This is a genomic window from Brenneria populi, from assembly GCF_036016195.1.
GTDB lineage: Bacteria > Pseudomonadota > Gammaproteobacteria > Enterobacterales > Enterobacteriaceae > Brenneria > Brenneria populi.
The window spans coordinates 461,372-519,042 of the sequence record NZ_JAYWTM010000006.1 but is presented as its reverse complement, the minus strand read 5'-3'; the positions used below and the strand labels follow the sequence as shown (position 1 = coordinate 519,042).

The 57,671-nt window shown below is 55.7% G+C and carries 48 protein-coding genes, 1 tRNA gene and 1 pseudogene (1 of these 50 cut by a window edge); 9 read left to right on the top strand and 41 right to left on the bottom strand.

What is annotated here, in order from left to right:
- The 20 genes from VSX58_RS09895 to VSX58_RS09800 form a co-directional block, all read right to left on the bottom strand.
- Positions 1 to 7,388: part of a beta-propeller fold lactonase family protein coding region (locus VSX58_RS09895; protein ID WP_327617896.1), annotated on the bottom strand (this coding region is incomplete at its 3' end). 5 nt of the annotated region lie to the left of the window's left edge; the window shows 7,388 of its 7,393 annotated nt.
- A gap of 37 nt (positions 7,389 to 7,425) precedes the next feature.
- Positions 7,426 to 9,057, bottom strand: a complete 1,632-nt coding sequence (locus tag VSX58_RS09890; RefSeq protein WP_327617895.1) for a pilus assembly protein — start codon at positions 9,055 to 9,057, stop codon at positions 7,426 to 7,428.
- Positions 9,047 to 9,658 carry a TadE/TadG family type IV pilus assembly protein gene (locus VSX58_RS09885; protein WP_327617894.1) on the bottom strand — a complete coding sequence of 204 codons (612 nt, stop codon included), beginning with the start codon at positions 9,656 to 9,658 and terminating at the stop codon, positions 9,047 to 9,049. Before VSX58_RS09885 ends, VSX58_RS09890 begins: the two co-directional genes overlap by 11 nt.
- Complete coding sequence (locus VSX58_RS09880) at positions 9,648 to 10,148, bottom strand: TadE/TadG family type IV pilus assembly protein (protein ID WP_327617910.1); 501 nt, start codon at positions 10,146 to 10,148, stop codon at positions 9,648 to 9,650. The genes VSX58_RS09885 and VSX58_RS09880 overlap by 11 nt, the downstream gene beginning before the upstream one ends.
- Before the next feature lie 5 nt (positions 10,149 to 10,153).
- Positions 10,154 to 10,996 carry a tetratricopeptide repeat protein gene (locus VSX58_RS09875; RefSeq protein ID WP_407654861.1) on the bottom strand — a complete coding sequence of 281 codons (843 nt, stop codon included), beginning with the start codon at positions 10,994 to 10,996 and terminating at the stop codon, positions 10,154 to 10,156.
- Between the two features lie 104 nt (positions 10,997 to 11,100).
- Positions 11,101 to 12,060, bottom strand: a complete 960-nt coding sequence (locus tag VSX58_RS09870) for a type II secretion system F family protein (protein ID WP_327617892.1) — start codon at positions 12,058 to 12,060, stop codon at positions 11,101 to 11,103.
- A 20-nt stretch (positions 12,061 to 12,080) separates the two neighbouring features.
- A complete protein-coding gene (locus tag VSX58_RS09865; RefSeq protein WP_327617890.1) occupies positions 12,081 to 13,061 on the bottom strand; it encodes a type II secretion system F family protein in 981 nt (326 codons plus the stop codon).
- Positions 13,062 to 13,082: 21 nt separating this feature from the next.
- The gene (locus tag VSX58_RS09860; protein WP_327617889.1) at positions 13,083 to 14,477 is read right to left on the bottom strand and encodes a CpaF family protein; all 1,395 of its coding nucleotides are present in this window, start codon (positions 14,475 to 14,477) and stop codon (positions 13,083 to 13,085) included.
- Positions 14,478 to 14,520: 43 nt separating this feature from the next.
- On the bottom strand, positions 14,521 to 15,720 hold the full coding sequence (locus tag VSX58_RS09855) for a hypothetical protein (protein ID WP_327617888.1): 1,200 nt from the start codon (positions 15,718 to 15,720) through the stop codon (positions 14,521 to 14,523).
- 14 nt (positions 15,721 to 15,734) lie between these two features.
- Complete coding sequence (locus VSX58_RS09850; protein WP_327617887.1) at positions 15,735 to 16,415, bottom strand: CpaD family pilus assembly lipoprotein; 681 nt, start codon at positions 16,413 to 16,415, stop codon at positions 15,735 to 15,737.
- A gap of 24 nt (positions 16,416 to 16,439) precedes the next feature.
- On the bottom strand, positions 16,440 to 17,867 hold the full coding sequence (locus VSX58_RS09845; protein ID WP_407654860.1) for a type II and III secretion system protein family protein: 1,428 nt from the start codon (positions 17,865 to 17,867) through the stop codon (positions 16,440 to 16,442).
- A 231-nt stretch (positions 17,868 to 18,098) separates the two neighbouring features.
- A complete protein-coding gene (cpaB, locus tag VSX58_RS09840) occupies positions 18,099 to 19,043 on the bottom strand; it encodes a Flp pilus assembly protein CpaB (protein ID WP_327617885.1) in 945 nt (314 codons plus the stop codon).
- A 48-nt stretch (positions 19,044 to 19,091) separates the two neighbouring features.
- A complete protein-coding gene (locus VSX58_RS09835) occupies positions 19,092 to 19,643 on the bottom strand; it encodes an A24 family peptidase (RefSeq protein ID WP_327617909.1) in 552 nt (183 codons plus the stop codon).
- Positions 19,644 to 19,651: 8 nt separating this feature from the next.
- Positions 19,652 to 19,876, bottom strand: a complete 225-nt coding sequence (locus VSX58_RS09830) for a Flp family type IVb pilin (RefSeq protein ID WP_327617884.1) — start codon at positions 19,874 to 19,876, stop codon at positions 19,652 to 19,654.
- 231 nt (positions 19,877 to 20,107) lie between these two features.
- A complete protein-coding gene (locus tag VSX58_RS09825; protein WP_327617883.1) occupies positions 20,108 to 21,559 on the bottom strand; it encodes a sensor histidine kinase in 1,452 nt (483 codons plus the stop codon).
- Positions 21,537 to 22,247, bottom strand: a complete 711-nt coding sequence (locus VSX58_RS09820; protein WP_327614065.1) for a response regulator transcription factor — start codon at positions 22,245 to 22,247, stop codon at positions 21,537 to 21,539. Before VSX58_RS09820 ends, VSX58_RS09825 begins: the two co-directional genes overlap by 23 nt.
- A gap of 411 nt (positions 22,248 to 22,658) precedes the next feature.
- Complete coding sequence (locus VSX58_RS09815; protein WP_327617882.1) at positions 22,659 to 24,305, bottom strand: Na+/H+ antiporter; 1,647 nt, start codon at positions 24,303 to 24,305, stop codon at positions 22,659 to 22,661.
- 300 nt (positions 24,306 to 24,605) lie between these two features.
- Complete coding sequence (locus VSX58_RS09810) at positions 24,606 to 25,973, bottom strand: NCS2 family permease (RefSeq protein ID WP_327617881.1); 1,368 nt, start codon at positions 25,971 to 25,973, stop codon at positions 24,606 to 24,608.
- A 306-nt stretch (positions 25,974 to 26,279) separates the two neighbouring features.
- Positions 26,280 to 27,203, bottom strand: a complete 924-nt coding sequence (lpxP, locus tag VSX58_RS09805; RefSeq protein ID WP_327617880.1) for a kdo(2)-lipid IV(A) palmitoleoyltransferase — start codon at positions 27,201 to 27,203, stop codon at positions 26,280 to 26,282.
- Positions 27,204 to 27,920: 717 nt separating this feature from the next.
- A complete protein-coding gene (locus VSX58_RS09800; RefSeq protein ID WP_327617908.1) occupies positions 27,921 to 28,349 on the bottom strand; it encodes a TOBE domain-containing protein in 429 nt (142 codons plus the stop codon).
- A 602-nt stretch (positions 28,350 to 28,951) separates the two neighbouring features.
- On the opposite strand from VSX58_RS09800, the gene VSX58_RS09795 reads away from it, so the two are divergent.
- From VSX58_RS09795 to pfkB, 3 genes are all read left to right on the top strand, one after another.
- Positions 28,952 to 29,680, top strand: coding sequence for an EAL domain-containing protein (locus VSX58_RS09795; RefSeq protein WP_327617879.1), 729 nt, complete (start codon positions 28,952 to 28,954; stop codon positions 29,678 to 29,680).
- Between the two features lie 594 nt (positions 29,681 to 30,274).
- Positions 30,275 to 30,979 carry an EAL domain-containing protein gene (locus VSX58_RS09790; RefSeq protein ID WP_327617878.1) on the top strand — a complete coding sequence of 235 codons (705 nt, stop codon included), beginning with the start codon at positions 30,275 to 30,277 and terminating at the stop codon, positions 30,977 to 30,979.
- 283 nt (positions 30,980 to 31,262) lie between these two features.
- Positions 31,263 to 32,210, top strand: coding sequence for a 6-phosphofructokinase II (pfkB, locus tag VSX58_RS09785; RefSeq protein WP_327617877.1), 948 nt, complete (start codon positions 31,263 to 31,265; stop codon positions 32,208 to 32,210).
- 110 nt (positions 32,211 to 32,320) lie between these two features.
- Here the strand turns inward: pfkB and VSX58_RS09780 are convergent, their stop codons facing one another.
- Together VSX58_RS09780 and cbpA are read right to left on the bottom strand one after the other, a co-directional pair.
- On the bottom strand, positions 32,321 to 32,623 hold the full coding sequence (locus tag VSX58_RS09780; protein ID WP_327617875.1) for a chaperone modulator CbpM: 303 nt from the start codon (positions 32,621 to 32,623) through the stop codon (positions 32,321 to 32,323).
- Positions 32,624 to 32,628: 5 nt separating this feature from the next.
- Entirely contained in the window at positions 32,629 to 33,564 is a 936-nt protein-coding gene (gene cbpA / locus VSX58_RS09775) for a curved DNA-binding protein (RefSeq protein WP_327617874.1), read from the bottom strand.
- A gap of 436 nt (positions 33,565 to 34,000) precedes the next feature.
- Between cbpA and VSX58_RS09770 the strand changes: the two genes are divergently transcribed.
- Positions 34,001 to 35,632, top strand: coding sequence for a Na/Pi cotransporter family protein (locus VSX58_RS09770; RefSeq protein WP_327614078.1), 1,632 nt, complete (start codon positions 34,001 to 34,003; stop codon positions 35,630 to 35,632).
- Positions 35,633 to 35,800: 168 nt separating this feature from the next.
- The gene (gene yghX, locus VSX58_RS09765) at positions 35,801 to 36,688 is read left to right on the top strand and encodes a YghX family hydrolase (RefSeq protein WP_327617873.1); all 888 of its coding nucleotides are present in this window, start codon (positions 35,801 to 35,803) and stop codon (positions 36,686 to 36,688) included.
- A gap of 87 nt (positions 36,689 to 36,775) precedes the next feature.
- On the opposite strand, the gene VSX58_RS09760 is transcribed toward yghX, so the two are convergent.
- From VSX58_RS09760 to VSX58_RS09750, 3 genes are all read right to left on the bottom strand, one after another.
- Entirely contained in the window at positions 36,776 to 38,968 is a 2,193-nt protein-coding gene (locus VSX58_RS09760; protein WP_327617872.1) for a TonB-dependent siderophore receptor, read from the bottom strand.
- Between the two features lie 626 nt (positions 38,969 to 39,594).
- Positions 39,595 to 39,918, bottom strand: coding sequence for a Dabb family protein (locus VSX58_RS09755; protein ID WP_327617871.1), 324 nt, complete (start codon positions 39,916 to 39,918; stop codon positions 39,595 to 39,597).
- Between the two features lie 329 nt (positions 39,919 to 40,247).
- A complete protein-coding gene (locus tag VSX58_RS09750) occupies positions 40,248 to 40,547 on the bottom strand; it encodes a metalloregulator ArsR/SmtB family transcription factor (protein ID WP_327614083.1) in 300 nt (99 codons plus the stop codon).
- 274 nt (positions 40,548 to 40,821) lie between these two features.
- Here VSX58_RS09750 and VSX58_RS09745 point away from each other — a divergent pair, with 274 nt between their 5' ends.
- Together VSX58_RS09745 and VSX58_RS09740 are read left to right on the top strand one after the other, a co-directional pair.
- Positions 40,822 to 41,256 carry a YeeE/YedE family protein gene (locus VSX58_RS09745; protein WP_327617870.1) on the top strand — a complete coding sequence of 145 codons (435 nt, stop codon included), beginning with the start codon at positions 40,822 to 40,824 and terminating at the stop codon, positions 41,254 to 41,256.
- The gene (locus tag VSX58_RS09740) at positions 41,256 to 41,675 is read left to right on the top strand and encodes a DUF6691 family protein (protein ID WP_327614085.1); all 420 of its coding nucleotides are present in this window, start codon (positions 41,256 to 41,258) and stop codon (positions 41,673 to 41,675) included. Before VSX58_RS09745 ends, VSX58_RS09740 begins: the two co-directional genes overlap by 1 nt.
- 51 nt (positions 41,676 to 41,726) lie before the next feature.
- Here VSX58_RS09740 and VSX58_RS09735 read toward each other — a convergent pair whose 3' ends face one another.
- Positions 41,727 to 42,062 (bottom strand): ASCH domain-containing protein, encoded by a 336-nt coding sequence (locus VSX58_RS09735; RefSeq protein WP_327617869.1) that lies wholly within the window; start codon positions 42,060 to 42,062, stop codon positions 41,727 to 41,729.
- A 296-nt stretch (positions 42,063 to 42,358) separates the two neighbouring features.
- Between VSX58_RS09735 and VSX58_RS09730 the strand changes: the two genes are divergently transcribed.
- The gene (locus VSX58_RS09730; RefSeq protein WP_327617868.1) at positions 42,359 to 42,898 is read left to right on the top strand and encodes a DUF2058 domain-containing protein; all 540 of its coding nucleotides are present in this window, start codon (positions 42,359 to 42,361) and stop codon (positions 42,896 to 42,898) included.
- Between the two features lie 1,012 nt (positions 42,899 to 43,910).
- On the opposite strand, the gene VSX58_RS09725 is transcribed toward VSX58_RS09730, so the two are convergent.
- The 15 genes and pseudogenes from VSX58_RS09725 to VSX58_RS09650 all read right to left on the bottom strand — a co-directional run bounded on the left by VSX58_RS09725 (position 43,911) and on the right by VSX58_RS09650 (position 56,241).
- Positions 43,911 to 44,690 carry an MAE_28990/MAE_18760 family HEPN-like nuclease gene (locus VSX58_RS09725; protein ID WP_327617867.1) on the bottom strand — a complete coding sequence of 260 codons (780 nt, stop codon included), beginning with the start codon at positions 44,688 to 44,690 and terminating at the stop codon, positions 43,911 to 43,913.
- Positions 44,691 to 44,695: 5 nt separating this feature from the next.
- A complete protein-coding gene (locus VSX58_RS09720) occupies positions 44,696 to 45,859 on the bottom strand; it encodes a DUF262 domain-containing protein (protein ID WP_327617866.1) in 1,164 nt (387 codons plus the stop codon).
- 579 nt (positions 45,860 to 46,438) lie between these two features.
- Positions 46,439 to 46,780, bottom strand: a complete 342-nt coding sequence (locus VSX58_RS09715; RefSeq protein WP_327617864.1) for an ogr/Delta-like zinc finger family protein — start codon at positions 46,778 to 46,780, stop codon at positions 46,439 to 46,441.
- Between the two features lie 307 nt (positions 46,781 to 47,087).
- A complete protein-coding gene (locus tag VSX58_RS09710) occupies positions 47,088 to 49,772 on the bottom strand; it encodes a DUF927 domain-containing protein (RefSeq protein WP_327617862.1) in 2,685 nt (894 codons plus the stop codon).
- Complete coding sequence (locus VSX58_RS09705) at positions 49,769 to 50,179, bottom strand: hypothetical protein (RefSeq protein ID WP_327617861.1); 411 nt, start codon at positions 50,177 to 50,179, stop codon at positions 49,769 to 49,771. The genes VSX58_RS09710 and VSX58_RS09705 overlap by 4 nt, the downstream gene beginning before the upstream one ends.
- A complete protein-coding gene (locus VSX58_RS09700) occupies positions 50,166 to 50,402 on the bottom strand; it encodes a hypothetical protein (RefSeq protein WP_327617860.1) in 237 nt (78 codons plus the stop codon). The genes VSX58_RS09705 and VSX58_RS09700 overlap by 14 nt, the downstream gene beginning before the upstream one ends.
- Positions 50,395 to 50,577, bottom strand: coding sequence for a hypothetical protein (locus VSX58_RS09695; RefSeq protein ID WP_327617907.1), 183 nt, complete (start codon positions 50,575 to 50,577; stop codon positions 50,395 to 50,397). The genes VSX58_RS09700 and VSX58_RS09695 overlap by 8 nt, the downstream gene beginning before the upstream one ends.
- A complete protein-coding gene (locus VSX58_RS09690) occupies positions 50,570 to 50,767 on the bottom strand; it encodes a host cell division inhibitor Icd-like protein (RefSeq protein ID WP_327617906.1) in 198 nt (65 codons plus the stop codon). The genes VSX58_RS09695 and VSX58_RS09690 overlap by 8 nt, the downstream gene beginning before the upstream one ends.
- Before the next feature lie 56 nt (positions 50,768 to 50,823).
- Positions 50,824 to 51,000: pseudogene (locus tag VSX58_RS09685) on the bottom strand (ash family protein); the annotation flags it as partial.
- Between the two features lie 216 nt (positions 51,001 to 51,216).
- The gene (locus tag VSX58_RS09680; protein ID WP_327617858.1) at positions 51,217 to 51,726 is read right to left on the bottom strand and encodes a GPO family capsid scaffolding protein; all 510 of its coding nucleotides are present in this window, start codon (positions 51,724 to 51,726) and stop codon (positions 51,217 to 51,219) included.
- Positions 51,727 to 51,734: 8 nt separating this feature from the next.
- A complete protein-coding gene (locus VSX58_RS09675; RefSeq protein WP_327617856.1) occupies positions 51,735 to 52,733 on the bottom strand; it encodes a P2 family phage major capsid protein in 999 nt (332 codons plus the stop codon).
- A 241-nt stretch (positions 52,734 to 52,974) separates the two neighbouring features.
- Positions 52,975 to 53,628 carry a hypothetical protein gene (locus VSX58_RS09670; protein ID WP_327617855.1) on the bottom strand — a complete coding sequence of 218 codons (654 nt, stop codon included), beginning with the start codon at positions 53,626 to 53,628 and terminating at the stop codon, positions 52,975 to 52,977.
- A 386-nt stretch (positions 53,629 to 54,014) separates the two neighbouring features.
- On the bottom strand, positions 54,015 to 54,791 hold the full coding sequence (locus VSX58_RS09660) for a hypothetical protein (RefSeq protein WP_327617854.1): 777 nt from the start codon (positions 54,789 to 54,791) through the stop codon (positions 54,015 to 54,017).
- The gene (locus VSX58_RS09655) at positions 54,792 to 55,970 is read right to left on the bottom strand and encodes a tyrosine-type recombinase/integrase (RefSeq protein WP_327617853.1); all 1,179 of its coding nucleotides are present in this window, start codon (positions 55,968 to 55,970) and stop codon (positions 54,792 to 54,794) included.
- Positions 55,971 to 56,167: 197 nt separating this feature from the next.
- A tRNA-Gly gene (locus VSX58_RS09650) sits at positions 56,168 to 56,241 on the bottom strand.
- A gap of 298 nt (positions 56,242 to 56,539) precedes the next feature.
- On the opposite strand from VSX58_RS09650, the gene VSX58_RS09645 reads away from it, so the two are divergent.
- On the top strand, positions 56,540 to 57,553 hold the full coding sequence (locus tag VSX58_RS09645) for a Ppx/GppA phosphatase family protein (RefSeq protein ID WP_327617852.1): 1,014 nt from the start codon (positions 56,540 to 56,542) through the stop codon (positions 57,551 to 57,553).
- The last annotated feature ends 118 nt before the right edge of the window (positions 57,554 to 57,671 follow it).

Sequence of the window (57,671 nt, the reverse complement as noted above, 5' to 3'; positions counted from 1 at the left end):
AGGGCGGCCGCATCGGCGGCGGAAATGCCCGAGGCGCTGGAAATCACCACGGTGGCGTCGCCGCCGCTGACCGACACGCTGTAGGCGTAACCGCCGGCGGTGGCGCCGGAGCCGGCGACCAGGGGCACCGCCGCGCCGTCAATCGTCAGCGTCTCGCTGGCGCCGTCGCTCAGACCGGAAACGCTCAGCGTCAGACTGGCGATGGCCTGTCCGGCCTCCACGGTGGAAACCGCGCTATCGCTGAATAGCCTGACGGCCGCATCGCCCTCCGCATAGCTGGCGTCGGCCGGCGTGCTGGTCGATACCGGCGCATCGTTAACTTCGGCGACGTTCAGCGCCAACGTCGCGCTGGCGCTGGCGGAATAGACATCGGTTACGGTGACGGACAGCCGAATACTCGCGCCCGGGTCGTCGCTGACGTTGCTGTAGCTAATCTGCCGCAGCACCCGATTGGCGACGGCGGTGGTCACATCCGCGGTAAACGTCACCGTCAGCGCGCCGTCATCGTCCGCGAAGGTGGCGATGGCCGCGCCGTCCAGATAGATCGTGCCGTCCGCCAGCGTCAGGCCGTCGCCGTCGGCGAAGCCGTAGCTATCGTCGCCGTTGGCGCCGCCGCCGCGGGCGATACTTATCGTGGCGCCGTTATAGTTGCCGGCGCCGTCGGCCAGCGCGTCATAATCGGCGTCGCCGAGGGTAATCAGGCCGGCCGGCAGTACCGTTCCCTGCTCGGTGTAATCAATGGCGATTTCCGTTAGCGCGTCTTTCAGGCTGACCAGGCCGCCGTCGCCGGTAACCACCACTGCGCCATAGGCCCCGGTCGCCACGCTTTGCGCCCCGGCCAGGGCGGCGGTCGACGCGCTGGAGAGCGTTTCGAGCAGCGTCAGCGCGCCATCTTCAGACTTGTAGCGGCTGACGCCGCCGTCCGAAAGGGTGACGTACAGGGTGCCGCCGCCGTCGGACAGAGCGAGATCCGTCACGTTGGACAAACCGCTAATCGCGCCGAGGTAGGTCAGCGTGCCGCTGTCGACGTCAAAGCCGAACGCGGCGACGCCATCCTCGCTGGCGACATAAATCGTGCCGCCGTCGCTGGAAACGGCGAGGCCGACCGGGCTGGAGATATCGACCGTGCTTTCGCCGGCGCTCGCGCCGTCGCGCAGCCAGGCGACGGCGCTAAGCGTGCCGTCCGCCGCGCGTTGGTAGACGATCAGGGTATTGGCTAGCGTATCGGCGGCCGGATCGGTAATCACATAGACATAGTCCCCCGCCGTCTCTACGCCGATGGCGCTAAACAGATAGGGTTCGCTGCTGGTGGAGGCCGCGATGGACTGGCTCAACGCATACTGGCCGCCGTCCAGGGTATAAACCAGCAGGCCGGAGTAGGTGCCGTCAACCACATAGAGCGCGCCGCCGTCGGCGGACGCCGTCAGGTCGACGGCGTTTTCCGTCGCCAACGTTTGAACCAGCGTCAGGCTGCCGTCGCCGCCGTCGCGGCTGAAGATCGCCACGCTGTTGCCACCCGCGCCAAGCAGATAGAGCGTGCCGCCATCCTCGCTCATTTCGATCAGCGATACGGATGAAACGCCGCTTTCCAGCGTCTGCAACAGCGTCAGTTCGCCGCTATCCGTGCTGCGGCTGAAAATGGCGATGCCGCCATCGCCGCTGACCACGTACAGGTAATCGCCGGCCGCCGTCAGGGCGCTGGCCGTAATATCGCTAAGGCCGCTGATGGCCGTCAGGCTGGTCGCCGTCTCCAGGCTGGTGTAATCGGCGCCGGCGCTGAGCTCGGGCGCCGAGTTGTTCACCACGCTAATCGATGCGGCGGATTCCAGCGCGGCGGCATCGCCGCCGCCATTCTCCACCCCGCCGCTGTCGCGCACGCTGAGGCCAACGGTGCGCACGCCTGCGGTCTGGGCGCTGCTGAGATTCGCATAGCGGGTCTGTTCGATCAGCGCGGCGGCGTCGGCGGCGGCGATGCCGTCGTTACCGGAGAGGGTCACGGTGGCGACGTCGCCGTTGAGCGTAACGGCATAAGCGTAGCCATTGTCGAGCGCACCGCTGCCGTCCGCCAGCGCGATGCTGACGCCGGCGACGATCAGCGTCTCGCCGGCGCCGTCGAGCAGGCCCGCGACGGTAAAGACGATGCTGGAGAGGGTCTGGCCGCTCTCCACCGTCGAAATGGCGACGTCGCTGAACAGGCTAACGCTGCTGCCGGACGAGGCGTAGCTGACATCGGCCGCGGCGGCCGTCAGCGTCGGCGCATCGTTGACCGCCGTCACCGTCACATGCGCCGCGATAGCGAGCGTGACGGTATCAGCGCCGCCGTTAGCCGTGCCGCCGCCGTCTTGCAGCGAGATCAGCGTGATGGTGCGGATGCCCGCCGTGGGATCGTCGCTGGCGTTGGCGTAAGTTAGCCCGGCGATCAGTTCTGATGCCGCGTTCGCGCTAATGCCATTGCTGATGTAGAGGTATACCGTGGCGGTATCGCCATCCAGGGAGACGTAATAGCTATAGCCGTTGGCGGTTTCCCCGGAAGCTTCCGCCGTCAGGGAAACCTGAGCGCCGTCAATAACCAGCGTCTCGCTTTCGCCATCCGCCAACCCGGAGACCGTCAGCGCGATATTGCCGATCGTCTGCCCCGGCTCCCCCGTGGAGACGTCGACATCACTGAACAACGTTACCCCATCGCCATTCTCAATATAGTTAGCGCTAGCGCCGGAGGCCGTGACCGAGGGCGCGCTGTTCGTCAAACCGACGGTGACCGTGGCGCTAATCGCCAGCGCGGTGGTATCCACGCCGCCGTTGTCCGTACCGCCGTTATCCTGAACGGCGGTCAGGGTGATGGTGCGATCGCCGGTGGTGGGATCCTCGGAATAATCGGCTGAGGTATTGATGTAAGCGATATCTTTGACCAATACCGCGGCCAGATCCGCCGGCAGTCCGTCGCCGCTGCTGACGGTAACGGTCGCTACGCCGTCCGTCACGCTGACCGAGATGGACACGAAGTAGCTGTAGGTGCTGATGCTGCCGTCGCTTTCCACAACGTCCGCGGAAACCGAACCGCTGACGCTGGCGCCGTCGGTCAGCGTCACGTAGGAGCCGCCGACGATCAATATTTCTTTTTCGCCGTCCTCCAGGCCGGAAACCGTTAGAGTCAGGCCGCTGATGGACTGCTCGTCCTCGCCGGCGGAGAGCGTCACGTTATCGAACACCTTCACCGCGCTGCCGCCGCTGATGTAAGTCGCGTCCTGGCCCGCGGCTTCCAGCGATGGCGCGTTGTTAATCACGGCGACGGAAAGCCGCACATTTACCGAGCTGGCGGTGTACCGATCGCTCACGGAAACCACCAGGGTGATGCTGCTGCCCGGATCGCTGCTGGTGTTGGTATAGGTGAGCTGTTGCAGCACCCGATTGGCGGTGGCGGTGGTGACGTCGGCGGTAAAGGCGACGGCCAGCGCGCCGTCGGCGCTCACCAGGGTGGCGATGACCGCGCCGTCGAGATAAATCCCCCCGTCGCTGTAGGTCAGCCCGTTGCCGTCGGCGAAGCCGTAGCTGTCCGCCGCGTTAGCGCCGCCGTCGCGCACGAGGGTGATGGTGGCGCCGTTATAGTTGCCGGCGCCGTCGTTCAGCGCGTCGTATTCGGCGTCGGACAGGGTCAGCGCACTGGCTACGGTGATGGTCTCGCCTTCGGTGTAGCTTACGGCGACGATGTCGGAGGCGCTGACGATCCCCAGACCGCCCGCGGTGAAAAAGCCCCCGGCGTAGATTGAAGAGCCGTCCGAGGACACCGTGATACGGTAGGCGCGCGCGCCGATGCCGGTTACCGTCGTGCTCAGCGCCAGCGAACCATCGTCGTTGATGCGATAGACCAGCAGGTTGCCGGTGTTGGTGCCGACGTACAGCGTGGTGCCGTCCGCCGACAGGTTCAGGCCCCAGACCTGGGTGCCGGCGGAAACCGACGCGACCTTGGTCAGCGTGCTGTTCTCGCTGTCGAAGTAGACGGTCACGACGGTGCCGCCGGTGCCGGTGGCCAGGAAGATATAGCCGTCATCCGTCACCGCCAGCGTACGCACGAAAGTCGACAGACTCAGGCCGCTGGTCGAGACCAACTGCGTCAGCGCGCCATCCTCCCCGGCGGAGAAAACCATAAGGTAGGTGCCGCTGGAAACGTAAACGTAGCCGCGGCTATCCACCGCCACGCCGTAGGTATTGCCGCTGGCCGCGGCATAGCTGCCCGCCAAAGCGAGCGCGCCGTCGTCGCCGACGGTGAACGAGTACAGGGTGCTGGCCGAAACCACATAGAGAGCGCTGCCATCGCTGGAGAGGGTAATCGCCTTGACCTGCGCCCCAACCACCGTACTCAGGCCGCTGGCGCTGAGCGTACCGTCGGCGTTGACGTTGAAGGTAGTGATGACGTAATCGCCCGCCTGATTGCGGCCGGCGATGTAAACTTGGGAGCCATCGGCCGAGTAGGTCACGGCGGTGGCATTGGCGAGACCGTCCACTTCCACGCCGTTGGCGGCGTCGCCATCGTCCGTCGTGCCCTGCACCAGAGTCTGGATCAGCGTCAACGCGCCGGTGGTGGCGTCGCGGCTGTAGATGGTGATATAGGCCGTACCGCCGGCCGTGACCGCATGCGCCAGCGACGTATTGCCAACCACGATCAGGGTGCCGTCGTCGGCGGAGAGCGTCAGATCTTGCACCGCATAGCCATAGCCGCTCAGCCCGCCGTCGGCGGTATACACCAGCGAACTCGCATCGGCGTCGAGCGCGGGCGCGCCGTTGTCCGCCTCGTCCTGGGTGATCACCCGCAGCGTCACCTCGGCGGCGGCGGTCTTGCCCGATTCATCAACCACCGTGACGGAAATCGTGTAAGCGCCGGCGTCCGCTGCGGTGCCGGAAATCGTTAGCGTCTCAGCATCGAAACTTAACCCGTCGGGCAGGCCGTCGACGCGCCAGGCCAGGCTGTCGCCATAGAGACTGTCGGCATCGATGAACAGCCCGCTATCCAGCGCGACGCTTCCGGCCTCGCCTTCGGTAAAAGTATCCAGCAGGGTGTCCGCCTGCGCATTAACTTCGGGGGCGCGATTGGCGATCTGCTCGACCGTCAGTTCCAGCGTCAGCGAAGCGCTGGCGCCGGAGGCATCGGCGCCCGTTACGGTCAGGGTGAAGACGCCGACCTCGGTGGCCGAACCGGAGATGACGCGGGTCGCCGGATCAAAGCTCAGACCGTCGGGCAACCCGCTGACGCTCCAGGTCAATGCATCGCCGTCGACGTCGCTGAACAGACCGGAAAACAGGGTGAAGCTGTAGGCGGTTTCGCTGGTGGCGACGCTCAGACTATAGCCGGTGGACGCATCGGTGTTGACCTGCGGCACCGCGTTGACCCGCAGGGTGAGCGTCGCGGCGCCGCTGGCCAGCGCGCCGTCGCTGGCGATCGCGCTCAGCACGATATAGCTGCCGGCCGCGGCGCTATCGTTGGCGTAGGTGAGCTGCTGCAATACCTGATTGGCGACGGCGGTGGTGGTGTCGGCGGTGAAAGTCACTGTCAGCGCGCCGTCGCCGGCGCTCAGGGTGGCGACGGCGGCGCCGTCGAGCGAGATGACGCCGTCGGCGTAGCTCAGGCCGCCGCCGTCGGCGAACCCAAACACACCGCCCGCCGCGCCGTCGCTGACGGTAACGCTGGCGCCGCGGTAATTACCCGCGCCGTTATTCAAGGCGTCGTAATTGCTGTCGCTGAGAGTCAGTCCGTCGGCGAAAGCGAGCGCGCCGCCCTGTTCAAGGGTTTGCGCCAGCGTGTAGCGGACCACCCCGCCGCCGCCGGAGACCAGAAGCGACAGCCCGTCGTCGGAAACGGCGATATCGCTGATATCGGCGCCGGTGTCAATACTGCTGAGCAGAACCAGGCTGCCGCCGCCGGCGACTGAGTAGACATTAATGGCGCCGCTGCTAGTGGTGGCGTACAGCAGGCCGCCGCCGTCGCTCAGGGCGATGCTGGAGACATCGGCGAGGGTCAGGGTTTCCAGCAGGGAAAGGCTGCCGTCGCTGAACCGATAGAGCGCGATGGCCCCGTTGTTCGGGTCGGCGACGTACAGATACTGGCCATCGTCGGACACAGCCAGGCTGTAGTCCACGGCGTCATAGCCGCTGGCGCCGGTAAGCAGCGAGGCTACCGTACTCAATGAGCCGTCGTCGTTGCGCTGGTAAACCAGTATATTGTGGCTGCCGGTGGTATAGATCACATAAACGTAGTCGCCCGCGGCAAGAATGACGCCGTTGCGGCTGTTGCTGCCGTACTCGCCCGGCGCGCGCGTCAGGTAGGTCAGCGCGCCGGTCGCGCTGTCGCGGCTGAAAACGACCACGTCGTTGTAGGCCGTGCCCGCATAAACATAGGCGCCGTCCTCGGAGATCGCCAGCCCGCCGGTAATGCCGCCGTTTTCGCTTGAGACGGTTGCCGTATGGCTAAGCGAGCCATCGTCGGCGACGCTTAATACGTAGATATAGTCATCGCCGTAGGAGTATTGCTCGTCGCCGAGCGTGTCGATAAGGTAAATCGAATCGCCGTCCGCGCTGATCACCATCTCGGCGGCGGTATTCATTCCCTCGATGGTGATGGTGCCCACCAGAGTCAGTCGGCCGCTGTCGTCGACCGAGAAATGGGAAACCACGCCGTTGCCGGCGGCATAAGCCTCGTTGCCGTCGCTGGAGTAAACCACCTCCACATCGTTGCCGAGATCGCCGATGCTAATGGACTCGGCGGCGTCCAGCGCGCTGTCGTCGGTCAGCGCGGGGGCGACGTTGACGCTGCTGTCGATGGCGATGGTGGAGCTGATGCCCAGCGTCGCCGTATCGCTATCGTCGCTCAGGGTGGACAGGGTAACGGTCACCTCGCCGCTCTCCACCGTGTTGTCCAGCGTACTGTAAGCGATGCCGTCAATCAGCGTGGCGACGTCGGCGGCGGAATTGGCATCGGTCGAATTCAGGCTAAGGGTCAACGTGGTGACGCCGCCGCTGACCGCGACCGAATAGTAATAGCCGTTGCCGGAGGTCTCGCCGGAACCCGTTTTCAGGGCGATGGCGCTGCCGTCCACGATCAGCGCCTGATTGCCGCCGCTGCTGTCGACGGCGATCGTCAGCGTGGACAGCGACTCGCCGCCGCTATCCTGCGTCACGCTGACGCCGCTGAACAGATCCACCGACTGGGCGCCGGAGCCGTCGTCGATGGTAATGGCGGCCTCCACGCCGCTGGCGGCGACGCCGGGCGCGGTGTCGGTGGCGGCCACCACTTCGGCGGCGGTGGCGACGGCGGCGGCGTCGAACATCATACGCGGCTCCAGCGCCCATGCCTGTTGAGGAAGGCGCCGACGCGCCGCGGAACGGGAATAGGTCATGGTGTCATATCCTGTCGGTCAAAGGGCACATGGGCCGTTACTCAATCAAACGGACGAAACCGCTTTTCTGGTGCAGCTCGTCGGCGATTTCACTCAGGCGATCCCTGATTTTGCCTTCCGAGGCAACAAAGTCCGCGCCGTTGTAATAGGTCAGATCGCCGCTTTTTTCGGCGCAGATTTGCAGCCCCGCGCCGGCGGTACGGCGAAAATCGGAGGCGCTGGCGATGGCGCCATCTTCATCCGTCGCCTCATCGTTGCCGGTGGCGACCAGATAGAATTTCAGGTTACGCGAGCGGAAACTGGCGCACAGGCTGGCGAAACGCGCCTCGATCAGCGCTTCATAATTGTTGCAATTGGCTTCATTGGCGGAGACGGTGCAGCCGTCTATGGCTTCGCCGACATAGCTGTTGTAGCTATCCGTATCGAACCAGCGCTGGCCGGTGGAGTTCACCAACATCACGATGGCCTTGATGCGTTCGCCGCCGCCCTCGTCGAAATCCTTCGGCAGCTCGTCGTCCAGCCCCCAGCCGTCGCTGCCGCGAAACGCCGGCGCCAGCGCCATCGCCGCCCAGCCCATAGCGATGGCGTAATTGGTGTTGAAACGCCGGGACATCTCGTCGAGACGTTGGGAAATTTTCTCCAGATCGTTGGTTAGCGGCAGCAGCGCGGCGCTGGGACAACCGCGATCGGCGATCAGCGTGCGGGTATCGTTCGCGCCGGTGGCCTGGCCGAAATCAGGGTTGGGCCCGACCCAGGTGATGGTCAAAGGCGCGATGCCATAGTTGCTGTCATTGGAGGGAATGTCCGCGCGGTAGTAGATGCCGAACTGACCGCCGGGCGCTTCGTCCCAGAAGTAGTTGTCCCCCCGGTTCAACCCGCGGAACATACACAGCAGCCTGGCGCGCCGGTCGGGCATACGCGCATCCGCCAGCCCGCTGTAGCCCGCATTGAACAGCGAAGTCAGCTCTACCGGCCGCAGCGCGCCCGAGGCGGCCCACTGGCGGATGCGGTTGGGATGTTCGGCGTCGTAGACGCTGACGGACTGGCTATGGGGCACCAGCGCCAGCCACACGTTATCGCTGTCGCCGATCAAATTTTCCGCGAACTCATTGCCGATGCGGCGCAGCGCCGCCAGATTGGCGCTGTCTTCGCTCAACGTGTTGGGCACTATCAGGGAGACTTCCGTCGAGCGGTTGATCACCTCCGCCGTGGAGTAAATTTGCTGTTGGGACGACGCCAGCCGCAGCAGTTCCGCAGAGGTGGTAAAGTCGACCGTAACGGTATACGTCGGGTAGTTATCGCCGTTGCGCCCTTCGCTCAAGGCAACGTTATCCAGCGCGATCGCTTCGGCCAGCTTACTGTTTACGCCCAGGTTCGCCTTGACGTAATCGAACGCCAACTGCGTGAGCTGCTCCTGGCTGAAGTTTTCATTCAGCTTGCCGCCCAACAGCACCTGACGCCCCACCGCCAGCGCGGCGGCGTCGGCGGCGCGCTTGATTTGCGCCGCATCGCCGGTGGCGGTGGAGGAGTCCACAATAAAGGCCGCGCTAACCAGCAGCGCCATCGCGCTCAATACATAGAACGCGGTTCCCGCGCCGCGCTCCTGGCGCGCAAAAATTCGCAGGGCGCGCGTCAAACGCCGCAAAACGCCGCCGCAATTATCCCTCATTATCTTCATACTCCTCTTTCGGCTGCCCGGCCTCCTGCCCCAGCGCGGCATCCAGGGTAATCACGCCGTCCCCGGTGCGGTTTACCAGCGAGACATGCAGCAGGTTGCTCAACGATAACCCGCCGGCCAGACTGATATCCTTGCCTTCGCGGCATAGCTCCACCACCACCATGGCGACAATCTCGCTGCCGTCCTCTTCATCCTTTTCCGGCAGTTCCCCCGGATAGATCTCGCCGTACCCGGCCTGGTTATCCGCGCATATATTGTCCGCGTTGCCGCGTTCGAGCTGCCAATACACCTCGCCGGTCTGACGCACGTTGCTGATAAGCAACTGATAATTTCCCATCCCATCTTCGGGCAGCACCGCATCCAGCAGCCCCTGTAGCCCCTCTTCCGTCAGTTCCTGCTGCATGCCGAGAATGGAGACGATGGCGCCGGCCCGCTGTTCCATCCGCTCACGCTCCAGACCGACGGTGTAGATATCCGCGCAAAGCGCGCCGATCGCCAGCACGATGGGCAGCGCCAGCGCGGTTTCGACCGTGACGGAAGCCCGTTTCGACGCATAAAACCGCCGCAGCCGCGCCAACGCGTTACTCTTCATTGCGCAGTTCCGTGCCAAAGACATGTTTGTACTGATAGCGGAAGGCGTCGCCCAACGTCAGCACTTCCGGCAGGGGCGTCAGGAAGGCCTTCCTTATCTGCACCGTGACCGACCAGACGGGCAAGGTCTCCGCGCCGCCGCCGTCATCCTCGCCGGAATTCGTCTCCAGCCCGCCAAGCTGGCTCAGGTTGTCGAAATGCAGCACGCTGACGGTTAAATCATCCTCTTGCAGATAGCCATAGGAGACGTCGATCATCCGCGCTTTCAGGTTCGCCCTCATCTGCTCGGCGCTGCTGGCATTGAGATCGTCAAGGCGAAAGGTCTGCACCGCCTTATCCAGCGCCACGCTGCCCACGGCGATCACCAGCCCGATACGCGCCAGCTCGAACAGCATCATCACGCCGATCAGGACCACCGGCACCAGAAACGCCACTTCCACGGCGATCGCGCCGCGCGTACCGCGCCAGTCCACAGGGTTGCGCCGCGACATGCCCATCACTCGGGGTTGCTGAGCTGTAAACGCTGACGGCTGGACAACAGCAGCGCTTCGCCGCGGCTGCTCTCCTGGCGCATCTGCGCCAGACGCTGGTTCAGCGCCGCCATCAGTTCATCGATGCGCTGCGGCTGCGCAATGGTCGCCAGCGTGCCGCGCGCTTCCTCCTGACGATCGCTGTAGAGGTAGGCCAGCGCCAAATTCAATTTGCCGGTGGTGTTGTCGCTATCCACCGTACGCAGCAGACCGATGGCTTTATCCGCATCCCCGCTCACCAGCCAGGAGAGCGCCAGATTGTTTATCGCCGCCGCATCCGCCCGGTTGGCCTGCAGCGCCTTCTCGAACAGCTGGCGCGCCTCGGTATGTCTACCGGCCGCATCCATCACCACTCCCATGCCGTTGAGCGCGCTCGCGTTGTCCGGCTCGGCTTTCAGCGCGCAGGCGAAATCTTTCTGCGCCAGCGTATTGCGCCCCATCGCCAGCTGCGCGCGCGCCATGCCTAAACAAACCGCCAGCGCCTCCTGGGGCTTCATCCTATCGCTATCGCCGCCCAGCGATTGCCGGGCGCGGTCGTACAGCGCCAGCGTTTGCTGCGGCGAACGCACCGACGCCGCGACGCTGGCGTACTCCAGCAGCTCAGCGCCTTTAAGCTCGCCGCGCCCGTCGATCCGGGCGTAGACTTCCGTTGCCGCCTCCAGCCGCCCCTGATCGCGCAGCAAGCGGGCCAGACGCAGCCCCTCATCTTTGGTGCCTTTAATCGCCATTGAGCTGCCGCATCCCGCCAGCAGCGACCCCAGCAGCAGAACCAGCAACAAACGGCCGTATCCCCGCCGCCCGCTTGCCATTTTTTTCACCAGAGCAAACATGTTTGCATCCCCCTCAATCCCCTCTGTTTCAACCGTAAGTCCCCCGCCGACGCGGGAAACCGCTTGTTCAAATGCCTCAGGCGCTACTGAGTCAGTAGCCGAATCACGCGCACCAGGGCGGGCGACGCCATAATGGCGATAATCGGCGGCAGGATCAGCGCCATCAGCGGAACGCTAAGCTGCGCCGGCAATTTTCCCGCTTTCTCCTCCAGCCCCAGCAGCAGCGTCTTGCGGCTTTCGTCCGCTATGGTGCGCAGCGCCTGCGACAGCGGCGTGCCGTAGCGCTCCGCCTGAACCAGCGTGGCGACCATACTTTCGATTTCCGCGACGCGGGTTCTTTCCGCCAGGTGCATCATGGCCAGCGTGCGATCGGAGAGGATCTGCAGCTCGGCGGCGGTGTAACGCAGCTCATCGGCCATTTCCGGCGCCGACAATCCCAACTCTTTCGATACCACCTGCAGCACGCGGCCGATCGGCAGCCCGGCTTCGGCGCACACCACCATCAAATCCAGCGCGTCCGGCACCGCGCGCGCCAGCTTTTCGCCCCGGCTGGCGGCCCGCCACTTCAGCCACCATTCCGGCAGCACCGCGCCGACGAAAAAACCGATCAGTCCGGCGGCGATGCCGGTCATACCCAGCCGATCGGCTGGCGGCAGCCAGCCCCACACCAGGCTCGCGGCGCACAGAAAGCCCGTGAGAAATTTTCCCATCACCAGCCAGCCCACCGCTTCGCTGCGGCGGAATCCGGCCAGATCAAGCAAACGCCGCAGATTAAGGCGATCCCGTTCGGATCCGGAAAGGCGCTGCCCCTGTCGCGCCACCGGCAGCAAAATTTTTTCCAGCCAGGGGCTGATGGCCGCGCCCTGACCTCTTAAGATCGTATCCTGAGACGCCTCTTCCATCGGGGATGCGGGCAGATGCGCCCGCATCCGTTCCAGCAGCTGCTGGTGCCGCCGCTGGCTAGAGTGAAAACGCGCAAAATATATCCCCGCGCCAATCAGCCCCAGCGCCAACAGCAGTAAGGGATCGCTAAATATCGTCATGTCGGCTTCTCCCTCGTCGTTTAGCTTATTCGCCTGACCATCAAATGGGTCACCAGCATGCCGAGGCACACGCTGCACAAGGCGTAAATCAGCACCGTGGTGCCCACCGGATCGGAAAACAGAAAGCTGAAATCGTCGGGGGAACGCAGATACAAATAGGCCAGACAGCAGGGGAACAGCGCCGCCACAATCTTGGCGGACGCCCGCGCCTCCGAGGTTTTCGACTGCACTTTAAGCTGCAGCTCGCGCCGCGCGCGCAGCGTGGCGGATAGCCGTTCCAAGGTTTCGCCCAGCCGCCCGCCGGCCTCCTGATTGATGATCAGGATCACCACGAAGAAGCGGTACTCCGACATCGGCACCCGGCCCGCCGATGCCTGAATCACCTGGCGCAGCGGGATGCCCAGCCTTAGCCAGTGGTCGATGGTTTTAAACTCGTTCGCCAGCGGCCCGGTCAGATGCTCCGCCACCATTGCGAAGGTATTCGCCACCGGCACGCCGGCCCGGCAGCTGCGGGTAATGGCGTCAATCGCCTCCGGCAGGCTTTCGCGCAAGGCCTTCAGGTGCTTTTGCAACGCGGAACGAAACAGCAGCGCGCCGACGCCGGCGAACAACAGCAGAGAGAAAACCAGCCCCAGCGTCAGCGGCAGCAGGGTTCGCTGCCCCATGATCATTCCCAGCGTCAGACACAGCGCCGCCAGGATCAGCGCCCGCTGGCGCAGGTTTTTTTTCCAGCCGATAAACGCCAGCTGCGACCAGATCCCGGCCAGCCAGCTCCCCACCAGCGGCACCCTCATCAGCGGCGTTTTTATCTCATCGCGCAGGATGGAATCGGAAACCTGTTGCGGCGGCGGCGGTTCGACCTGCGCTAAAATCCGCCGCCAGCGCAGTTCGCTCTGCGCGCGGCGCCGACGCGCCTCCTGCCAGCGATAGGCGGCGAAGCACAGCAGCAGCACGCAGCAAAACACCAACAGCGTAATCAGATTCAGGCGTAAAGGGGTCATCGGCGTCTCCTCAGTTCATGACTACGCATCGAACAAATGCGCTTTGTCGCTGTAGAACTGCGGGCGCGGGATATGCTGTACGTATTCGCCGGTCAGCATGCCCTGCGCGTCTTTGCCCTGGATCTGGAAAGTAAACAGATCCTGCAGCTGGATCACCTCATTCTCCATGCCGCAGACTTCGGTGATCGACACCACGCGGCGCACGCCGTCGCGCATACGTTCGATCTGTACGATCAGGTGTACGGCGCTGGCGATCTGCCGCCGGATCGCCATCAGCGGCAGTTGCATATTGGCCATCATCACCATATTCTCCAGGCGCTGGATCGAATCGCGCGAGGTATTGGCGTGCACGGTGCACAGCGAGCCGTCGTGGCCGGTATTCATCGCCTGCAGCATGTCGAAACTTTCACCGCCGCGCACTTCGCCGAGGATGATGCGGTCGGGACGCATACGCAGCGCGTTGCGCACCAAATCGCGCTGGTCGACCCGGCCGGTGCCTTCGGCGCTGATCGGGCGGGTTTCCAGCCGGATCACATGCTCCTGCTGCAACTGCAGTTCGGCGGCGTCTTCAATGGTGATAATGCGTTCGTCGCTGCCGATTTTTTGCGACAGCGCATTGAGCAACGTGGTTTTACCGGCCCCGGTGCCGCCGGAGACAATCACGTTAATCTTCGCCTGCATCGCCCTGTTCAGCACATCGGCCATGGCGTATGACATGCAGCGGCTCTCCGCCAGCGCTTCCAGCGACAGGTTGCGACGCATAAATTTACGAATCGAGATGGTGGTGCCGTCGATCGCCAGCGGATAAGTGATCACGTTGACGCGGCTGCCGTCCGGCAGGCGGGCGTCGACCATCGGGCTGGCTTCATCGATCCGTCGGCCCACCGCCGCCGCGATACGCTGCGCGGTGTTAAAGACGTGTTCTTCATCAATAAAGGTGATGGGAGAGAGCTCCAGCTTACCGAAGCGCTCGACAAACACCTGATTGGCGCCGTTCACCAGAATATCGTTGACCGTATCGTCGGCCAGCAGAGGCTGGATCGGGCCGATTCCGGTCATTTCATCCAGCATTTCCGCGGCGATGGCTTCTTCTTCCTGCCGGGACAACTGCAAACGCTGCTCGTCGCAAATATGGCGGATGACGGTTTCGATCTGCACCAGCAGTTTATCGCGCTCCATCATGGCGGCCTTGCCGGCATCGATCTGATCGTAGAGCTGCGCCCGGATCAAACGCCGCTGTCCGGTTCGGCTATCCGTCTGCCGCGCCGCCGACGGCGCCGCGCCGCTCGCCGCGGGCGGCGTCCGGCTTTCGCCCGCCGGGCGCGCTTTCAGTTCGGCGACATTGGCGGCGGCGGCGGGCTGAGGCGCGATCCGGCTCGCCTCGCCTTTCTGCTGGTGGTTTCTACGAATCAGCATAATCTGTTAACCATTTGATAAAACAAGATAAATTTTCCAGTCATCATGCCCGCTTCAGCCAGCGCGCAAACCAGCGTTTCTCCACCGGTTTGGCGCGTACGCCGCAGGCCAGATCGGCAAGCTGACGCAACCCTTGCTGAAAAACCGGCGCCGTCGCCAGGTTCAGCGCCCCCAGCGTCAAACTTTGCGCCAGCGCATGCCCGGCGTTCGGCAGCACGGCGTCGATGCGCCGGCCGGTAAACTGTTCAAACTGCTCGCGGCCGAGCGGCGCGCTTCCGGCGAACCGGCTTTGGTTATGCACCAGCAGCAGACGCTGGCCTTCGCTCTCATCGCCGATTTCATGCAGCACGCGCCGGACGTTGCGGGCGTCTTGCAGCGTCAGTTCGGTCACGATGATGCGTAAGTCGGCGTAGGTGAGCACATCCAGCGCTCCCGGCGGATAGCTGTTGGGCAGGTCCCAGATCACCTGATTAAACATACGGCACAGCGCGCTGCCGAGATTCAGCACGTTATCCACGTCGATCGGCGTGAGCTCCCCCAGCTCCGGCTTTTGCGCCAGCAGATGTAAACGGGGCTCGATGCGCAGCATGGCGCGCTGCAGCAGCCGGGTATCCAACTCCTGCGTCCCCAGCACCGCGGCCAGCCCGGCGTCTTCGCTCTGCCCCTGCAACAGCAGTTGATCGCCGTTGCGGCGGTCGAAATCCACCAACGCGACCGGCAAATGGCGCTCGCCGGACAGCAGCCGGCTCAGCCCCATGGCGACGGTGCTGGCGCCGCTGCCGCCGCTGGCGCCGACCACCGCGACGGTGCGCCCCATACGGGCATACTCCGGCCCGGCCTGCTGGCCTGCGCATTTCGCCAACGTCGAGGCCAGCAAATCCAGCGTGAACGGCTTCAGCAGGTAATCCACCACGCCGATCTGCAACAGAGCGCGATACAGCGCGACATCCTGTTCCTTGCCGGTGACGATCGCCTGCGTCGTGGGGCCGCAGATGCCCAGCAGCGCCTCCAGTTCTGGCAACGGCCAGTGCGTCCCCTCCAAATCCACCAGCAAAACGCGCGGCGGAACATTCTGTTCGCACCACTTGCGCGCCGCGGCGATGCCGCCCGGCATCACCGGCACGTTCTGATGCTTCAGGCGCGCAAACTGGTCGCCAAGCTCGGCGACGTCATCGCCGGCGTGAACAAACGCCACCAGCGGCACGCGCAGCTCTTCATTGTCAATAAGGGTAATTTCACTCATGGAATGCCACTCCCTTAATCTTCAAAATCAATATCGATGAGCTCTTTCACATCATCAGTCTGATAGCGTTCGATGCTGTTGACCGCCATTACGCCGTCCGCGTCATCCAGCGTTTTCGCCTGAATCAGATCCCGGGGTTCCGCCACCATCATCGCCAGATTATTTTGCGTCGCGCAGCCGAGATATCCCATGCCTTCAAACGGCTTCACCATCAGCAGGTCGGGATCGTTGACCTGACAGCGGGCGGTTTTTACCGCCAGCGCCTCAGAAATCACCTCCAGATCGCCGGCGTGGCCGCCCGCCGCGGAGGTACGCATCAGCTTGACTTTCTGCGCGTCGGCTCCGGCGTTTTTCAGTACGCTGGCCAGCCTGACCGCCATTTGTTCGCCGCGAACCGTACGCGGGATTAGCGTCAGCGTCTGTTTGGATAAGCGCCCCTGATCTTTGAGCATCACGTTGAGCTGCTTGAGCGATTGCGCAGTAAAGCCGCGACCGTTGGCCGCCACCTGCAGCGTCACCGCCAGCGAAGAAGGACGAATGTCTATCGGCGCCAGCGCCGGCTGCTCATAACGCTGCATACGCTGAGCGTTTACCGATCGATCGCCGCAGGCCGCCAGCAGTAAGCAAAGGGCGCCGAGCGTCAGGCGCAATATCGGGCCGGCTGACGATTTCATTGCGTTGTTGGGGTTATTCATTTTTTCACCGTTTCATCATCAGATTCAGTAGAGATAGCCCACGGCGCCATAGCTGGGCGTCACGGAATCCAGCGTTTTGACGCCCTGCCCCGGTATCTGAAGATCGCCCGCATTCACCGGTTCCACCACATAGGCGGTGGCGATAATCACCAGTTCCGTTTCCTCATGGCTCGCCGACTCGTTTTCAAATGCCCGCCCGATGATCGGAATACTGCTTAGCCCCGGCACTCCGGTCACCGTCTGGCTGTTGGAACTGCGCAGCATGCCCGCCAGCGCGAAACTCTGCCCGCTGGCCAGCTCCACCGTGGTATCGGCGCGGCGCACGGTCAGCGCCGGGATGGTCGAACCGCCTTCCAGCGTGACCGACCCCACCGACGTCAATTCGCTGACTTCCGGCGCGATATGCAGGCTGATGCGATTGGCGGACAGCAGCGTCGGCGTCATGCGCAGGATCACGCCGTACGCCTTATAATCGATATTGACGTTGTTGTTGGTAATGATGACCACCGGCACTTCGCCGCCCGCCGCAAAGGCGGCGGTTTCGCCGGACATGGCGGTGAGATTCGGCTCCGCCAGCACGGACGCCATGCCCTGTTTGTTCATCGCCGACAATAACCCGCTGAGCGAGCCTTCGCCGCCGCCGACGTTGGCGCCGAAGAAGCTGCTGCCTTCAACGCCGGTAAACGCGCCGGTGCTGGAATCAAAGAAACCGCTGACCGTACCGGTGCCCAGGCCGAAGTTGGCGCTGCCTCGGTTAAGCGACGCTTCCCAGTTGAAACCCAGTTCATGGGTCAGGTTGCGCGACACTTCCACCACCCGCACGCGAATGTTGATTTGGGAAGGGGTTTTAATCTTCAGCTGGTTGATCACCTTGCCGGACGTTTCGCTGCTGCCCGGCAGTTCCTGGCCGCCGCCTCCGCCGCCTCCGCCCCCGCCCCCGGCGGACGAGGAAGAAGCGACGATGTACGCCTGCACGCTGTCGATCACCCGTTTGGCGTCTTGCGGCGTATCGACGCTGCCGCGAACGATCACGCCGCTGGGGATCCCCGCCTCCAGTTGAATATCCGCGCTGGGGAACTCCCGTTTCAGGCGTTCGCCCAGAGCTTTCAAGTCGTGTTCGGAAACGATGCGGATGGCATTGATGACATCGCCGTTTTCATCCATGGCATACAGCGTGGTGGTTCCCACGCTTTTGGCATAGATAAACAGGTTGCCCGGCGAAGGCAGTTCGAAACTGGCGATCGCCGGATCGGCCACCAGCACGCTGTCGGGCAAACCATCCAGCCGCAACATACGTCCCTGATGCACCGTCATGTGCACCACGTTGGTTTCCGCCACTTCAGCAATGCCGGCGGCCGGCGCCGTCGCCGGCGCCAGCGTCGCGGCCAGCGCGGTTACGATGAACACCCGCCCGGACAGGCGGGCAATCTTCCCGTTAACGAAAGGCGTCATTGCCGCGCGAACGGGAAACCATCGGCAGCTCAGCGCGCGCGTCATCGTCCGGCGCGCGGGAATAGCGGCCGGAGCGGAAAGCGCCGCGCCAAATCCCTTATTAACAATCCGCAGAAAATGGGTTTTCAAAAACCGGGAAAACATCGTCATTTACTTAATTTCCGTAATGGGCTTCATTTTTCCATGAGCAACTTTCAGGTTAATCACGGGCTGCCGGGATGGTGGTTCGCGCTAGCGGGATGGGAACGTCAGGACATCTTTCTGCGCGCCCCGGAACACCTTGACCTGATGGCCGTTGCCGGACAGGCCGCTATAGATGCTGGTGCTTTGCGATAGCGTCGTTACCCGCCGCGCCGCATCCTGATGGAGGTCGTCCTGTTCGTCCGGCGTTGAACTGCGTAAAGCCAGATGCAACATGCCGACTTCTTTCGCTACCGCCAGCACTTCCGCCTGCTGCGGCGTAACCTCGACCGTTACCGTTTGATAGCTCACCGCGCGCGGCCGGCTGTTGGCGGCGGAAGCGCGGCTGCGGCTTGAGGACGCTTCCGCGCCATCTTCCAACGCCACATCCTGCCGGGGGCGCACATCGGTATCGGTTTGGTTGTTGAGCGCCAAAACGCGCAAATCGCGCACGATGGTTTGCGACGCCAGCAGAGGCAGGGCGACCGTTTGCGCGCCGCTTGTCTGTAGCTCCGGCTGTTCGTCTTTTTTCAGGCTAAGAATAATGTCCACGCGATCGCCCGCCGCCACCAGGCCGGCGTTGCTGGCCACGGCATTGGTTGGAATCGAGATGGCGCGCATGCCTTTGCGCAAAACCGCGGCGACGAAACCCGGCTCGTTGGGTTTGACCACCACGTTACTGGTCAGCGGCGTCCCCTCGGCAACCGTCTCGCGCAGCGTGGCGCCCAGCAGCAGGGTTTGGCTGTCTTTGCCGCGAATAAAGTTAAAGGTGCGGGATACCGGCTCTGCGGTGACCTGCCAGCGCAGCGAAGAGGAATCAAGAAAATCGCCGGGTTGAAGGTCTTTCGCCGCCACCAGAACCGCCGTTTGCTCCGGCGCCTTGACCACCGCCGGCGGCGCCGGCGGTGGCGACGACAAATGACTGCGCACCATCAACGCGACCGCCCCCGCCAGAATAAGCGCCCCTGAGAGTACGTATGTAGAGTTAACTTTCATGCAATTTGCCTACCTAAGCCGTGCGCGTCTTAAAAATAGCGACAGAAATTAGAACAAGGGAAAAATCAGGACATACATCGCGCCGAACGCAATCGCGATACCGTAAGGAATGCCCTGAGAAAGTTCGGTCGGCAGCGCAGGCGGCACGGGGAACCGGCTTTTAAACATCCGGTTGATCATCTGAATTCCCATGGCGACCGCGGCCGGCACGGTATTGAGCAGAGGCAACCCCAGCGCCAGCACCCCGCCCGCCAGCGCGGTGATCATGACGAAAACGATCTGGTGTCCATATCCGACCCACAGACATAAAACGCTCATCAGCTTTACGTCTCCGGCGCCGAGTCTGCCGGTGAGGAAAAGCAGGAAACCGCTAATCAGCACAAGCGCCGCGCCCGGCAACGCCCATAACGCCTGCTGTAGCTTATGCCTGTCGAACGCGCCGGATTGCAGGATATCGATGACGCCGAAAGCCAACCATCCCGCCAATAAAATCACTATCGCCTGATTGGGAATCTTACGCGCCAACAGATCGGTCCCGACGCACCACAGCAGGCATCCCGCCAGTAATATCGTTTGCGGCCAGTGCGTGTAATACGCGATCACTGGGCTTATTTCGCCGTTCCCGAGGTACTGGAGCCGCTGGTGCCGGAGCCGGTGATCTGATCGGCGATTTCGCGGAATTTTTCATTCAGCGCCTGCACGAAGATGCCGTCGCTGCCGAAAATCGCGCCGATCGCCGCCGCCATCGCCGCCGCCAGAATGCCGTATTCGATTGCCGTCACACCGCTTTCATCGCGCAGGAAAGAACGCAGCTTTGTTTTCATATTATTCATGGGGATCATCTCTTATTCCGCAGCCAAAGAAGTCATGGCGAATAACGGGAGCCATGATGCTAACAGCAGCAATAATGAGACTTATTATCAAGAACGACAAGCGGCAGAACATTAATATTTATTAATCTTTGCATACAAAAAATTATCATTTTAAATCAAATATTAATACAACCTCACACCAACCATGGAGATGATGTATTTACCGGTTTTTTACAGGGGTTTACTGAGGATTTAACAGCGTTTAAGACATAAATAAACATTCAATCCCGGATTGGCGGATTCCAGGCAGAGTTTGCCGCCGTGCAGGTCGGTAATCGCTTTAACCAGCGACAGCCCCAGCCCATAGCCGGACTGTTTCAGCCCGCTTTCCAGCCGTTGAAAACGCCGCTGCGCCTTTTCGTGCTGCGCCGCCGGAATGCCCGGCCCGCGGTCGGCGACGTTCAGCGCGATCCAGCCCTGATAGAGCTTCACGCCCAGCGTGATCTCTTTGCCCTGCGCGGCGTATTTCAGCGCATTCTCCACCAGATTGGCCAACGCCTGAAATAACAAAGCCCGATCGCCAAACAGCTGAATGCCCGCCTTAATCTCTATCAGCAGGCGGCAGCCGCGCTCTTCCGCCAACGGCTGATAATATTCGCTCACTTCTTCCAGCAGCCGCCGCGCTTCGATTTGTTCAAATTGATGGATACAGCGCCCGCTCTCGATTTCGCCAATACGCATCACCGTGCGGAACAGCCCGAGAATCTTATTGACCTCCCCGGTCGCCAGGCTCAGTTCATCACGCATATCGTCATCCAGACCGGCGCGCTCGCTCAGATTGAACAAGCGGTTTTGCAGGTGCGTCAGCGGCGTGCGCAATTCATGGGCGATATGGCTGGAGGTGCTGCGCACCTGCTCCATCAGCCGCTCAATGCGCTCCAGATTCTGGTTGATTTCCGCGCTCAGGCCGTCGAAATCATCGCCATAGGGCGACAGCGGCATTCTTACCTGCCGTTCGCCGGTGCTGTAACGGTGCAGGGCCGTTCGAATTCTCTCGACGCTGCGTAAACCGCGCAGGCTGAAATGGCGGCTGACCAGCAGGCAAAACAGCAGCACCGCGAATAGCCCGGCGCCCGTCACCAGAGGGATGGTCCTCACCCGCTCCAGCATCGGCCGGATGTTATAGGCGGTAAACAGCACGCCGCCGTCATTCAGCATCACCGAGAGGCCGATCAGCTGAGGATCGTTTTTGTCGGAGAAAATATCTTTCAGGCACGCCACGTCCATCCGACAGCGGGTGCTCGGCAAATTTTTCAGCGGATGATTGTGGTACAGAATATTACCGCCGTTATCCATCACCAGAAAAAGCGGCAATTCATCGCTCTTCGCCAAATTATCCTGGCGCAATTGCGTAATCAAAGTGGCGGTATTGGTTAAACGCGACTGCATGGCGTAATCATGAATATTACCCATAATAACTTCACGGACATGGGTTTTGATTAACGTTTCGCTGAGCGAACTAAAACCGACAATGCTCATCAGCATCATTAATAGAAATAAAAAAACGATGGTGATCGATTGTCGGAAATTAGCCGTACAGACGAAATCGGGATATTGACTTGCCCCCACCAATTGCCAGTGTTTAATTTTCGTTTGCCAACAGCGCCTTTGCGTTTTTATTCTATTCAGAATAGCTGCCAACATCTGTTCTATCCTTATCAACAGAACCCAATGCGTATCCCATAGCCCTTAGGGTTTTAATTAACGGATGCGGGAAACCCTTATCTATTTTCGCCCGCAGTTTCGACATATGAACGTCAATCAAATTGGTTTGCGGATCGAAGTGATACCCCCATACCCGTTCCAGCAGCATGGTGCGCGTAACCGCCCGGCCCTGATTTTCCATTAAAATAATCAATAGCTTAATTTCTTTATCCGTCAGTTCGATGCGCCGGCCGCCGCGCCAGGCGACCCGTTGCAGGCGGTCGAGCTGCAGGTCTTCGAACGTCAGCACGGAGGCACTCTCTTCATGGCGTTTGACGCGCCGCGCCATAATATCCAGACGCAACCTTAATTCGTTAAAATTAAAAGGTTTGCCCAGATAATCCTCCGCGCCGAGCTCCAGCCCCATCACCCGATCCACATCCCGGTCTAATGCGGAAAGCAGCATAATCGGCGGATGGCGCGACCCTTGTAATTCACGCAATACGGAAAAGCCGTCCATAATCGGCAGCATTCTGTCCAGCAGCACGACATCATAGACCTCATCTTTTATAGCTTTTAATGCATGCGCCCCATCGTGCACCATCCGGCATGAGTGGCCGTGCGAATGTAATTTCGAACTTAACCAATGGCACAGTACGGAATCATCATCAACTACCAGTACGCGCATAATTTTCCCCTGCTAAATGTCGCTATTCTCATAGCGAATTTATGGTTTATGGCGAGCATCGAAATCGGACAAAACGAACGGCTCCCGGCAGGGAGACGCCGGGCGATTAAATATCGCCGACGATTTCGCAACGCCAAATAAAAAGGAGTTTACCGATTTATTATTTCAGACGGCCGCCAAAAGCGACGCACTCTCTTTGGCGCCGGCCGGAAACGCGGCGTGCGCGGAAAGTGCCCGCTGAACATTATTAGCCAGATAATAACAATCATTATCATTTAGTGACAAGTCCTTACCCCTGCGAGAACGACTTTCGCACGTAAGGATTTAGAAAAGATCCCCGCCGCGCAGGCGGCGGGGAGTCATCAAGGGGAGGAAATAACGATGCGGTGATGCGTCGAGCGGAAACCGGCCTTACTCTCTTTCGCTCAGCACCGCCTCCAGCAGATCCAACTCGCGCAGCATTTTCAGCAGCGTTTCATTGCTGATTTGCTGCGTGGCGCGCAGGTGATACAGCTCCGCGCGTTCCGAATTCAACGCCGTCAGCCGGAAACGGCGCTCCAGGTTCTCAATCATCAGGCTGTGCTCCAGATCGTCCTGACCGGCGACCTGCCGCCGCAGGTTGCCTATCACCCGGGCGCTGACCTCTTTCAGCACCTGCTCGTCGATATTCTCTTCACGATCGGCCGCCAGCCGCTCCTCCATTTTATGCAGGCTATCGATAGCCACTTTCGCGGCGGAGCTGCGCGCCATTTGCTCCTCTTTGGCGTAAACCGCTTTATCCGCTACTACGATTCCCCGCAGCAGCAGCGGCAGCGCCAACACGCCGCACAGCAGAGAAAACAAAATGACGCCGGTGGCGATAAACACCAGCTGATAGCGGGATGGGAAAGCGGTGCCGTCGGTCAGCAGCAGGGGGATGGAAAGCACGCCCGCCAGCGTAATGGCGCCGCGCACGCCGGCAAACGAGGAGATCCACAGCTCACGCGTCGTGAATTCGGCGAACGCCATCGGTTTCTTTTTCTGGATATGCAGGCTGTATCTCTTCATCAGCCACAGCCAGCCAAAACGCAGAAATAGCAGCGCCGCATAAATCACCGCGATATCGGTGAACAGCATCCAGGTTTCCACCGTCGGGTCCAGCTCCGCCTGGGTTATCGAGGTTTCCAGAATTCCCGGCAACTGCAGACCCAGCATAATGAACACCATGCCGTTAAACACAAACTCCAGCATCGACCAGACGCCGTTGGCGCGCAGCCGCATGTTCAGCGGGGCATTGCGGATCACGCCGGATTGGCCGATGGTCATCCCGGAGGCGACCGCCGCCAGAATGCCCGACACCCCGATATGTTCGGCGATCAGATAGGCCGCGAAGGGCAGCAGCAGCAGCAGCACGATTTGGGTGGCGGCGTCATTGCCGCTCCAGCGGCTGATAAGGCGCAGCGATTTACTATACACCCAGGTAACGGCCACCCCGGCCAGCAGCCCGCCCAGCGCGACTTTAATAAACGCCAGCGTGGCGCCGGAGACGCTGAACACCATGGTTCCCATGGCGACGGCGACGGCGAACTTCAGCGACACCAGGCCGGATGCGTCATTCATCAGGGCCTCGCCCTGCAGGATCCCCATCAGTTTTTTCGGGATGCGCCCCTCCCCCACGATGCCGGAGAGCGCCACGGCGTCGGTGGGAGACAGGACGGCCGCCAGCGCGAAAGCGGCAATCAGCGGCATTCCCGGCACCATCCAATAGATGAAATAGCCGACGCCCACCACGGTAATCAACACCAGAATCAGCGCCAGGCCTATAATCTCGCGCCCGTGTTTGAAAAATTCATGCGTCGGCGTTTTCCAGCCGTCGGCAAACAGCAGCGGCGGAATAAACAGCACCATGAACAGCTCGGGATTGAAATCAACGTGCAGACCAAACTGAGGCACGGCAAGTATGGCGCCGACGGCGATTTGCATTAAAGGAAGAGGTATTTGAAAAGGCAGAATTCGTGTAACCACACCGGATAGAGAAACCACCAGGGTCAAAATAAGAATAGTAAAAAAGATTTCCATGCTTTCCTTAGACTCTCTCCTGCAACATTAAAAAGTGGCTTAGCGCCCGCCGATCCCATGAAGTACAACCTCATATTTAACGTATCTATTCTGTCACTAAAATGAATATCTGAGAGGAAAAAATTTATATTTTTCGCATTTTCACATACCGAACCTCAACTCATAATCAATGAAGTTCCGGCGTGAAACGGAAAGAAAAAGAGAAGAAGAAAAATAGGAAGAGCGAGCTGACAAACCCGTCGGTCGAATCGAGAGATTCAGGGCGACCACGGGGGGCGATGCCCCCCGCATCCGAGACGGTTAGAGCGCCCAGCCGCCGGCGTAAAACACCACCAGCGCGATGGCGATCAGCACGGTGCCGATATTCAGTTTACGCCATTCGCCGGAGAAGATACGGCCCAGCACCAGCGAGCCGAAACCCAGCATAATGCCGGTCACGATATTGCAGGTCAGCACGATAAACACGGCGCAAACCAGACCCGACATCGCATCGACGAAATCGTCGAAATCCAGTTTGGTCACATTGCCCAGCATCAGCAAACCGACATACATCAGCGCCGGCGCCGTCGCATATCCGGGAACCAGATAAGACAACGGGGACAAGAACAGGATCAGCAGAAACAGCACGCCGACCACGGTGGCGGTCAAACCGGTTTTACCGCCGGCAGCCGTGCCCGCGGCGGATTCGATATAGACCGCCGCCGGCGATGTCCCGACCAGGCTGGATAAAATGCTGCTGACGGAGTCGGAGGTCAGCGCCTTACCGCCATTAACGATTTGTCCGTCTTTATCCAGCAGATTAGCCTGACCGGCGACCGCGCGGATCGTACCGGTCGCATCAAATACCGCCGTCATCACCAGCGCCAAAACGCTGGGCAACACCACCGGCTGCAAGGCGCCCATGATATCCAGGCTGAAAATCAGAGAAGCGCCGTCTTCGCCGCTCAGGCTCGGCCAGGCGAACCAGCCCTGATATTTAACATTCGGATCGAAGATCAGCCCGAGAATGGAAATGGCGATAATCACCAACAAAATGCCGCCCGGCACGCGGCGTCTTTCCAGCCCGATAGTGGCCGCCAACCCCAGCAGCGCCATAACAACCGGGAAAGACGTGAAGTTGCCCAGCGCCACCGGTAGCCCATCAAGCGGATTTTTAATCACCAGGCCAATGCCGTTGGCGGCGATAATCAACAAAAACAGACCGATGCCGATCCCGGTGCCATGAGCGACCCCAAGCGGAAGATTGCGCAGGATCCAGGAACGGATGCCGGTGGCGGAAATGACGGTGAACAGAACCCCCATCAGGAAAATCGCGCCCAGCGCGACCGGGATACTAATCTGCTGGCCCAATACCAGACTGAATGCCGTAAAAGCGGTCAGAGAAATCGCACAGCCGATAGCCATCGGCAGATTCGCCCACAGCCCCATCAGCAATGAACCCAATCCGGCGACCAGACAGGTTGCGACAAAGACGGCCGCCGGCGGAAAGCCCGCCTTCCCCAACATGCCGGGAACAACAATAACCGAGTAGACCATGGCCAGAAACGTGGTTAGCCCCGCCAAGATCTCCTGGCGCACGTTGCTGCCGCGCTGCGTGATTTTAAAAAAGGCATCAAGCGCGCCATGCGGGCGTACCGCACTATCAGCCTGACGAGTGGTGTTTGACATGGTGGTATCCCCTGAAATCTCGTTATTATTTAAGGTAAATCGTCGGCGGTTCCCCCGGCCTTGCGCCGGGTATGCGTCAATGCGATCAACACGCCATGAACCCTGAAACTACGTACGCAAACGATTACTTCGTTCGCTGCAAAAACGCAAAATTTCGCCAGGTTATTTGAAGCGAGTGATTATCCTGCTTCACCGGCGTGCATTTCAACTGCTAATCAAGACTATTTGCCGATAGCAAAAACGGCCGCCTGCCGGCAGCCATTGTTGTCGATGCGATGATTGGGAATTTAACGGGCCGGCCCGCATTCAGGCATATAGAGAGACCTCGCCGAGCGGGCGCGTTTTAAAGCGGCGATGCAGCCAAAGGTACTGCTCCGGCGCGCGCATGATCTCTTTTTCCACCACTTTATTCATGTAACAGGCGGCTTCATGCTCGTCGCGGTACGGATAATCCTGTAATTCAGGCTGAATCACCAGCTTATACCCGAAAGCGCGGGGCTTGCGAATCAAGACGATGGTGATCATCGACGGTTTCGCCAAGCGCGCGATCGTAAAAGTGCCATTGGTGGTCGCCGCGTTTTTTACCGCAAAGAACGGCGCGAAAATACTCCCTTTCGGACCGTAATCCTGATCGGGAGCGAACCATACCGTCTCTCCGCGCTTCAGCGCATGAACCATACCGCGCAGATCCCTACGATCGATCATCGCCTTGTTGGAACGCGAGCGGCCCCAGGTTTGCACCAACTCCATGACTTTGTTGTTGTGGGGACGATACATGGCCATCATCGGCTGGCATAGCCCCATTGCCCTGCCGCCCAGCTCCAGCGACATAAAGTGAATGCCTATCGCCATCACCCCATGTCCTTTAGCGCACGCCTGGCGCAAATTCTCCAGTCCCGACACGTCAAACCAATAGCGAACGCGGCGATCCGACCAAAACCAGGCCATGCCCGTTTCCACCAGCGCCATTCCCAGCGAAGAGAAGTTATCGACGATCATCGTCTCTCGCTCTTCAACCGAAAGATGGGGAAAGCAGAGTTCAAGATTACGCCGGGCGATGGCCACTCTGCGTTTTAGAAAAAATCGGGAAAAACGCCCTGCTCCGCCGCCGATTCTCATCAGCAGCGGGTAAGGCAGTTGAACCAGAAGAAAGAGGATCCCCAGACCGAACCAAGTGAGCCAGTAGCGCGGATGGAGTAATGTTCTGGTAAATTTCTGTTTAATTTTCATGAGACTCGTCTGTAAGTGACCATAGCGCGCACCACATAAAGAATCGCCTGGCCGCGCCGTAACCACTGTGACACTACTTATCGTATATAGTTGCCATAGCGTATTAAATTCAATCTAACCGTCTTAAATCCCAAAGCTAAGGACAAGGATGGAAAGCGGGTCATGGAAGGGGTCATATGAAGTGAACGAGTCCGACCGGTCGGCGGCGATTGTGCCGGCGCATCATACCCGATTCGCCGCAGGGATAGGAACAGTGATGATGTAAATAATTCCCCCGGAAAAATATCCGGGAGCGAAATAATTCGAGCTGCGGGGCAAAACGCCAAAGCGTTTTTGAACAGCGCTTGCGCTGGCTCCTAGGGTGAACCCCAACGGAGTTCATCATTTCCCGCGAAAAGCCCGGGGTCGCGGGGGGCTGGCGCTGAGCCCCTGTGTCGGGCGCGTGCGGCGATAACCGCATGATTCAACAATGGTTAGTGCGCACGAAACCTTCGCCGCACTGACAGAAATTCTTCCCCAAATTTGTGGGAATTCCTCAGCCGAATAACGCGGCATTGCTGCGACAAATTCGTCAGGAACGAATTTGACCAGCCAAAGGCTGGCCTGCGGTGAGAGACAGGGTGTCTCTCATTAATCCCAGGAGCTTACAGCAGTAAGTGACTGGGGCGAGTAACAAAGCCAACGCACAGGCAGCTTGAAGTATGGCGGGTATAACCGTTATTTATGCGTCGCCAGAATAATACTGGAAGCCTTAATCAGCGCAATAACGTCGCTCCCATCCGCTATCGCCATTTCGTCAAGACTTTCATTGGTGACGCTCGATGTCAGAGTTAAACCATTGCTGGTTTCAATATGGACCATCGAATTAACGGCGCCTTTTACGATATTTTTTACTTTCCCCGCGAGCTGATTGCGGGCGGAAAAATTCAGACCACTGTCTAATGAAGCAATAATAACCCAAGGCGCTTTCACTAATGCAATCGCCTTTTTACCAGGAGCCAAATCGAGAGACGTACTACTTGCCTTGGTAATCACGGTTGTCAGCAAATCGCCGCTGTCCAGTTTCAGGACAACTTCATTGTTAACCGCGCCCTCCACAATGGAAGAGACGACGCCGGCTAGTTGATTCCTCGCAGAAACTGACATACTCACCTCGCTAATATCCAGGTTAATTGAAATATTTCTGGTCTGAATAACGTACAACACTTCGCTCATTTTACGCAATCATGCCCGCGGCAATCTGACTGCGAACCATCGGCCAAATAATGGCGATACCGCACGACGCCCAAATGAGATAACGAAAAGCAGGATGGAAAATCACCAATAATCCCGTCATCACGCCGGCTTGCGATCGACGCGCCGCGCGGCGGTTATTATATAAAAATCGATAATCGATAGATTGTATTCAGTATTAGAACCGCGTAACCGTATAAGAAATAGCCGAAAGTGCTACAGACAGTGGGTGATTCAGCTTGCAAAAAATTGAATGTTACTGAATATGAATGGTAACGAAAAATTATGTCTGCGCCAGAAAAAAAACCGCCCGCGAGTAACCAAGCTTGTTTGCGGGCATTGGCATAAAACATTCTTATTCAAATAATTCGTTCGTTTTCCTTAAATTTCCAATAATCTTTTTTTTCCATCTCTATCAAAGGATTGGCCTATCAAACAACCATAATCGATCGAAAAATCAATCAGTTTTATAGGTAAATATATTTATATTGATCAGTTTTATAGATCGATCAATAATGTTCAAAACATCGCCAACCCAGGGAATCGTGATGACTGTCGATTCAATCTCGTGCGCTAAGAGGCATTATGTTATAGAGCCCATTTACAGCTGCCAGAATCAGGTATTCGCGATGGAGCTGCTTACCCGATTTAACGATGAGGGGCCATGCTCGGAAAAACGTATTCAGCAAATGAGCCGCGCTGAAAAACAGGCATTGCTGCTGGATCAGCTGGAATCCATTACGCAGAAACAGCGTTATTTTATTGAAAACAATATATCTCTATCGATAAATATCGACTTTACCATGGCGATATTTTTATCCCAGGATAGGAACGTCAGGAATTTAATGGACAAATTACCCTTTATTTGTCTGGAGATAAGCGAAAATTTCCCGAATCTTAATGACGGGAAACGCAACCCATTGCTTGCAACGCTCTATGAGCGTTATCCGCTTTGGTTAGAAGGATTCGGCAGCGGAAATTCCAACATTTATGCCGTCAGTCAATCAACCTTTCACTATGTCAAGCTGGATAAGATTTTCTACTGGGAGATGATAAAAGATCGGAAAGTTTATACTTTATCGGTACTGGTGGAGAATATAAAAAAATACTGCTACGGCATCATTATTGAAGGAGTACAGACGCACTCAGAATATTATCTTTTAAAAAACTGCGGCATAAAAGGAATACAAGGATATATCTACCCAACCTATACACTAGACACATTACCGATATTAAAAAGATGAATGAATTAATCATGTTATCAGTATTGGTTCTAATCGTTGCCTATGCATTCATAAGACACTATATAAATAGTGTACAGAATAAATTAATTACAAAAAGAAAATTAAAAAAGAATAAAAAGGCAAATACAGAATAGAAGATAATTCTTACCCTGTTATTTTAATAACAGAACCCAACCCATACCTATCAGATCTAAAAAGTTCTGACCTCTAAATACACCTAAAAAACAGGCGTACATCTTTCGGCATGCAAATGTCATTAAAGCACAATAATTAGTCAGCTAATTGTTTATAAAAGAAAATACATTAGCAAGATAATCATAGGAAAGTGTCGTGGTAAATGGCCGAACGTGACAGTATAATGGAAAGAAATTTGTTTCCGCTAATTATATATTGATAAATAATGCTTTCTTACGCACGATCCGCGCTCTGCGATCGCAAGAAAACCCGGCGCTCTTTCGCAACGCTATCACGGCCCTACCTATCAAAATAACTTAATCGATCGGTAAGCTAATAATTTTAATCAATTAATATTGATATATTGATCAGTTTTACTGATCGATCAATAATATGCTATTAACTCTGGATCTGGAAACTATGCCGATGGTAGATTCAATACTAGATATAGATGATAGGAGGCACTATGTTGCCAAACCTATCTATAATTTCCAGCAACAGATGTTTGCTGTAGAACTACTGGCAAGATATAAAAACAGGGGACTGAGCTCAACCAAACACGCTCAACAGATGAGTCCCGCGGAAAAACAAACCTTACTAATAGATAAGCTGGAATGCATTTCGGCAAAACGGTCTTACTTCATTGATAACAACGTGCTGGTAACGATAAACATCGATTTTGTCATGGCCGTATTCCTACTGCAGAACCGGTACGCCCGCGATTTGCTTGACAACCTGCCGTTCATCCATTTGAAAATAAATGAGATATTCCCGAATCTCAATGACGGGAAACGCAACCCGCTTCTTGCAAAGCTTTATGAACGCTACCCGCTGTGGCTGGATGATATGGGCAAGGGAGACGCCAATCTCTATGCCGTAAGCCAATCTATCTTCAGCTATATTAAATTAGATAAGAACTTCTATTATGAAATGATGAGAAAAAAGGAAAGCTATATACTCTTATCATTAATCGGAAATATAAAGAAATTCTGTAATGGCGTGATCATTGAAGGCGTGCAGGATTACTCAGAACATGAGTATTTAAAACGCTGCGGGGTAGATGGCATACAGGGGCAGCTTTATCCGACATATCGGCTTGACAAGTTACCCTTACTGTCCGAATAGCCATATCGATATTATTTCCGATAGCCGTTTACGCAAAAACTGATTTAATCACGGCGGGGAAATATTGCGCCGACGCTAATCACGCAGTTTAAAATCGCATCCCCGTCATACGCCGTGGTTGAATAAATCTATACTCTACATAGTTCGAGTTGCAGGACAAAACGCTATTGTTTTGCGCGCCGCTTGCAGCGGCCCCGCAGGGCGAGCACCATGGATGGAGCGAGTCACAGCAGCCAACGTGCCTGCTGCTTGAAGTATAAAGGGTATAAATGGAGGATATCTAATGCCCCAGATTTTTACGCTAACCCTCGCCCCGTCCCTGGACTGCGCGACAACCACTCCCAAAATCTACCCGGAAGGAAAACTGCGCTGCACCTCGCCGGTATTTGAACCCGGCGGCGGCGGAATTAACGTTGCCCGCGCCATTGTTCATCTGGGGGGCAAAGCCTGCGCCATTTTCCCTATCGGCGGCCCCACGGGCGAGCATCTGGCGGAACTGCTCGAACAGGAGGGCGTTGAGACAGAAACGCTGCGCGCGCAGGACTGGACACGGCAAAACCTGCACGTCCATGCGGACAACAGCGGCGAGCAGTTCCGTTTTGTCATGCCCGGAGCCAAATTGAGCGACGGCGAATTCGAGCAGTTGGTCGAACGGGTAGTGAAAATTCCCGCCGGCTCGCTATTGGTTATCAGCGGCAGCCTGCCGCCGGGATGCGATGTCGGCCAATTAACGCGTTTGGTGCAGCAGGCCCAGGCCAATAAGCTGAGCTGCATTGTCGATAGCTCCGGCGCCGCGTTGGCTGGCTGCCTGAAACAGGGCGGGCTGGCGCTGGTGAAGCCTAACCACAACGAGCTAGCCGCGCTGGTCGGCCGCCCGCTGGAAAACCCCAATGATGTCTACGACGCCGCATCTGAACTGATACGTAAAGGCGCGGCTGAACGGGTCGTGGTTTCACTGGGGCCGCAGGGCGCTCTGGCTATCGATCGCCAGGGGTGTATACAGGCGGTACCGCCGCCGGTGAAAAAAATGAGCACCGTGGGGGCCGGCGACAGCATGGTCGGCGCGATGACGTTAAAGCTGGCGGCCGGATCCGGGCTGGATGAGATGGTGCGCTACGGCGTCGCCGCAGGGACGGCGGCGACCCTGAACCAGGGTACGCGCCTCTGTTCGCAAACAGATACGCAGCGCCTGTATGACTATATCTGCCGGAACAAGGCGTTAAGCGCGTAGGCAGATTCGATGCGCGGCCCCGTCGCTGGCAAACCACGGCACCGCCGGCCGCGGTTCGCAACCCGGTGGGCATATCGGGGGTGGGCAATACGCTTTCCCCCTTTGATGCTTTATGAGCTCATCAAAAAGCGCCCCAGCTGTCTGCGCAGCTGAGTATTCTCTTTCTTAAGCTCATCAATCTTATCCAGCAACGTCAGCGTCATCGCCGTGCCGGACCAGTCCAAATCCAGCTCGGCCTGTAGCCTCTGGGCGCGCCGGAGATAGCTCAGCGCATGATAATCAAAGACCCAGACCGGCTGCTCCGGCTCCAGAGGAACGATGACGCCCAGTCCGACCACCTCGACAAGTTCGTCCTGAGAAATATTCACTGACTGACACAGCTCCAGCATCGTAAACGTCATTTCTTCAGTCATTTTATTTACTCCCATCCGTCCCGCGGATTAAACGCGGCCTGCTCGGCCAGCTGTTTCCACAGCGCGCTGGCTTTTTCATCCGGTTTCGGAGGCATCACCACTTTCAGGATGGCATACATATCGCCCGCCCCTTTCTTCTTGCTGACCAGCCCCTTTCCTTTAACCCGCAGCCGCCTGCCGCTCTGGCTGCCGGGCGGGATCGTCAAGGCAATCTTGCCGGTCAGGGTCGGCACTTCGATCGTCGCCCCTAACGCCGCTTCCCAGGGTGCCAACGGCACCACGACATGCAAGTCATGACCATCAATATCAAACAGAGGATGCGGCGCGATGCGGATAATCAGGAACAGATCGCCGTTCGCGGCGCCGCCGGATCCGGCGCTCCCCTGCCCTTTCAGACGGATACGTTCGCCATCGCCCACGCCCGCCGGAATTTTTACATTCAGCGTTTTAGTCGTTTCTGCGGTTTGGCGGCCGAACTCATCGTAAACCGGCAGATGGAAAGAGATCGGCCGGGTTTGTTCGGTTAAGGTCTCTTCTAAAAACAGCGGCACCTCCATCTCGAAATCCCGTCCGCGGGCGCCGTGGGACGCATGGCCGGAGGCGCCGCGACGACCAAAAATGGATTCAAAGAAATCGGAGAAATCGCCGGGATTGCCTTGCGCGCTATGCCAGGTTTGCCCCTGGCCGCCGTAGTTCGGCGCGGATTCTGAAAAACGCGGATCGTTGCGGTGCTGGCGCAACTCATCGTACTCGGCGCGACGTTCGCTGTCTTTCAGCACCTCATACGCCTCGGCGACTTCCTTGAATTTGCTCTCTGCATCCGGTTCGGTGCTGACATCGGGGTGATATTTACGCGCCAGCCTGCGGTAGGCCGTTTTGATCGTTTTCAGATCGGCGGATGGGTCTACTTCCAACGCAGCATAGTAATCTTTAAACTCCATGCGGTAATACCTTAAATTCAATAGGTTATGCGATAGAAATCATCTGTTCTCTTGGATAGGCCACTCATTGTCTTTCATCCATTTTATCGATCATACACCTTTGATAACGCAGCGACATCTCTTAAAAAAGTAGACGACGAAATGGTCTTTTGCGGAAAATAAAGGAAAATAACGCCCTGCCTGAGAGCTAATGCCGTTCACTTAAGCCGGTTTTTAGGGGAAACACCGGGGGAGATTCCCGTAGGGACGCCTCACCCCTGTGGTCGCCCCGTGTATCTCGATGCTTAAACGATCGGCATTACTGCCTGAGAGCAGGATAATTAGCCGAATTCGCCACGGGCGGCATTCCTGTCCTACAGTTAGATAAGATGATTTCGCGCGCATTTCGCTGACGGCACGCCAGCCCAGCCAGCGATACTCAAGGAGCCTTGAACCGTTGTTGACTCTATTTAACCTGCTTTCCGCCGTCGCGCTGCTGGTATGGGGCACTCACATTGTGCGAACCGGCATTATGCGTGTATACGGCGCCGAGCTGCGCCGCGTGCTGAGCCGTAGCGTGGAAAAAAAACCGCTGGCCTTTATCGCCGGAATTGGGGTTACCGCGCTGGTGCAGAGCAGTAACGCCACCACCCTGTTGGTTACCTCGTTTGTGGCGCAAAATTTGGTCGGCCTGGCGCCGGCGCTGGTCATCATTCTCGGCGCCGACGTCGGTACGGCCTTCATGGCGCGACTGCTCACCTTTGACCTCTCCTGGCTTTCGCCGCTGTTCATCTTTTTCGGCGTGGTATTTTTCCTGAGCAGCAAACAGTCGCGAACCGGGCAGCTTGGCCGCGTCGGCATCGGGTTGGGTCTAATTCTGCTGGCGCTGCATCTGATTGTGGAGGCGGCGACGCCGATAACCCAGGCTTCCGGCGTGCGGGTTATTTTTTCTTCTCTGACCGGCGATATCATGCTGGATGCGTTGATTGGCGCGGTGTTCGCCATCATCAGCTATTCAAGTCTGGCGGCGGTGCTGCTTACCGCGACGCTGACCGCCACCGGCATGATTTCGTTTCAGGTCGCGCTCTGTCTGACGATCGGCGCCAATCTCGGCAGCGGTCTGCTGGCGATACTCAATAACAGCGCCTCGAACGCCGCCGGCAAGCGGGTCGCGCTCGGCAGCCTGTTGTTTAAATTCATCGGCTGCGTGCTGGTGCTGCCGTTCGTGCATCCGCTGGCGGAATGGCTTGATAAGCTGCCGATGAGCGATGAAGAACTGGTCATTTTCTTCCATGTTTTCTACAACCTGATCCGCTGCCTTGCCATGATGCCCTTTGCCGGACCGATGGCCAAACTTTGCAAGCGGCTGATCGCCGACGAGGCGGAAAACGATCGGCGGCTAAAACCCAAACATTTGGATACCAGCGCGCTGGATACCCCGGCGCTGGCGCTGGCCAACGCCGCGCGGGAAACGCTGCGCATGGGGGATGTCCTGGAACAGATGCTGAGCGCATTCAACAAAGTGATTCATGGCATGCCGCGCGAAGCGCGCGAAATCCGCAAACTGGATGACGACGTTGACGTGCTGTATACCGCCATCAAACTCTATTTAGCCCAAATGCCGAAGGAAGACTTGCCGGAGGAGGATTCGCGCCGCTGGGCGGAAACCATAGAAATGGCGCTGAACCTTGAGCAGGCCGGCGATATCGTCGAACGCATCGGCGGCGACGTGGCGGATAAGTCGCTGGCGGCCCGGCGCGCCTTTTCTCCCGAAGGGCTCAAAGAGCTGGAAACTTTATATGAACTGCTGCTGAATAACCTGCGCCTGGGGCTATCCGTGTTTTTATCGCGCGATATCACCAGCGCCAAGCGGCTGCGCCGCGCCAAGCACCGTTTCAACCTGACCAACCGCCGTTTTTCCCATACCCATGTCGACCGCCTGCACCAGCAAAATGTACAAAGCATCGAAACCAGTTCGCTGCATTTAGGTTTATTGGGCGATATGAAACGCATGAACTCGCTGTTCTGCGCGGTGGCCTACAGCGTACTGGAACGGCCCGACGACGACAGGGAAAAGGAGAAGGAGTAGCGGCGCCGGCGCCCGTAATGTAATTCATTGTAAAATGACGCCGGGCGTAAAGTTCGCGGGGCTCCCCACGCTAGCCCCTATAAATAACCCGTGCTATCTTTCTAGCTAGATTACTTACAGGCTACCTACCATTAACTTTTCATTAACTCAAGTGTAGAGGATCGGGTTATGGCACGTATGACTGCAAAAGATTTCTCGCCGGAATTGCTTGAGCTGTACGATTACTACGCGCACGGCAAGATCACCAAACGCGAATTCGTCTCTATGGCGGCAAAGTTCGCCATCGGCGGAATGACCGGTATGACGCTGCTCAGCTTGATGAGCCCCAATTACGCGCTGGCGCAGCAGGTTGAATTTACCGATCCCGCGATTATTCCCGAATATATCAATTACTCTTCGCCTTCCGGTCATGGCGAGGTTCGGGGATACCTGGTACGCCCCGCCGCGGCGCAAGGCAAGGTGCCGGCGGTGGTAGTGGTGCATGAGAACCGCGGCTTGAACCCTTATATCGAAGACGTGGCTCGTCGGCTCGCCAAAGCCGGTTTCATCGCCCTGGCGCCCGATGGGCTGAGCTCGGTGGGCGGCTATCCCGGCAATGACGATCGGGGCCGCGAGCTGCAACAGCAGGTTGATCCGACCAAACTGATGAATGATTTTTTTGCCGCGATCGACTTTATGATGCGCCATCCCGCCGCCACCGGTAAGGTGGGCATCACCGGTTTCTGTTACGGCGGCGGCGTATCAAACGCGGCGGCGGTCGCGTTTCCCGATCTGGCGGCCGCCGTCCCCTTCTACGGACGCCAGGCCAATCCGGAAGATGTCGCCAAGATCAAAGCGCCGCTGCTGCTGCACTACGCAGAGCTGGACACCCGCATCAACGAAGGCTGGCCGGCCTATGAAAAGGCATTGAAGGCGGAAGGAAAAATCTATGAAGCCCATATCTATCCCGGCGTGAATCACGGTTTTCATAACGATTCGACGCCGCGCTACGATAAAGCCGCCGCCGATCTGGCCTGGGCGCGCACCCTCACCTGGTTCAACCGCTATCTGGCGTGACGTTCAATGCGGGCGCGTTGCCGCATGCGCCAATAGCGACTGCCGTGCCCGGGTCGCCCCGGGCAGACAGGGATTGCAGCCCCGCGATCAGAAGGTGTAATTCAGACTGGCGTGATAAGCGCGCCCCGGTTCGTTATAGGTCGATGCGCCGTCGTTTTCACGATAGATGCGCTTATCCAGCAGGTTGCTGATGCCCGCGTTGACGCGCACATTTTTCGTGATGTTGTAATTGACATCGAATCCCACCAGGGAGTAGGCGCCGATCTCCTGGTTGGACATGCCGCTGCTGTTCTCAAGACGGGTTTCCGCATTCTGGCGCGGCTTCTGGCGGCCGTACAGCGTCCAAGCCACGTTGGCGGAGAAATCCTCCGTCACCCGCCAGTCCAGCATGGTGTTGATGGTGTACTTGGGAATGACGGACAGCGGGTTGCCGGTCTCCTTGTTTTTCGAGCTGTACATATAGGTGGCGTTGGTGCGCCAGTTCAGCGCGTCGCGCACCACCGGCACCACCAGGTTGGCTTCCAGCCCGTGCACCAGCGCCTTGCCGCCGTTTTCCCACTGATAGACATTGCGGCCGGAGGCGGTCGTCCCCCGGGACTCGGTGCCGGAGACGATCTTGTTCCGATAGTCGTTGCGGAAATAGGTGATGCCGGCGTCATACCCCTCATGGGTGAACTCCAGTCCGATCTCTTTGTTCACGCTGACTTCCGGATCCAGCTCGTCGTTACCGACCAGATAGCAAGAGACGGTGGTGCCGATCGGGCAACCGTTGCCATTGCTGGTCAGCAGGTAGCCTTCGCTGGATTGATACAAATTGGGCGCTTTGAATACCCGGGCGATCCCTGCTTTCAGCTTAAACTTATCGCCCAAATCCTGAGAGACGTTCAGACTCGGGCTCCAGTTGGCGCCGAACTGGTCGTGGTAGTCGAGGCGCAGTCCGGGAATGATGCTGGTGCCCGGCGCGGCCTCAATATTATCCTCGAAATAGAGCGCGCTCAGGGTGGCGCTGTTTTTGCTGCTGCGTCCGTTCGGACTTCCCGATATGCCGCCGATAGTCCCGTCGGTGCCGGAGGCGTCATAGCCGGTGGCGGCCGGATCGTCAAGCTCCTCGCGGTTCCATTCGGCGCCGACGGTCGCGGTCTGCTCCGCCAGCCAGTAGAACGGCACGTTGGCTTCCAGGCTCCCCCGGTAGCTATCCAGCCGGCTGGTATTGTACTGGGTGCTATTAAGCGCGCCTTCCGTACGCCCGGCATAGCCTTCGCCCAGCCGGGTGTTATTCGTCTTCTCATAATAGAGGCCGGCGCGCGTCTGGCCCCAATCCCAGATGCCGTTATGGGTGAGGCCGTAGCTCTGCCGGTACATCCGATTGGTTTCCTGGCCGTACATGCCATCCACGATGCTTACCTGATTTGCGGGAAGGCTAGCGTGGTTGCTGTTCTGAACATCTCCGGCATAGATATTGCCCTGGCGGCTGTAGCCGTATTCAAAGTCCAGTATCTGCTGGGGGTTAATCTTCCACGACAGCAGCGTATTGATATCTTTATTACGTACCCCTTCACGCCCGGCGGCGGTGGTATCGGCGACGGAGCGGTTGATGTCATAAGCGTCGGCGTCGGTGCGATTGATATTGCCGTACAGGCGCATGGTCAGCACGTCGGCGATCAGCGGCCCGTTCAGGCTGAAGTTGACGCGGCGGGTATCGCCCTCTTTACTCTCTTCCGGCTGATTGGTGTACAAGGAGAAAGAACCGTGCCAGTCGTTGGTGGGACGTTTGGTAATAATATTCACCACCCCGCCCGCCGCGCCGGAACCGTAGCGCGCCGCCGCCGGGCCGCGCAGCACTTCGATACGTTCCACCATTTCCACCGGCACCCAGTTGGTATCGCCGCGGGTATCGCGTTCGCCGCGCCAGCCGTAGCGCACGGCGTTACGCGAAGTGACCGGTTTGCCGTCGATCAGAATCAGGGTATTTTCCGGCCCCATGCCGCGAATATCGATCTGCCGGTTATTACCGCGCTGGCCGGTAGAGCTGTTGCCGGTCAGATTGACGCCGGGCATTTTTCGGATAATGTCCGACAGGTCGTTAACCGGCGGCGCTTTCTCAATATCTTCTTGGGTAATAATGGAGACACCCGGCTGCTGCTTTAACGCTTCCTCCGCGGTTGCCTGAACCACCATGACATCGTCTTTGCCTTCCTCCGCCGCGTAGGCATGGCTGCCCAGGATCCCCGCCAACAGCACGGCCAATGGTCGTTTAATGTAATTAATTATTACAATCATTGAAGTTATCCCCATTTATTGTATGCAATTGCAAATAAAAGATTATGATAATAATTATTATTATCATTGTATATGCATACTAAAAATCCTCACATTTTCTCCATAATGTGAAAAATCGCGGGAATAAAAGCGGGGGTTTGGAATAGCGAACTACCGTACAAAAGATTAAATAATATTAAAAAACAACAAATTAATATAAATCCTTTCCGGGTGTGCCGATATATGCCGCAGACGGCGATTTGGGAAGATTCATCAGGGCTATCGCCGAAATACCCCTGATAAAGCGCGATTTAATATTATTAACTGGTTACCTTTTACTTTGCGCCGTTACTTTCGCTCGGATGCGTTCGTCGGTTCCCGGACGTTTCCTCTATTCGAACAAATCAGGCCGGCAACGATAGCGGCAATACCGAGAGCATGGGAAACGTGCAGCCGTTCCCCCAGAAACAGCGCCGACAGCACAACAGCGGCGGCGATGTCAGCGTTGACCAGGAAAGCAAGGAAAATGAAGAAGCGGAACGCGCCATTATAATCCCCTCTCCGATCGGATGAATCAGGATACCTAAACGACTACCCGATAACACTGGCGATAGACAAACCCCTTCTTACCGCCGCGGCCCGGACGACTATCCCTGCATACGCTGATTATCCGGCAGCAGCGTATAATCCAGCACGATGATATCGTTCAATATCGGTCTGAAGATGGTTTTCAGCTCATCGTGCTTAGGATGCGGCAAATAGCGCTGGCGCGCCTGCTCGTCGCGAAAAGTCATCATCACGCAGTGCGTGAAGCCGCCGTTCTTCCCTTCCGGGCTATCGTTGCATCCCCACTCAACGGCCTGCACGCCCTCGACGTTCTCAGTCATGCGCAGAAATGCCGCTCTTACCGCTTCAATTTCTGAGGCGGAGGCTGTATCAGTGAAAGCGATCAACAATATGTGACGTATCATGCGGAACTCCAATCGTTATTTTCTAATTTCAGCAAGTAAAACCGAACGGCGTATCAAACCGTTCGCCGATCCAGACCGTACCGGCCGGGTTATTGGCCGCGGGCATCGCATCCTGCGCCATCAGCCCGGCTAGATGATGTCATTCGCGCTTCATGGATGACGCTCTCCGCGGTCCTATCGGCGGACGCCATCCAAGAGCGTTCATTTAATAAAATGCAAAAATATTAATTGTTATGTTAAACAATCAATCGATCTCTTTTCGTTATACACGGCAATGGCCGGCGATAATATGGCTATGGGCGAGATAGCCTTCTCCGACCGCGATAGCATCAGGAGCGGGGGCAATAGAGCAGATAGAGCGTACTGAGCAGATGTAAAATCTTCGGGTCTTTGACCGTATAAAAAATGCGTTTTCCGTCACGGCGGGTATCCACAAGACGCTCAGCGCGCAGCACGCCCAGATGCTGAGAAAGATTGGGCTGCTGAATGTCCAAAAGCGCCTCCAACTCGCCAACGGAGTGCTCTCCCTGGCTAAGTTGGCACAGCAGCATCAGACGATCGGGGTGGCTCAACGAACGCAGCACCGCGGCAGTTTCGGACGCAGCCTGACGCATCTGAGCAATATCCATGAAATCCCCTTTGGCTAAGTTGTGCGGCAGATAGTATAGCTAATCGGCAAAGATTTCTGAACCACTCCCGTTACGGCGAAAATGCGCCGTCTCCGGGCGCCGGCGGCTCCCTCTAATAAAGACGATAAAATCGCTTCTCTGCGTCCCCCTCAGAGTGATAATATTTAAATTCATATATTGTTATCGAACTATCGTCTCGACCAGCGCCGTAAATATTATCCGCGCGGCTGCCGTTCAGAGCAACCTGATACGCTGACGCCAAGGAGCACAAAAGATGATCGATTGGAGCAACTTCACGCCGCTACCCTCCCTGGCCGGCGGAGCGTTGATCGGCCTCGGTGCGGCGGCGCTGCTGCTGCTTAATGGCCGAGTCGCCGGGATCAGCGGAATATTGGGCGCAATATGGCGCCGGCCGGACGACGGGCTATCATGGCGGCTGTGCTTTTTAGCCGGCTTAATAGCCGCGCCGCTGCCGCTCTCTTTATTGGGAAAGCTGGCGCAAAGCAGCATTGAAACCTCCTGGCCCGTGCTGATGCTCGGCGGCGTCCTGGTCGGCTTCGGTACGCGTCTTGGCTCTGGCTGCACCAGCGGCCACGGCGTCTGCGGTCTGTCCCGGCGCTCACCGCGTTCGCTGATCGCTACCGTCACATTTATGGCGACCGGGGCATTCACCGTATACCTTACGCGCCATCTATTGGGGAACGGCTGATGAAAAATATATCGGCGCTACTATGCGGCCTGACGTTCGGTTGCGGCCTATTGCTTTCCGGTATGACGGAACCTGAAAAGGTGCTGGGTTTTCTTGATATCGCCGGACGCTGGGACCCATCCTTATCCCTGGTTATGCTCGCAGCGGTCGGCATGGCGATTCCCGCCTACGCGCTGGCCCGCCGGCGTTCGAAAACGCTGCTTGGCGAATCCTTCCATATCCCCGCCGCCACGGCTATCGACGGTCGTCTGCTGGCGGGCGCGGCTCTATTCGGCGTTGGCTGGGGGCTGGCGGGAATCTGCCCCGGTCCGGCCTTGGTGTTGCTCGGCAGCGGGTCGGCCAAAGGCGCGCTATTCACTCTCAGCATGCTGGGAGGAATGGTCTTATTTGATTACTATGCAGCGAGATACAGAAAATAATCCGCTGATGCGAGGCGCTCGATATTTAGGGACGCGCGCCGCCGCCCCCCGTCAGACCTGATAAATCTTCCTTGCGGCTCTTACCGGAAACGGTTCCGCTATTTTCTTCACGCTTTTAATCTCCCAGGCCAGCCATCCCGGTTCATAGCTTGACGCGCAGGCCGCGTCGATATCATCAACGGTAAAAGCGCGAATATCGCCGATAGTGATAATTGCAACGGCCAACCCTAAATCCTCATCTCCGTCGTTCATAAGAAATTTATGATTTTCCACAATCAGAAGCTCTTCATTTTCCGCGAGGTCAGGACGCCAACGACGTATCTCCAACGTTTTTTGTCCGCAGGCAATCTTTGAACCCGCTGGATACACGATTGATAACGCTTTCATTTGGTCTCCATTAATTAATGAGGGCCAGGCTTATTTTTCCATTGCGTTAAACGTCAGACGCGGAGCTAAGGCAATCCGGCCACGCGGATGAACTCTCCATCTGATATCGCGCCTGGTCAACGCCACGCCGTATGACGAGAATATACACGCCGGCTGCCAGCAGCGGAATTATTGTGCCGAATACTGAAAGCCGGCCACGCCGCCCCCGACAGACAGCGATCGGGTTCTGCGCCTGGCGCCGCCGCAAAAATTACAGGTATAATCCCACAAATTATTCAACGATCTTGGAAACGAAGATGACAAAACTCACCTTACAAGAGCAGATGCTAAAAGCTGGATTAGTGACCAGCAAAAAAATGGCCAAGGTCCAAAGAACGGCTAAAAAATCACGAGTTCAGGCCCGTGAGGCCAGAGCGGCGGTGGAAGAAAATAAAAAAGCGCAGCTTGAGCGTGATAAACAGCTAAGCGAACAGCAAAAACAAGCGGCTTTATCTAAAGAGTATAAGGCGCAGGTGAAGCAGCTCATTGAAATGAACAGAATCGACATTTCGAAAGGCGATATTGGCTTTAACTTTACGGATAATAACTTAATTAAAAAAATAGTTGTGGATAAGCTTACTCAAGCTCAGCTGATTAGCGGTCGCCTTGCCATTGCCCGTTTGCTTGTTGATAACGGCGGCGAGAGCGAATACGCAATTATCCCCGCGAGCGTAGCCGATAAAATTGCGCAGCGGGATGCAAGCAGTATTGTATTAAATCATACGCTGAGCCAGGAAGAGCATGATGAAGAAGATCCGTATGCCGACTTTAAAGTGCCCGACGATTTGATGTGGTAATTAACGTTGTGCAAATGCCTATATATGAAAAGCCTCTCAGGGCTTTTCATTAAGATTTTCCCTTCAGCCAGTTTATGGAAAAACACACCGTTATTCCCCCCTTTGCGCTGAGGAATCCCCAGAAAATAATTAAACGTTATTTAATGAATTATTATAAATAACAGTATGTTGTTTTTCCCTTCGCGTAAAAATCGCGCTGAGGTGGGTGGGACCGGCGGGTGAGCGGCAGGACGCCGCGAAAACCAGTGCCGCGTCGGACAAAAACGTCTGGAACGTTTTTGCACAGCGCTTGCGCTGGCCCGTTAGGGCGAGTCTCAGGGATGAGACGAGTATTCCGTCACTGGCGGCCCGAACGGCGGCCACGCACGCCGAAGGCATCGCATAGCGACGACACCATTTTGCAACGCAAAATGGAACAACGCTTGCGTTGGCCCCTAGGGTGAACCCCAACGGGGTTCATCATTTTCCGCGAAAAGCCCGGGGTCTCGGGGGGCTGGCGTTGAGCCCCCGTGTCGGGCGCGTGCGGCGATAACCGCATGATTCGACAATGGTTAGTGCGCACGAAACCTTCGCCGCACTGACAGAAACTCTTCCACCAAATTTGTGGGGATCCCCCAGCCCTTTGCGGCCAGCCCGACCGGACTGCGTTTTTTGGCTTCCCAGCTTTTATCGTATTGGCCGGCTCCCCCATTGCCTGGTTCACCACGCCGCTGAGGCGCTAAGCACGCTCCCCGCTGTAAGCGCAATCGATGAACGCGACACGCGGGTTAAAACACTCTGCGAAACCCTGTGGCAATCTAAGGAGTGTTGGAATGGCGCAGTGCTGGAGATATGCAGAGAAGAGAACTTGGAAGTGAAGGGAGTAGAATATGAAACATAACACAATGTAATTAATGGAATTTTGTTATTTATAATCTATATTCTACTCACATTTCTATACACATTGATGTCAGGTAGTTCTAAAGCGATGGATATCGTTTAGTTCACATAATATCAGTAGGTTAAATAATAGCTAAGTTGTTAACTCAGATATTTTAGCTTCTAATTTTGCCACCAAACTATTACATAAACGTATAATAATATTAGTAGTATTATATAGCTCATTATATGTCACGACTTCGAAACCTTCTCCATGTGCTATTCTATTTCTCTTCTTTAAGAGCTCATCTATTTCATTCAAATAACCAACTCTTCTTCTTTTCTTCTTTGGAGCCCATTTTCTTTCAATCTCCTCAAGTATTGACAACTCTTTTGAAGAATCTTCTCCAACTGCAACCTTGACAGTTGACTTTATTTTTTCAGTCAATTGAGAATCATAGTTATACATGGAACTAAAAGAATAATCCTCCATTGTAATTACATCTAATATATTTGGCATATCAAATGCTTCAAAAATCCTTTCGATCGTATCAACGGTTGGATTTGCATTAGTAGCTGATAACTTTTCACTATCTAAACTTACTGATTTACCAGAAGCAAGACCGTTAATTAACTCATCAAACTTATTGACATTTTTCTTCTTAAATTTCTCGAGGCAATATACAGAGTGCTCAGACAGAGTTATTAATGGAAGATCTTTGGCTGCGATGCTAGAATCATTAATAGTTTCAACAAACTCCTTACACATTTCACGAACAAAACCCTCAAAATAGCCACATAAAAGAACTAAACCAGATCGCGTTATGGCATTGGCTTTTATGACATCCCCTCCCAGCCTACTATCACTCTCCGCAAGGCGTGAAAGAAGCTTTATCTCTTCAAATCTGTCAAGATATATTTGAGTACAATCCATGATAGCTAGCCTAACAATTCTTTTGTTAATACTGTACTTCTACGAATAGCTTTACTTTTATTTGAAGTACCCTGGAATAAGCTATTCCAATAGTCATCTTTCATAAATGTTGAAAATGTTTTTTCTCTAAGCCCTTCCGTAATACCGTGTTCAAATGCTCGTGAAAAGGCAACCATCTGTGATTCGTAAATAGCACCATTAATTAGATTTCTATAAAAACCATTTGGTTCTGGATTTTCTCTCACCTTGGGTTTTCTAAAAGCGATCCCCACACCCAATGTTTCGTAAATTAAATCGACAGTCCCTTTAAAATTCTCCTCAATATAATCCAGCCTAGTAGATGATATTTCTCTGTTATCTTCCATATGCAAATTCAAATATTCAGAATAATTATCAGAATAATCAGATTCGTTAGTCAATTCTTTATAGGCTAAAAATCTCAAAACAAGTTCGACACCCTTCATCGATTTCTCATCACTTTCTGGAAGGGTGATCAAATCCTTAAACTTTTGATATTCAGAAAGTTTTTTTATTAACTTATTATAACTCCCTCGATAAACACAGTTCCTTACTTCCTGATCTGTTAACTCAGCACTACCTGTATTTAACCGTTCAAAAACTTCAAACTTAAGCGCTTCATCTGAATCGTTCAGCACTACAATACAACGAATTGGACGTTTAGAAATAGTGGATTTTTGTTGTCTATCTATTTCCTTATAACTCTTCCCATTTATTTCAGGAAGAATTTTCAATCCTTGAAGGATTAGAGGGCTTAATTCAGCATCAGGAAAAATCTCGTTTAATTCTTCAGCTTTTAAAAATCGAAAAAGAGAAGTCAACCTCTGTTGCCCGTCAATAACGCTAAAAGTACCATCATTTTCTTCAGCCAAGTAAATAACTGGAACAGGAATATTAAGAGATATCGACTCGATAAACCTGGAAGCTTTTAAGTCATCCCATTGATACTTCCTCTGATAATCAGGCTCAAGGACTAAATCTTCTTCAATGATCATATCCATGAGTGTTCTTACTGCATAATCATAGGGCTGTATAACTACTTTTCTCTCTTTGATATGTTCATAAGGCTCTTGTCCCTGCTCAATATCGTCAACTACAGATTGATGTTCACCAACAACATCATCACGAATTTCTGCTGTTTCTTCCATCATAGCTACCTTGTTTTTTCACGAAAATAATTAAATAGAGAAATATTACACAGAGTCAACAAAATCATCCTGTAATCATAAGTAGTTCAAATATACATTCAGTTACAGCGACATGTTACTACGTTACATCTAGTCAGATATATCTTCAATGCTCTTTCAAAAAATACCCTTCAATTATATAGACAATAGAAATAATACACAAAGTGACAAAATCGGCACTACACCGCACCCGCCTGCGAGTTTCGGATCATAAAAATTTTTCAGTTTTCTTTTTCTACAAACCAACCCGCTAGCCCGCGCCGTGGCTGGGCTGGTGCGTTCCGGTGCCAACTGAAATCATTGAAACAAATTTCAGCTTTTTTCAGTTTTGCCGTTTTTCGTCAATTCTACAATCGGCAAAAAATCACGCTATCTCTTTGAATTTAAATACACAATGCGATTTTGCGTGGTGTAATGAAAAAAATCAGGCGGGAAAGACAGTGCGCCGCCGCTCCGGCAATCCCTTGCCGGATGGGGCTTACAGACGAGTAGTGATGTTGGAATAACTGAAAAATGAGAACGGCCAATGCGGCGTTATGCGCTTTATTTTTCCCCGATTTTACACCGCACCACAACCAGGGAATTTTCCGGCTCGTCCACGTTTTCGGCCTTTTTGTCGTCCTCCTGCGCCTGCCTCAGCATGTCGATCATCTCCTTGCGCTTATCCGGCGCGATACCGTCTATCACGCTCTTAATCACATGCCCGTGGGTTTTCGCGCTGGGGCTAAGCGTATGTGAGAACGTCATATTCATCACAAAGGTATGCCCGCATTCCACATCGGTACAGGCGCAGTAAATATCGGAAATATGCGGGTGCTTTCGATGGGTTTTCTTCACCCTGGCCACCGTGCCGCATTCCGGGCAGTAAACACGCATTATCCTCATGTCGTTCACTCCTTCCATTCTGTTAACCCCGCCCGCCAGGAATAAAGCCTTAACGGACGGCCATTTTTATTGTCTATCTCTTCTCTGCGCGTGGATACGGCGGATACAATGGATACTGTGTTGATATTAAATGACTTTTCCCGTATCCACTGCGTTTTGACCACTGGATACAGTGGATACAGCCCTTAGTTTGTATCCACTGTATCCATAGCCTTTAATGTGTGGATACAACGCCAGCCCTTGCCATTCCTGCTTGTATCCTTTGTATCCTCTGTATCCACGTAAAAATAAGATACGTGCGAGAGAATTAACCCAATACGCTGCTGTTAAACTGGTATACCCACTTAGCCCCTATTTCTGGCAGGCGGACGTAACGCTGTGTGCGCCCTCCTCCTTCGACGACATCCAGATAGCCCGCCCTGACGCAAAGCTGCGCCACTTTCTTGGCGTCGAACCCTTTGCAGATTTCTTTCCAGCCTGACGACAGCACGTAAAACGTGGTTACCGCATCCTCGGTGTTATGGCCTTTGGCCACTTGCCGGAAGCCCACCATGTTGGCCGGACGGCTGTATTCGTTGTGCCAGTCGGCAAAGCGGCTGAACTGGTTACGGGTGATAAAGTCTTTCACCTGCTCCAGCGCGGCGGCTTCCTCCTGATTGGCCACATGGCCGCGATCGACCATCCACGCATCCAGGCAGACTTTTGCCGCCCGTAGCGCTTCCCCGGCAGGCCAGCCGGTTATCCCCGCTTCGGTGGCCAGTTCGCCCGCCATTGCCACCAGCGCAAAGCGCGTCACCGCCCGCCCCACCTGGTTGCCCGCCTCCGCAGGGGTTAACTCGCGGGTGTAGGTTTTCAGCAGCGCTTTGGCTTTCGCCGTCATACCGGATAAATCCGCCGTTAGGTGGCGCAACCACTCACGGAACGCCGCGCCGTGGTATTCCGTCACCGCCTGCTCTAAATGTTCGGCCAGCGTCTTACCGCCCGAAAAACCGTGAAGCTCTTCAAACACGCCGTACTTGCCCGAATCGCTGGGGATTTGCACCATGCGAACTTCCACCCCGGCATAGGTGCGTTCCCCGGCATTGGCGGCATGTTCAACCAGCGACAGTTCCCCGGTGGAGAGAAACAGCAGACACCAGCGGTTCGTTTCCCTTACGCTGCCGTCCGTTCTGGCTCTGGCCTTGCCCTGGCCGTTGGCCAGCATATAGGCGATATTCCCGGCTTCCCGTCCGTCTACCTCGCGGATTTCATCAAGCATCAGCGTGGCATCATTGCGGCGGCTGGCCGTGCCTTCCAGCGCGTTGCCGGTTGACCGCCAGGTGTGCCAGAAATCCGCGCCGCCGCACACTGACGCCGCCACCTTCATGGTGGTGGTCTTACCGTCCGTCGATTCCCCTTTCAGGTGGTAGCCGCCTCCGCCTACGCCGACCAGCTTTAGCAACGGCGCGGCAAAGGCCAGGCTAACGGCAAACGCCACGCGGGCATTACCCACGCAATACCGCGCCACCTGGTCGCGCCAGTCGGCCAGGGTGCCGGCAGTGCGAAAATCCCGCCCCTGAACGCTGGACGTTTGCAGAATCACCGATTCCGCCCCCTCGCCTATCACTTCATCCTGGAGCACGTACACCGAGCCGTGCCAGCCGGTTTTACTGACGCACGTCACCTTGCGGTCTGGCTTGCACAGAGAAAGGTATTCCATCAAGTGCGCCCGCGCCTGGCCGTTGGTGTTGATGTACGACAGGCCGTTAACCAACAGTACCCGGCGCAACTCTTCCCCGCTGCCGCCTAATAGCTCCATCGGCATCGCCCATTTGCGGCTTACGCCGTTGGTGTCCTCCCATTCCAGCAAGCGGCCGTAGTTGCTGCCGTCCATATCGCAGGTGATAGCCGTCACCCGTACCGGGCTGCACAGCTTGATATTGCGGATTTCCGTATCGCCGTCCGACTTGTTCACCAGCTTGTCAAACCACAGGTATTCTTTGGTCAGCCGGAAGCCTTGCGGCAGACGGGTTTTGCCCTTGCCAAACAAAATCATTTCCTCACGCAACGCCTCTTTGGTGCGCTCCTGGCCATGCTCCTGCCTGAAATCATCCCAATCCGCTTTATGGCGCGTCGGCGGCAGCGATACCCAGCCATCCACCGCTTTGGCCGCTTTCTCCGCCCACTGCTTCCCGGTGTTTTCCTTGCCGTCGTCAAAGTCGTTATCCCCGGCTATCACCAGCCGCACATCCGGCCAGCGCTGACGGAACGCCTGCGCCACATTCGGCAAGTTACTGGCGGCAACAGCCGCCACCGTGACGCCCTCAGTCAATACGGCCACCGTCAGCGCGGTAGCGTAGCCCTCGGTGATAGTGACCTGCTCCGGCACATCCAGCGGTAGCGGTTGCAGGGTGATAAAGCTGCCCGCCAGGGTGGAATGGGCCAGCAGCCGTTTATCCCCCAACGGGCTGATTAACTGCGCCCCGGTCACCTGACCGTCAATATCGGTTAGAGGCAACAGCAGCGAACCGGCAGGGAACGCCACGCCGCCGCTGTGCTTCTCCTGGCTAATCAGCGGCAAGCCGTGCCCCGTTAAGCCTTTGTTGGTCAGATAGGCGCTTTCACCTATCTCGCAAGTTGCCCGCAGTTTGCGATAGGTGGCGTTGAACTGGCGGCGCTTTTCGGCTTCGTCGGCTTCTTTCCTGGCGGGCGGGGTTGTCGGGTGTTGCACTTCCGGTAAGCCCAGCACGGACGCCACCGCATCGGCGGCGGTTTTGTTGTCGTCACCGCTGACCAGTTGCACCAAATCCAGCCCGTCGCCGTTGCCGCACTGCGAACAAAACCATGTCCCGCGCCCGTTCTTATCATCGAAACGGAAACGGTCGGTGCCGCCGCATTTCGGGCAGGCGCCGTGCCTGCCGTTGGCCGGAACCGTAATCCCCAACGCCGGTAATATCTGCACCCAGCGGTTGCTTGCCGCCTTCACCGTCTCGGAGAGTTTTTGTCGGCTCATTGCACCTTTCCTCCCGCCGTCAGCGTTTCCACCACGGCACCGGGCGGCAATTCGCCATCCGTCGCGCCGTTGGCAATCTCCGCGTATACCGCCGACAAACAGCGGTAGCCATACGCCGACAGGCGCACCGCCTCACGCATAAAGTCCGGTTCGAGCATTTCATACAGCGCCTGTGCCGCCATCGGTTGCCCCATCGCACAGCCGAACTGGTCGATATAGGGCGCTTCAATATGGCGAATGATGTTAATCGCCACCTTGTCGGTGGTCAGCGGAATACGGCTACCGTTCAGCATATAAACCGCCTGGCCGTGTTGGGCGGTCATCGCCTCAATAAAGGCGCTGGCGATGTAATGGCGCAGCAGCGCCATTTTGAAAGCCGGTGAGGTCGGCGTGTTAATTGCGCTCATGGCGTTCCCCTCCGGCAAAGAATGCGCTGGTTTCTACCGCGCCATTGAGCTGGTCACGAACACATTCAAAAATGGCGGCAAGGCCGTCCGAATTAAGCGGCTTATTGGGGTGATCGGCATGGTGGCGTAACAGGTCAGCCATACACTCGGCGGCCTCTAAGGCTCGGTGTATACGTTCTTCGCCGTTCTGCGTGTAGCCGCAAGGGAAAAGGGAATTAGTCATGGTCGCCCCCCGCTACCGGCTGGTGAAAAGCGCGGTGTAAGTTGTCCAGCCGCTCCCATAGAACAAAGGTCAGAATTTCTTTGGCCTGGGGCTGTTCCAGTTCAACCAGCGCATACGCCAGCGCCCGGCATTGATCGATGATTTCTTCCAGATCCAGCGGCGTGTTATCAAACATGACGCGCCCCCTCAACCGGCAGACGGCCAGCAAAAGCAAGCACATAGTCACGCGCCAGCAGACGGCGGGCACTGCGTTCATTCGGGGCAATAACGGTTTCACGGTGCGGAACGGCGTGAACATCAGCACGGCGCACGGCAAGAAATAAAAAGACAAATTCAGGGTGAGTTTGGGTAGGGGTAGCAACCATAGCGGTAGCCTCCGATAACAAATGAATTTGCTACCACCGGAGCTGCTAACCTCTTGATTGGTGGTAGCCCAGACGGGGTTAGCAGTACCGGCGTTATCGGAAACCGGCCAGTCCGAGGACTGCCCCGCCTGAGCCACCATTGATTCGGTACGGATAGATGCCGTTAAAAATGGGTGCGCTAAGGCTGCGACAATAAAAAAGACGCATGGCGCGTCTGGTGTCGCCGATAACATACACAGGCTGCTAATCCCGGTTGCCGATTTTGCGGCAACGGGCAGAATATACCCTGCGTTTTCTGGCGACAGCAAGCAATTTTTATCCGAATGCCGGTGATTGACCGGGTGCGTTATCGCGTACATAGTGTTTCCTGCTCAGTGACGAGCCATGACGTTAGATGGCAAGGGAGTGTTACCCGGTGCCTACCGCACCGGGTATTTTTTTGCCTGCGTTTAGCCGCCTGATATCGCTGAATACCAGCCGGACGGCGACAGCGAAAACCGGCAGGGGATCGGCTGGCTGAGCCGGGCGCGTTTCCCACGGCGTGAGAAATACGCCCGATTAGCGCTAAAGCGGATGCGATCCGTTCCCACACTGGCGGGGCTGTCCGTTACCGCCAACCCGCTGAGATAAAACCGCCCCGCTTCGGGGAAATCCTCTTCAATCTCAATCGAGCAAAACAGCTTTTGCCCTTTCTCGTTGTAGCTGACCAGTTGCGCCGTGGGACGAATGCGCACAAACAGCCGGGATTCGCCTTCGATAACCTCATGTTTTGCGGCCAGCACTTCCCCCAGGTTATCGCCAGTGCGTTTATGCTCGCCCCAAATCAGCGCGGTATAGCGCGCCGGGTTATAGGTCGCCCCCATGTCTTTCAGCCAGGCCGGATCGATATAGCGCCCGTCAATGGTTGCGCCTTCGGTGGCCACGCAAAACCAGCCGGTCGTTAACTGTGAATCGTTCATATGCTCCCTCACTGCAACAGCGTTATGGCCTGCTCATCGGCAGCGGCATACAGATAACCATCCCCCAGCGCATACCCCTCATTACGCCAGTAGCTATGCTCATACACGGAACGATCATCTATGAATTCCGCCCGGAAATAGCGGCTGTGTTTTTGCGTGTAGACGTGCAGGTTTTCCAGCGTGGTAATGGCCAGCCGTTTACCCGGCATAAACGGCGGAACAAAGGCAAAGCGTCCCGCCACTGAACTGGTGACCATCTGCGCGGCGGCGAGATCCGCTGGCCGGTCTGCCATATTGAACAGCCGTAGCCGTTCCGCAGCGGCCAGTTCAGCGCCCACCAATACCACCAGGCGCGGATCTTCGCGCAAGCCTTCCGGTATCTTTTGGGTGATCAGATGATTGGCCAGTGCATCCAGGTGCAGGAAATCGCCGCCATTTCCCAAGGTGATCGCATCAGTCAGCACTTGTGAGCCGCCATTAAATTGTTTGGCAACAGCATGCCAGCCAAGATTGATATCTTCCCCTTTGGGGTATTTGGCCGGGTTGGTTTCCGGGCTGAGAAACGCGCCATTTAAGCCGATGCGCAAAATATCTAACGCCATTGCCCGTTCAAAAAACGCCGCCATCGTCCGGGTGAAATGGTCAATCCCGCCTACGTTGGCAATGAGTGACATTTGCTCATACGACAGCGACGCGCAGGAATCCGTTTCAACCAGCACATACGGCGTACCGTTGACGGCCAGCGGCTTGTTAAATCGCCCCTCCATCGCACGCCCGGTATGCAGGCTGCTATCGCCAAGGGTGATCGCCTGGCCGCTTTCTTCCGCCATGTCCATCAAGGTGATGCCCTGCATCATCCAGCCGGATTCCAGTAAGGCGACGCGTAATTTATTTTCTGCCTCTTCTGATACAGAAAACGTTTTTTTGTTGTTGCTTAAATAATTTGCGCCGCGGGTAAAATTGCGATGAAATTCCCCCGCCAATGCAGGGGCATTAACGTGATGCATAAAATATCCTTTTATAAAAATGGGGTAATACGGTGAATTACAGTGCGTTTCGCATCATGTGATTTTTAGTTTGTCTGGCCTCTAACGTTTCTATCATTAATTTCACATAATCATTTACTGGCATGAGTTGACGAAATAACTCACCTTCATGGCCGTAATACAAACGACATAATTCAGACCTTGCGATCCCATTATTATTTAACTCATATTTATCTATGGGGTAACGGCAGCGTTTTAATATCTATTCAACCGCTTTTTGTAATTCATCCATCGCTGACCAGGCATAAATATGGGATTCACAACTTAAACCATCAGAATAAGAACTGATTTTATAAGCATACTCAGGTAAGGAAGCAACCGGCAGCTTTTCCATTACCTTATTCATAAAGCCTTTGATGTTCTTTTTCAGCATCGCTTCCACAACGGGGCGTAATAAACCTAATAATCCGTATCGTGCTTGATAGATTAATTTAGCCCGCTCAAAATCATCTTGTGCCTGTAACCGCCGCTCCTGCATCTGCCTCATGGCTTCTTTCATGGAAACAAGGCTTTCCCTGGTATCAGGCATATTTTGGTGAAGGATATCAGCCTCGCCGCCGTATCGGATAACGCCTTTCTGAGCTTCATCAACGGCTTTTTGCGCGCTAACACAAATCGCCGTGCCACGTTCAATCAGGAAGTTGATTTCGTCCGGGTCACACATGTAGCTAGGCATGTTATAGCCGGTCAGGGTTTCCAGTTCGGCTAATGAGCGCTCCATTTTAAACAGGCGATAGATTTCAATTACCCGGACCGCATAACCGCCATCCCCGTATTTAGGTTCAAATGGAACCGGATGATAAGCCGCGATAATGTTCATGGCTTTATCGTATTTACAGTGTTCTATTTTTTTCACTTATTCATCCTTAAAGTAAAAACCGATGTTGTGTTGCTCAGACTATTAATTCGATGCCGCTATATGGCTATCCCGCCACGCGTAATAATCTGAGGCTTTCCAACGTGACATACGGCCTATTTTTATGGGTTTAGGGAATCTCCCCTGGGCAATCAATTTGTAAATCCATTTATCACTTAACAAACAATCAGTTGTGATAAATTTCATATCAATCATTGAGTCGGGGTTAGGTCTGAACTGGTTCAGGTTGTAATGAACTTTACTTGACATATCACTCCATCGCTTTGTCTACCGGAATCAACTGGAGTGAATTAAAACATCGATTTTTACAGGCGAGAATGGCCGTAACTTTACAATCTTTACAGCCATTTTCGGTTAAAAAAATGTTAACCAATAAGTCTAAATGAATCAGTGAGTAATTTTTTTATTGTTTCATGCTCTAAAGGCGGTACTTTCTTTTCAGGCCAAAACAATGCTGCCTTCTCAAATAAAACATTAGCTAACCCAGTAGCAGTATAATTTAAATATTCCGCATCACTTCTTAATAGATAAATAATTGCCATCAATATTTCAACTTTAGGTTTTGCGTGCCTTTCTTTTTGAGCGATAGATTGCGGAGAACGTTTATCTTTCCCATAAGCTTTAATTAATCTAAGCAATTGCCGACCTGATATTTCAGCATTACCGGATAGAATATACTCCACATCATCTTCATATATTGGAATTGCTTTTATAAAATTACACTCTTCACCATCTAATAGATCAGGATGGAAATACAACGGTAAATCTTCCTCATCGCCACGCGCGTCATATATTTTAAATATATGTTTGTCATCATAATGCCAATAACCTTTTAAATAAGAGAGAACATAAACTCCATCATCATCAGAAATGATTTTATCATCAAGAACATCTAAATATGATCCTCCTATTATATGGCGGTCTCCATTTATATTAGCATTTGAGCTAATCATCCATTCGTTAAATACATCTTCACTTTTTATATATACTTTACTTTTAAAAATCCAACTTTTAGACAGTTCACTAAAAGAGTCGCCAAGTTTAACCTCACCTTTATAAGCAAGGTATCGCAGATCCGCAACTTCCATTTTCAAGATTTCTGCGGCTTCTGAAAGGTAATAGTAATCTCTGATAATCATCATTTAATCCTTTGAAATCTCATCAAGATAATCCGCATACCACTGCATCATTTCTCGACGACCATCAAGATATTGCGCATGGTTATAGGTTCCGCGAATACTATTTTTATCAACGTGGGCAAGCTGTGTTTCAATCCAGGCTGTATCGTATCCTTGTTCATACAAAATTGTGCTCATCGTATGGCGGAAACCATGCCCTGTAACACGCCCACCATAGCCAATACGACGCATCAACACATTCATGGCCATTTCACTCATTGGCTTGGTATGTTGAACCCTACCGGGGAAAACAAGCGGGTAATGGCCGGTAATCGGCTTTAATTCTTCAAGAATGGAAATAACCTGAATTGATAACGGCACACAATGAGGACGCCGCTTTTTCATTCTTTCTGCCGGTATTTCCCATAAGCGCTTATCAAAATCAAATTCTTTCCACTCGGCCTGGCGGAGTTCTCCCGGTCTGACAGCCGTCAGGATCAACAGCTTTGTAGCCAGTTTTACAATTAAACTGCCGCTGTAGGTATTCAGCGTTTGAAAGAATTCAGGTAGCTCTGGTGCCGTTAAAAAAGCATAGTGCTCCTTTTTATGAGCAACGAATGCACTCACCAAATCCGGCGCAGGGTTATATTCTGCTCTGCCCGTTATAATCGCGTACTTCCACACTTCGCCACACCGCTGCCGCACCTTACGCATTTTCTCGGTAGCACCACGATCGTTTAACTTGGACAGTACCGCCAGAAGTTCCATAGGCTTAATTTCCGCAATGGGGCGATGCCCAATAAACGGGAAAACATCTTTCTCAAAGGTACTCATCATTTCTTCGCTGTATGATGCCGACCAGCGATCCAACCGCTTTTCGTACCATTCACGCGCTATCGACTCAAATGTGTTTTCATTACGCCCTTGTTTTGCCAGCTTCTGCTCTTTACGCACATCACTGGGATTTACTCCTGCGGCGACCAGCTTTTTTGCTTCATCACGTTTCTGCCGCGCCTCATTCAACGAGATCGTGGGGTATGTCCCGAAAGAAAGCATTTTCGCCTTGCCATCGAAACGATAGCGAAAGCGCCATCCCTTCGATCCGTTCGGCTCGATCAGCAGTGAAAGCCCATGACCATCATTCTTGGTATAGGGTTTCTCCTGTGGCTTGGCGCGGCGTATCTCAAGGTCTGTAAGCGGCATGTGTATAGTTTCCGGTATGTATAGCTGCCCAATGTGTATAGAAATGAGTGTGTATAACACCCTCTATGCACATTACTATACACATTCAACACATGATTTGGGTAGATGTGAGTTGATACGGAGAGGCCAACAAAAACATGTAATCGTTGATTTTACTGATTTTTATTGAATTCAGGAGATATACAGAGAAGAGAACTTGGAGCGAGTGAAGGGAATCGAACCCTCGTATAGAGCTTGGGAAGCTCTCGTTCTACCATTGAACTACACTCGCAGGGGAAGTGCGCTTGGCATTATAGCGCTATCCCGTTGCCGGGCAAGCAAAAAACCGGACCGAAAGCTCAGGTTTTAACCAATCGCAGAGGCGTTAGCCTAAAAAGCGCTTTTTTACCTACGCTTTCCACGCCGGCGTTATGGCCGGCCCCCCGCGATAGCGCCGGCCATAACGCCCTTCTTTACGCGGGACCGGCTTTAGGTCACGATATAGGGTCGGTCCTTATCCCCCGAACACCTGAAAAACAGGTAACTGTAACTGACCGGCTCTTCTTTACTTTCTTTTATGGCAGGATGACATGAAAAAACGCTTAATCAGCATCGTCGGGCTGGTGTTGCTGACCAGTACGTTTTCGGCAGCGGCCGACAATTGCATTGAAACACGCGCGGGCATTGATATGGGTTCGGGCAGCACCAAGATCCAGGTGGCGCAGGTGGATATTTGCCGGCAGGTGCTGGGAAAAGTGTTGTATGAAGATCAGCGCCCTATCGCCTTTAATGCCGATCTGTCCAAATCGACCGATAATCAGCTGAGCGCGGCGATCCGGCAGCAGGGAGCGGCGGCGCTGAATGAGCTGGTGACGAAAGCGAGAACCTTCCATCCGCAGCGCATCAGCGGCGTGGCGACGGCGGTATTCCGTTCGGCCGCCAATGGACAGCAGGCGATCGACGACTTTAATCAGCGGGCGGATATACAGCTTAAAATTATTTCGCAGCAGCAGGAGGCCGAACTGGGTTTTCTGTCGGCGAAAGCGGCGCTGCATGACGAGACCCTCGGCAATAACGATCTGTTGGTGTGGGATATTGGCGGCGGCTCAATGCAAATGACCGCGCTACGTCAACAGAACGGACAGACCGTCGCCGATACCTATCAGGGGAAACTGGCGTCGGTCACGCTGAAAAACTTTATTACCGACGTTCTGCAAAATAAAGATCGCCAGGCCGATAGCACGCCCAATCCCATTGGTTCGCTGCGCGACACCGTACTGCGCTACGTGAGTTTCTACGCGCGCACCCACGTCAGCCCGCAGATCAAAGACGATGTAAAAACCCGGCGGGTGATTGGCATCGGCGGCGTACACGGCTTTTCCATCAAGGCGCAGATAAAGCCGGCGGACAACACCTATACGCTGGCCGATCTGGAACGCGTATCAAAAGAGCAGGTCTGGAAAGGGGACGCGGAACTGATCGGGGACTACCGCGATACCGACGTCAGCAATCTGTTGCTGGTAGAGGGTTTTATGCAGGCGCTAGATATTCCTCAGGTGACCATCGTGAAGGCCAATCTTATCCAGGGGATATTGATACAGTAAAAACGCCTGGTTTGCTTAAAAGCGGCTTCCCGTACTCAGCGGAACGAAAACGGCGCGATTAAGCGCCGTTTCAGACCGTTGACAAAATCAGATATTAGGGGAAACACGGGGGGAGGTT

Excerpts from the sequence above, each read along its gene's own strand:
- VSX58_RS09645 (WP_327617852.1), top strand. The coding sequence starts at position 56,540 with ATGAAAAAACGCTTAATCAGCATCGTCGGGCTGGTGTTGCTGACCAGT.
- VSX58_RS09875 (WP_407654861.1), bottom strand. The coding sequence starts at position 10,996 with ATGGCAAGCGGGCGGCGGGGATACGGCCGTTTGTTGCTGGTTCTGCTG.
- VSX58_RS09825 (WP_327617883.1), bottom strand. The coding sequence starts at position 21,559 with ATGTTGGCAGCTATTCTGAATAGAATAAAAACGCAAAGGCGCTGTTGG.
- VSX58_RS09655 (WP_327617853.1), bottom strand. The coding sequence starts at position 55,970 with ATGCCGCTTACAGACCTTGAGATACGCCGCGCCAAGCCACAGGAGAAA.
- VSX58_RS09715 (WP_327617864.1), bottom strand. The coding sequence starts at position 46,780 with ATGAGGATAATGCGTGTTTACTGCCCGGAATGCGGCACGGTGGCCAGG.
- VSX58_RS09690 (WP_327617906.1), bottom strand. The coding sequence starts at position 50,767 with ATGGTTGCTACCCCTACCCAAACTCACCCTGAATTTGTCTTTTTATTT.
- VSX58_RS09675 (WP_327617856.1), bottom strand. The coding sequence starts at position 52,733 with ATGCATCACGTTAATGCCCCTGCATTGGCGGGGGAATTTCATCGCAAT.
- VSX58_RS09725 (WP_327617867.1), bottom strand. The coding sequence starts at position 44,690 with ATGGATTGTACTCAAATATATCTTGACAGATTTGAAGAGATAAAGCTT.
- VSX58_RS09755 (WP_327617871.1), bottom strand. The coding sequence starts at position 39,918 with ATGATACGTCACATATTGTTGATCGCTTTCACTGATACAGCCTCCGCC.
- VSX58_RS09795 (WP_327617879.1), top strand. The coding sequence starts at position 28,952 with ATGTTCAAAACATCGCCAACCCAGGGAATCGTGATGACTGTCGATTCA.
- VSX58_RS09860 (WP_327617889.1), bottom strand. The coding sequence starts at position 14,477 with ATGCTGATTCGTAGAAACCACCAGCAGAAAGGCGAGGCGAGCCGGATC.
- VSX58_RS09660 (WP_327617854.1), bottom strand. The coding sequence starts at position 54,791 with ATGATGATTATCAGAGATTACTATTACCTTTCAGAAGCCGCAGAAATC.
- VSX58_RS09700 (WP_327617860.1), bottom strand. The coding sequence starts at position 50,402 with ATGACTAATTCCCTTTTCCCTTGCGGCTACACGCAGAACGGCGAAGAA.
- yghX (WP_327617873.1), top strand. The coding sequence starts at position 35,801 with ATGGCACGTATGACTGCAAAAGATTTCTCGCCGGAATTGCTTGAGCTG.
- VSX58_RS09760 (WP_327617872.1), bottom strand. The coding sequence starts at position 38,968 with ATGATTGTAATAATTAATTACATTAAACGACCATTGGCCGTGCTGTTG.
- cbpA (WP_327617874.1), bottom strand. The coding sequence starts at position 33,564 with ATGGAGTTTAAAGATTACTATGCTGCGTTGGAAGTAGACCCATCCGCC.
- VSX58_RS09845 (WP_407654860.1), bottom strand. The coding sequence starts at position 17,867 with ATGACGCCTTTCGTTAACGGGAAGATTGCCCGCCTGTCCGGGCGGGTG.
- VSX58_RS09850 (WP_327617887.1), bottom strand. The coding sequence starts at position 16,415 with ATGAATAACCCCAACAACGCAATGAAATCGTCAGCCGGCCCGATATTG.
- VSX58_RS09695 (WP_327617907.1), bottom strand. The coding sequence starts at position 50,577 with ATGTTTGATAACACGCCGCTGGATCTGGAAGAAATCATCGATCAATGC.
- VSX58_RS09790 (WP_327617878.1), top strand. The coding sequence starts at position 30,275 with ATGCCGATGGTAGATTCAATACTAGATATAGATGATAGGAGGCACTAT.
- VSX58_RS09815 (WP_327617882.1), bottom strand. The coding sequence starts at position 24,305 with ATGGAAATCTTTTTTACTATTCTTATTTTGACCCTGGTGGTTTCTCTA.
- VSX58_RS09810 (WP_327617881.1), bottom strand. The coding sequence starts at position 25,973 with ATGTCAAACACCACTCGTCAGGCTGATAGTGCGGTACGCCCGCATGGC.
- VSX58_RS09750 (WP_327614083.1), bottom strand. The coding sequence starts at position 40,547 with ATGGATATTGCTCAGATGCGTCAGGCTGCGTCCGAAACTGCCGCGGTG.
- VSX58_RS09680 (WP_327617858.1), bottom strand. The coding sequence starts at position 51,726 with ATGAACGATTCACAGTTAACGACCGGCTGGTTTTGCGTGGCCACCGAA.
- pfkB (WP_327617877.1), top strand. The coding sequence starts at position 31,263 with ATGCCCCAGATTTTTACGCTAACCCTCGCCCCGTCCCTGGACTGCGCG.
- VSX58_RS09800 (WP_327617908.1), bottom strand. The coding sequence starts at position 28,349 with ATGTCAGTTTCTGCGAGGAATCAACTAGCCGGCGTCGTCTCTTCCATT.
- VSX58_RS09720 (WP_327617866.1), bottom strand. The coding sequence starts at position 45,859 with ATGATGGAAGAAACAGCAGAAATTCGTGATGATGTTGTTGGTGAACAT.
- VSX58_RS09735 (WP_327617869.1), bottom strand. The coding sequence starts at position 42,062 with ATGAAAGCGTTATCAATCGTGTATCCAGCGGGTTCAAAGATTGCCTGC.
- VSX58_RS09780 (WP_327617875.1), bottom strand. The coding sequence starts at position 32,623 with ATGACTGAAGAAATGACGTTTACGATGCTGGAGCTGTGTCAGTCAGTG.
- VSX58_RS09890 (WP_327617895.1), bottom strand. The coding sequence starts at position 9,057 with ATGAGGGATAATTGCGGCGGCGTTTTGCGGCGTTTGACGCGCGCCCTG.
- VSX58_RS09705 (WP_327617861.1), bottom strand. The coding sequence starts at position 50,179 with ATGAGCGCAATTAACACGCCGACCTCACCGGCTTTCAAAATGGCGCTG.
- VSX58_RS09710 (WP_327617862.1), bottom strand. The coding sequence starts at position 49,772 with ATGAGCCGACAAAAACTCTCCGAGACGGTGAAGGCGGCAAGCAACCGC.
- VSX58_RS09855 (WP_327617888.1), bottom strand. The coding sequence starts at position 15,720 with ATGAGTGAAATTACCCTTATTGACAATGAAGAGCTGCGCGTGCCGCTG.
- VSX58_RS09740 (WP_327614085.1), top strand. The coding sequence starts at position 41,256 with ATGAAAAATATATCGGCGCTACTATGCGGCCTGACGTTCGGTTGCGGC.
- VSX58_RS09885 (WP_327617894.1), bottom strand. The coding sequence starts at position 9,658 with ATGAAGAGTAACGCGTTGGCGCGGCTGCGGCGGTTTTATGCGTCGAAA.
- VSX58_RS09820 (WP_327614065.1), bottom strand. The coding sequence starts at position 22,247 with ATGCGCGTACTGGTAGTTGATGATGATTCCGTACTGTGCCATTGGTTA.
- cpaB (WP_327617885.1), bottom strand. The coding sequence starts at position 19,043 with ATGAAAGTTAACTCTACATACGTACTCTCAGGGGCGCTTATTCTGGCG.
- VSX58_RS09730 (WP_327617868.1), top strand. The coding sequence starts at position 42,359 with ATGACAAAACTCACCTTACAAGAGCAGATGCTAAAAGCTGGATTAGTG.
- VSX58_RS09745 (WP_327617870.1), top strand. The coding sequence starts at position 40,822 with ATGATCGATTGGAGCAACTTCACGCCGCTACCCTCCCTGGCCGGCGGA.
- VSX58_RS09880 (WP_327617910.1), bottom strand. The coding sequence starts at position 10,148 with ATGTCGCGGCGCAACCCTGTGGACTGGCGCGGTACGCGCGGCGCGATC.
- VSX58_RS09830 (WP_327617884.1), bottom strand. The coding sequence starts at position 19,876 with ATGAATAATATGAAAACAAAGCTGCGTTCTTTCCTGCGCGATGAAAGC.
- VSX58_RS09865 (WP_327617890.1), bottom strand. The coding sequence starts at position 13,061 with ATGACCCCTTTACGCCTGAATCTGATTACGCTGTTGGTGTTTTGCTGC.
- lpxP (WP_327617880.1), bottom strand. The coding sequence starts at position 27,203 with ATGAAAATTAAACAGAAATTTACCAGAACATTACTCCATCCGCGCTAC.
- VSX58_RS09870 (WP_327617892.1), bottom strand. The coding sequence starts at position 12,060 with ATGACGATATTTAGCGATCCCTTACTGCTGTTGGCGCTGGGGCTGATT.